The sequence below is a fragment of the Deinococcus sp. HSC-46F16 genome (genome assembly GCF_024171495.1).
Classification (GTDB): domain Bacteria; phylum Deinococcota; class Deinococci; order Deinococcales; family Deinococcaceae; genus Deinococcus.
Genome location: NZ_JALJZW010000003.1, coordinates 1 through 55,723, shown reverse-complemented (window position 1 = coordinate 55,723; position 55,723 = coordinate 1). Strand labels below are relative to the sequence as shown.

At 72.1% G+C, this 55,723-nt stretch carries 52 protein-coding genes and 1 CRISPR repeat array (1 of these 53 cut by a window edge); of the genes, 27 read left to right on the top strand and 25 right to left on the bottom strand.

The window, feature by feature from the left end; all coding sequences use genetic code 11:
* From L1280_RS07905 to L1280_RS07870, 9 genes are all read right to left on the bottom strand, one after another.
* On the bottom strand, positions 1–381 hold the start of the coding sequence (locus tag L1280_RS07905; RefSeq protein WP_253581554.1) for an SDR family oxidoreductase. Its footprint begins 438 nt before the window's first position; 381 of the gene's 819 nt are visible here — the first part of the coding sequence; it begins with the start codon at positions 379–381; its stop codon lies beyond the left edge, outside the window.
* Positions 382–394: 13 nt separating this feature from the next.
* Positions 395–949 carry a CbrC family protein gene (locus tag L1280_RS15825; RefSeq protein ID WP_371922897.1) on the bottom strand — a complete coding sequence of 185 codons (555 nt, stop codon included), beginning with the start codon at positions 947–949 and terminating at the stop codon, positions 395–397.
* Between the two features lie 147 nt (positions 950–1,096).
* The gene (locus L1280_RS07900; RefSeq protein WP_253581845.1) at positions 1,097–2,329 is read right to left on the bottom strand and encodes an acyl-CoA dehydrogenase family protein; all 1,233 of its coding nucleotides are present in this window, start codon (positions 2,327–2,329) and stop codon (positions 1,097–1,099) included.
* A gap of 5 nt (positions 2,330–2,334) precedes the next feature.
* On the bottom strand, positions 2,335–2,670 hold the full coding sequence (locus L1280_RS07895; RefSeq protein ID WP_253581553.1) for a hypothetical protein: 336 nt from the start codon (positions 2,668–2,670) through the stop codon (positions 2,335–2,337).
* Positions 2,667–3,098, bottom strand: coding sequence for a PaaI family thioesterase (locus tag L1280_RS07890; protein WP_253581552.1), 432 nt, complete (start codon positions 3,096–3,098; stop codon positions 2,667–2,669). The genes L1280_RS07895 and L1280_RS07890 overlap by 4 nt, the downstream gene beginning before the upstream one ends.
* Entirely contained in the window at positions 3,095–4,183 is a 1,089-nt protein-coding gene (locus L1280_RS07885) for an SMP-30/gluconolactonase/LRE family protein (RefSeq protein ID WP_253581551.1), read from the bottom strand. The genes L1280_RS07890 and L1280_RS07885 overlap by 4 nt, the downstream gene beginning before the upstream one ends.
* On the bottom strand, positions 4,180–4,626 hold the full coding sequence (locus tag L1280_RS07880; protein ID WP_253581550.1) for a hotdog fold thioesterase: 447 nt from the start codon (positions 4,624–4,626) through the stop codon (positions 4,180–4,182). The genes L1280_RS07885 and L1280_RS07880 overlap by 4 nt, the downstream gene beginning before the upstream one ends.
* Positions 4,623–5,072 carry a MaoC family dehydratase gene (locus tag L1280_RS07875; protein WP_253581549.1) on the bottom strand — a complete coding sequence of 150 codons (450 nt, stop codon included), beginning with the start codon at positions 5,070–5,072 and terminating at the stop codon, positions 4,623–4,625. Before L1280_RS07875 ends, L1280_RS07880 begins: the two co-directional genes overlap by 4 nt.
* Before the next feature lie 24 nt (positions 5,073–5,096).
* Entirely contained in the window at positions 5,097–5,873 is a 777-nt protein-coding gene (locus L1280_RS07870; RefSeq protein WP_253581548.1) for an SDR family oxidoreductase, read from the bottom strand.
* 187 nt (positions 5,874–6,060) lie between these two features.
* Between L1280_RS07870 and L1280_RS07865 the strand changes: the two genes are divergently transcribed.
* Genes L1280_RS07865 through L1280_RS07855 form a run of 3 tightly spaced genes read left to right on the top strand, consistent with a single transcriptional unit; the run spans position 6,061 to position 12,186 of the window.
* Positions 6,061–6,942, top strand: a complete 882-nt coding sequence (locus L1280_RS07865) for a C39 family peptidase (protein WP_253581547.1) — start codon at positions 6,061–6,063, stop codon at positions 6,940–6,942.
* 38 nt (positions 6,943–6,980) lie between these two features.
* Complete coding sequence (locus tag L1280_RS07860) at positions 6,981–11,573, top strand: MG2 domain-containing protein (protein WP_253581546.1); 4,593 nt, start codon at positions 6,981–6,983, stop codon at positions 11,571–11,573.
* A gap of 43 nt (positions 11,574–11,616) precedes the next feature.
* Positions 11,617–12,186, top strand: a complete 570-nt coding sequence (locus L1280_RS07855) for a hypothetical protein (protein ID WP_253581545.1) — start codon at positions 11,617–11,619, stop codon at positions 12,184–12,186.
* On the opposite strand, the gene L1280_RS07850 is transcribed toward L1280_RS07855, so the two are convergent.
* From L1280_RS07850 to L1280_RS07835, 4 genes are all read right to left on the bottom strand, one after another.
* On the bottom strand, positions 12,183–12,827 hold the full coding sequence (locus tag L1280_RS07850) for a cyclodeaminase/cyclohydrolase family protein (RefSeq protein ID WP_253581544.1): 645 nt from the start codon (positions 12,825–12,827) through the stop codon (positions 12,183–12,185). The genes L1280_RS07855 and L1280_RS07850 overlap by 4 nt on opposite strands.
* 84 nt (positions 12,828–12,911) lie before the next feature.
* The gene (locus L1280_RS07845) at positions 12,912–13,316 is read right to left on the bottom strand and encodes an HU family DNA-binding protein (RefSeq protein ID WP_371922896.1); all 405 of its coding nucleotides are present in this window, start codon (positions 13,314–13,316) and stop codon (positions 12,912–12,914) included.
* Between the two features lie 191 nt (positions 13,317–13,507).
* A complete protein-coding gene (locus L1280_RS07840) occupies positions 13,508–14,935 on the bottom strand; it encodes an aldehyde dehydrogenase family protein (protein WP_253581542.1) in 1,428 nt (475 codons plus the stop codon).
* Between the two features lie 67 nt (positions 14,936–15,002).
* Positions 15,003–15,275 carry a metal-sensitive transcriptional regulator gene (locus L1280_RS07835; protein WP_253581541.1) on the bottom strand — a complete coding sequence of 91 codons (273 nt, stop codon included), beginning with the start codon at positions 15,273–15,275 and terminating at the stop codon, positions 15,003–15,005.
* Positions 15,276–15,726: 451 nt separating this feature from the next.
* On the opposite strand from L1280_RS07835, the gene L1280_RS07830 reads away from it, so the two are divergent.
* Both L1280_RS07830 and L1280_RS07825 read left to right on the top strand, forming a co-directional pair.
* Entirely contained in the window at positions 15,727–16,614 is an 888-nt protein-coding gene (locus L1280_RS07830; RefSeq protein WP_253581540.1) for a glycosyltransferase, read from the top strand.
* 108 nt (positions 16,615–16,722) lie between these two features.
* Positions 16,723–17,910, top strand: a complete 1,188-nt coding sequence (locus L1280_RS07825; protein WP_253581539.1) for a hypothetical protein — start codon at positions 16,723–16,725, stop codon at positions 17,908–17,910.
* A 16-nt stretch (positions 17,911–17,926) separates the two neighbouring features.
* On the opposite strand, the gene L1280_RS07820 is transcribed toward L1280_RS07825, so the two are convergent.
* The gene (locus tag L1280_RS07820; RefSeq protein ID WP_253581538.1) at positions 17,927–19,258 is read right to left on the bottom strand and encodes an LCP family protein; all 1,332 of its coding nucleotides are present in this window, start codon (positions 19,256–19,258) and stop codon (positions 17,927–17,929) included.
* 101 nt (positions 19,259–19,359) lie between these two features.
* Between L1280_RS07820 and L1280_RS07815 the strand changes: the two genes are divergently transcribed.
* The 5 genes from L1280_RS07815 to L1280_RS07795 are packed head-to-tail and all read left to right on the top strand — an operon-like array spanning position 19,360 to position 25,664.
* Complete coding sequence (locus L1280_RS07815) at positions 19,360–20,643, top strand: lipopolysaccharide biosynthesis protein (protein ID WP_253581537.1); 1,284 nt, start codon at positions 19,360–19,362, stop codon at positions 20,641–20,643.
* Positions 20,640–21,800 carry a glycosyltransferase gene (locus L1280_RS07810; protein ID WP_253581536.1) on the top strand — a complete coding sequence of 387 codons (1,161 nt, stop codon included), beginning with the start codon at positions 20,640–20,642 and terminating at the stop codon, positions 21,798–21,800. Before L1280_RS07815 ends, L1280_RS07810 begins: the two co-directional genes overlap by 4 nt.
* The gene (locus L1280_RS07805) at positions 21,797–23,128 is read left to right on the top strand and encodes a hypothetical protein (protein ID WP_253581852.1); all 1,332 of its coding nucleotides are present in this window, start codon (positions 21,797–21,799) and stop codon (positions 23,126–23,128) included. The genes L1280_RS07810 and L1280_RS07805 overlap by 4 nt, the downstream gene beginning before the upstream one ends.
* A 13-nt stretch (positions 23,129–23,141) precedes the next feature.
* A complete protein-coding gene (locus L1280_RS07800; protein ID WP_253581844.1) occupies positions 23,142–24,344 on the top strand; it encodes a glycosyltransferase in 1,203 nt (400 codons plus the stop codon).
* Positions 24,345–24,386: 42 nt separating this feature from the next.
* Positions 24,387–25,664 carry a glycosyltransferase gene (locus L1280_RS07795; RefSeq protein ID WP_253581535.1) on the top strand — a complete coding sequence of 426 codons (1,278 nt, stop codon included), beginning with the start codon at positions 24,387–24,389 and terminating at the stop codon, positions 25,662–25,664.
* Positions 25,665–25,723: 59 nt separating this feature from the next.
* On the opposite strand, the gene L1280_RS07790 is transcribed toward L1280_RS07795, so the two are convergent.
* Entirely contained in the window at positions 25,724–27,355 is a 1,632-nt protein-coding gene (locus L1280_RS07790) for a hypothetical protein (protein WP_253581534.1), read from the bottom strand.
* Positions 27,352–28,911 (bottom strand): lipopolysaccharide biosynthesis protein, encoded by a 1,560-nt coding sequence (locus L1280_RS07785; RefSeq protein WP_253581533.1) that lies wholly within the window; start codon positions 28,909–28,911, stop codon positions 27,352–27,354. Before L1280_RS07785 ends, L1280_RS07790 begins: the two co-directional genes overlap by 4 nt.
* A gap of 170 nt (positions 28,912–29,081) precedes the next feature.
* Here L1280_RS07785 and modA point away from each other — a divergent pair, with 170 nt between their 5' ends.
* From modA to L1280_RS07760, 5 genes are all read left to right on the top strand, one after another.
* The gene (modA, locus tag L1280_RS07780) at positions 29,082–29,888 is read left to right on the top strand and encodes a molybdate ABC transporter substrate-binding protein (RefSeq protein ID WP_253581532.1); all 807 of its coding nucleotides are present in this window, start codon (positions 29,082–29,084) and stop codon (positions 29,886–29,888) included.
* Entirely contained in the window at positions 29,885–30,682 is a 798-nt protein-coding gene (locus tag L1280_RS07775; protein WP_253581531.1) for an ABC transporter permease, read from the top strand. Before modA ends, L1280_RS07775 begins: the two co-directional genes overlap by 4 nt.
* A gap of 40 nt (positions 30,683–30,722) precedes the next feature.
* A CRISPR array of direct repeats spans positions 30,723–30,963; the repeat unit is 23 nt; unit sequence ACTAGCGATACCTTTGGTCCGTT.
* Between the two features lie 256 nt (positions 30,964–31,219).
* Positions 31,220–32,626 (top strand): replication initiator protein A, encoded by a 1,407-nt coding sequence (locus L1280_RS07770; RefSeq protein WP_253581530.1) that lies wholly within the window; start codon positions 31,220–31,222, stop codon positions 32,624–32,626.
* A 46-nt stretch (positions 32,627–32,672) separates the two neighbouring features.
* The gene (locus L1280_RS07765; protein ID WP_253581529.1) at positions 32,673–33,449 is read left to right on the top strand and encodes a ParA family protein; all 777 of its coding nucleotides are present in this window, start codon (positions 32,673–32,675) and stop codon (positions 33,447–33,449) included.
* On the top strand, positions 33,446–34,324 hold the full coding sequence (locus L1280_RS07760; RefSeq protein ID WP_253581528.1) for a ParB/RepB/Spo0J family partition protein: 879 nt from the start codon (positions 33,446–33,448) through the stop codon (positions 34,322–34,324). The genes L1280_RS07765 and L1280_RS07760 overlap by 4 nt, the downstream gene beginning before the upstream one ends.
* A 10-nt stretch (positions 34,325–34,334) precedes the next feature.
* Here L1280_RS07760 and L1280_RS07755 read toward each other — a convergent pair whose 3' ends face one another.
* The 3 genes from L1280_RS07755 to L1280_RS07745 form a co-directional block, all read right to left on the bottom strand.
* The gene (locus tag L1280_RS07755) at positions 34,335–35,000 is read right to left on the bottom strand and encodes an MBL fold metallo-hydrolase (RefSeq protein ID WP_253581527.1); all 666 of its coding nucleotides are present in this window, start codon (positions 34,998–35,000) and stop codon (positions 34,335–34,337) included.
* Positions 34,997–35,716, bottom strand: a complete 720-nt coding sequence (locus L1280_RS07750) for a hypothetical protein (RefSeq protein ID WP_253581526.1) — start codon at positions 35,714–35,716, stop codon at positions 34,997–34,999. The genes L1280_RS07755 and L1280_RS07750 overlap by 4 nt, the downstream gene beginning before the upstream one ends.
* A gap of 340 nt (positions 35,717–36,056) precedes the next feature.
* Positions 36,057–36,857: a DeoR family transcriptional regulator gene (locus L1280_RS07745; protein WP_253581525.1), complete on the bottom strand. Its 801-nt coding sequence runs from the start codon at positions 36,855–36,857 to the stop codon at positions 36,057–36,059.
* Between the two features lie 186 nt (positions 36,858–37,043).
* On the opposite strand from L1280_RS07745, the gene ptsP reads away from it, so the two are divergent.
* The 3 genes from ptsP to L1280_RS07730 are packed head-to-tail and all read left to right on the top strand — an operon-like array spanning position 37,044 to position 42,395.
* Positions 37,044–39,554 carry a phosphoenolpyruvate--protein phosphotransferase gene (gene ptsP, locus L1280_RS07740; RefSeq protein ID WP_253581524.1) on the top strand — a complete coding sequence of 837 codons (2,511 nt, stop codon included), beginning with the start codon at positions 37,044–37,046 and terminating at the stop codon, positions 39,552–39,554.
* The gene (pfkB, locus tag L1280_RS07735; protein ID WP_253581523.1) at positions 39,551–40,522 is read left to right on the top strand and encodes a 1-phosphofructokinase; all 972 of its coding nucleotides are present in this window, start codon (positions 39,551–39,553) and stop codon (positions 40,520–40,522) included. The genes ptsP and pfkB overlap by 4 nt, the downstream gene beginning before the upstream one ends.
* A gap of 55 nt (positions 40,523–40,577) precedes the next feature.
* The gene (locus tag L1280_RS07730) at positions 40,578–42,395 is read left to right on the top strand and encodes a PTS fructose-like transporter subunit IIB (RefSeq protein ID WP_253581522.1); all 1,818 of its coding nucleotides are present in this window, start codon (positions 40,578–40,580) and stop codon (positions 42,393–42,395) included.
* A gap of 154 nt (positions 42,396–42,549) precedes the next feature.
* Here L1280_RS07730 and L1280_RS07725 read toward each other — a convergent pair whose 3' ends face one another.
* From L1280_RS07725 to L1280_RS07710, 4 genes are all read right to left on the bottom strand, one after another.
* Positions 42,550–43,917 carry an ATP-binding protein gene (locus L1280_RS07725; RefSeq protein ID WP_253581521.1) on the bottom strand — a complete coding sequence of 456 codons (1,368 nt, stop codon included), beginning with the start codon at positions 43,915–43,917 and terminating at the stop codon, positions 42,550–42,552.
* Positions 43,914–44,597, bottom strand: coding sequence for a response regulator transcription factor (locus tag L1280_RS07720; RefSeq protein ID WP_253581520.1), 684 nt, complete (start codon positions 44,595–44,597; stop codon positions 43,914–43,916). Before L1280_RS07720 ends, L1280_RS07725 begins: the two co-directional genes overlap by 4 nt.
* A gap of 166 nt (positions 44,598–44,763) precedes the next feature.
* Positions 44,764–45,504 (bottom strand): hypothetical protein, encoded by a 741-nt coding sequence (locus L1280_RS07715; protein ID WP_253581519.1) that lies wholly within the window; start codon positions 45,502–45,504, stop codon positions 44,764–44,766.
* Between the two features lie 259 nt (positions 45,505–45,763).
* Positions 45,764–46,207: a DUF4397 domain-containing protein gene (locus tag L1280_RS07710; RefSeq protein WP_253581518.1), complete on the bottom strand. Its 444-nt coding sequence runs from the start codon at positions 46,205–46,207 to the stop codon at positions 45,764–45,766.
* A 109-nt stretch (positions 46,208–46,316) separates the two neighbouring features.
* Here L1280_RS07710 and L1280_RS15820 point away from each other — a divergent pair, with 109 nt between their 5' ends.
* The 6 genes from L1280_RS15820 (at position 46,317) to L1280_RS15810 (ending at position 49,596) form a co-directional block, all read left to right on the top strand.
* On the top strand, positions 46,317–46,670 hold the full coding sequence (locus tag L1280_RS15820) for an excalibur calcium-binding domain-containing protein (protein ID WP_371922895.1): 354 nt from the start codon (positions 46,317–46,319) through the stop codon (positions 46,668–46,670).
* Positions 46,671–46,860: 190 nt separating this feature from the next.
* On the top strand, positions 46,861–47,850 hold the full coding sequence (locus tag L1280_RS07700) for a phosphotransferase (RefSeq protein ID WP_253581517.1): 990 nt from the start codon (positions 46,861–46,863) through the stop codon (positions 47,848–47,850).
* 444 nt (positions 47,851–48,294) lie between these two features.
* Positions 48,295–48,618 (top strand): type IIL restriction-modification enzyme MmeI, encoded by a 324-nt coding sequence (locus L1280_RS15815; RefSeq protein ID WP_371922894.1) that lies wholly within the window; start codon positions 48,295–48,297, stop codon positions 48,616–48,618.
* A 50-nt stretch (positions 48,619–48,668) separates the two neighbouring features.
* Entirely contained in the window at positions 48,669–48,953 is a 285-nt protein-coding gene (locus L1280_RS07695) for a hypothetical protein (RefSeq protein WP_371922893.1), read from the top strand.
* The gene (locus tag L1280_RS07690; protein ID WP_253581516.1) at positions 48,950–49,321 is read left to right on the top strand and encodes a type II toxin-antitoxin system PemK/MazF family toxin; all 372 of its coding nucleotides are present in this window, start codon (positions 48,950–48,952) and stop codon (positions 49,319–49,321) included. The genes L1280_RS07695 and L1280_RS07690 overlap by 4 nt, the downstream gene beginning before the upstream one ends.
* Before the next feature lie 95 nt (positions 49,322–49,416).
* Complete coding sequence (locus L1280_RS15810; protein WP_371922902.1) at positions 49,417–49,596, top strand: recombinase family protein; 180 nt, start codon at positions 49,417–49,419, stop codon at positions 49,594–49,596.
* Between the two features lie 392 nt (positions 49,597–49,988).
* Here the strand turns inward: L1280_RS15810 and L1280_RS07685 are convergent, their stop codons facing one another.
* Together L1280_RS07685 and L1280_RS07680 are read right to left on the bottom strand one after the other, a co-directional pair.
* The gene (locus tag L1280_RS07685; protein ID WP_253581515.1) at positions 49,989–50,684 is read right to left on the bottom strand and encodes a response regulator; all 696 of its coding nucleotides are present in this window, start codon (positions 50,682–50,684) and stop codon (positions 49,989–49,991) included.
* Positions 50,681–52,192, bottom strand: coding sequence for a sensor histidine kinase (locus L1280_RS07680; RefSeq protein ID WP_253581841.1), 1,512 nt, complete (start codon positions 52,190–52,192; stop codon positions 50,681–50,683). The genes L1280_RS07685 and L1280_RS07680 overlap by 4 nt, the downstream gene beginning before the upstream one ends.
* A gap of 296 nt (positions 52,193–52,488) precedes the next feature.
* Here L1280_RS07680 and L1280_RS07675 point away from each other — a divergent pair, with 296 nt between their 5' ends.
* The 3 genes from L1280_RS07675 (at position 52,489) to L1280_RS07665 (ending at position 55,503) form a co-directional block, all read left to right on the top strand.
* Positions 52,489–53,436 (top strand): tripartite tricarboxylate transporter substrate binding protein, encoded by a 948-nt coding sequence (locus L1280_RS07675; protein ID WP_253581514.1) that lies wholly within the window; start codon positions 52,489–52,491, stop codon positions 53,434–53,436.
* Positions 53,437–53,502: 66 nt separating this feature from the next.
* Complete coding sequence (locus L1280_RS07670) at positions 53,503–54,015, top strand: tripartite tricarboxylate transporter TctB family protein (RefSeq protein ID WP_253581513.1); 513 nt, start codon at positions 53,503–53,505, stop codon at positions 54,013–54,015.
* Complete coding sequence (locus tag L1280_RS07665) at positions 54,016–55,503, top strand: tripartite tricarboxylate transporter permease (RefSeq protein ID WP_253581512.1); 1,488 nt, start codon at positions 54,016–54,018, stop codon at positions 55,501–55,503.
* The last annotated feature ends 220 nt before the right edge of the window (positions 55,504–55,723 follow it).

Sequence of the window (55,723 nt, the reverse complement as noted above, 5' to 3'; positions counted from 1 at the left end):
CTCGCTGCGCTCCAGGTAGTGCGGGAGGAGGTGCCGGGCGGCCCAGACGTGGCTCATCACGTTGACCCGGTGGATCAGGTCCCACTGCTTGTCGGGCGTCTCCGGCCCCTCGCCGATAGCGATTCCGGCGTTCGAGCAGAAGAGGTCGATGCGGCCTTCCCGCCCCAGCACGTCCGCGATCAGGGCCTGAATCTGGTCCTCTTGGGCCACGTTCGCGGGCACGAAGCGGGCACCGATCTCGGCGGCTTTCTGTGCCCCGGTGTCCGCGTTGAGGTCGGAGGCGATGACGGTCGCGCCCTCCTGCCTAAAGCGGGTGGCAAGCGCGAGGCCGATGCCGGAGGCGGCGCCGGTGACGACGATGATCTTATTCTGGAAGTCCATGAGGGGTTCTCCTTCAAGTTCCGTCTGGGGACAGACGGTAGGTTTGACAGGTGCGGCACTGAAAGAGGTGGAGCGTCAGGGTGCCCTGCTCGGCACAGTTCAGCGCGTCCTCACTGGTCCAAGTGCGGGACATGGACCGAGCAATCTCAGCGGCTTCTTGCTGAACGCTTTCGTGAGACGTGATCTCCGGCTGCTCCGAGGGCGTGAGGGTTCCCAGGTACGTGCAGCACTCGCCGCAGTGGTCCGGCCAGTGGATGGGATTCCAGAGAATCACGCGTGGAGTGTGGTGGAGAACAGCCGTCACGCTTTCTGCGCTGGCTGTCTCCGAGAAGTCCACGTCCTGAAAGGTGCCTTCAAACTGAGCCGCCGCGCGACCATCGGCCACGCACCATGGACAGATAGTTTCGGGGTCGTCCTCTCCATACATCCCACCGACATACGCCCACTCGCGCGCCTGACCACACACCTCGCAGGCGATAGGCCGCTGCTCGAAACAGCCATCAGCCAGAGGGTCAGCGTAATAAGGGAAAGCGGGAAGGGCTGAAGCGGACTCGGCATGAAGTGGCATGGCTACACATTACTCAGGCGGCGCAGAAGCTCGTCCTTCTCCCGGAACAGCCGATCTGCCGCCCTAGCAAAATTGGTACGGAAATAGCGGGGAGGAATCAGAGGGGAACCGCAGTGCCCCAGCACAATCAAGTGTGATCTCATCTCCTTAACGCCGCCGCAGGTCCACGCCCCGCGCCCGCAACTCCTCCTTCGCCACCGTCTCGGTGTGCACGATGTCGGGGCCGTCGGCGAGGCGCAGGGTGCGGGCCTGCGCGTACATCATGGCGAGGGGGGTGTCCTGGCTGACGCCCGCGCCGCCGAAAATCTGGATGGCGCGGTCAATGACGCGCAGGGCGACATTGGGCGCGACCACCTTGATCGCCGCGATCTGGCCCCGCGCCGCCTTGTTGCCCACGGTGTCCATCATGTGCGCGGCCTGGAGGGTCAGCAGCCGGGCCTGGTCGATCTCCATGCGGCTGTGCGCGATGGCCTCCCGCACGTGCTGGTGCGCGGCGAGCGGCTTGCCGAACGCGACCCGCTGAGAGGCCCGTTCCACCATCAGCTCCAGCGCCCGCTCGGCCTGCCCGATCAGCCGCATACAGTGGTGGATGCGGCCCGGCCCCAGGCGCCCCTGCGCGATCTCGAAGCCCCGGCCCTCACCCAGCAGGATGGAGGAGGCGGGCACGCGCACGTTCTCGAAGGTCATCTCGGCGTGGCCGTGCGGCGCGTCGTCGTAGCCGAAGACGGTGAGCATCCGCTCGGTGGTCACGCCCGGCGCGTCCATCGGCACCAGGATCATGGACTGCTGGAGGTGCCGCTCGGCATTGGGGTCGGTCTTGCCCATGAAGATGCTGACCGCGCAGCGGGGATCGCCCGCCCCAGAGGTCCACCACTTGCGGGCGTTGATGACGTAGTCGTCGCCGTCGCGCTGAATGCTGGCCTGGATGTTCGTCGCGTCGCTGCTCGCCACTTCCGGCTCGGTCATGGAGAAGGCGGAACGAATCTCGCCGTTCAGGAGGGGCACGAGCCACTGCTCCTGCTGCTCGGGGGTGCCGTAGCGGGCGAGCACCTCCATGTTGCCGGTGTCGGGCGCGTTGCAGTTGAAGATTTCAGGCGCCCACCACACCCGGCCCATCACCTCGCACAGCGGAGCGTATTCGAGGTTGGTCAGGCCGGGGCCGAACTCGCCCCGGGGGTCGCTGGCGGGCGGCAGGAAGAGGTTCCAGAGGCCCTGCTCGCGGGCGTGGGGCTTGAGGTCCTCGATCAGCTCCACATGCTCCCAGCGGTTGCCGTCGTTCACCTGGCGGTGGAACTCGGCCTCGTTGGGGTAGATGTGCTCGTCCATAAAGGCGGTCAGGCGGGCGTGCAGGTCGCGGGTGCGGGGCGAAACGTCGAACATGGCGGTCATAAGGGGTCCTCCTCCGGGTGCAGGGGGCGAAAGGTGGCGCTGCCGCCCTCGATGCCCAGCAGCACCTCGCGGGCGGGGCCGCCGCCTTCCCGCCGGACGGTCAGCCCCAGGGCGAGAATCTCGTCCAGCAGCGCCTCGGCGCGGGTCATCAGGGCGGGGTCGGCGTCGTGGGCGAGCTGGTCGGTCAGGCGGGCTTCCTCGTCGAAGAGGGGGCGGTAAGGGGCGAAGGCTTCGGTGGGCTGGAAGTCGCAGTGAAGGGCGAACGAATCCGTGTGCAGGAGCGGCAGCCGCGCGAGGAGTACGCCGTCCCGCTCCAGCAGGTAGGTGGTCACGGCGCTCCCCTCCCGACCGGGGCGATGGTCGCCAGCGCCGCCGCGACGTGGGTATCGTCCCCACCTTGCCGCGCGTACACGTCGGCCCGCACGACGACCTGACGGCCCCCGGCCCGCAAGACCTCGCCGCGTGCCCACAGCACCTCGCCCCTGGCCGGGGCCAGCAGGTTGAGCTTGTACTCGGCCGTCACCACGTCCCCGGCGACCGAGGCGGCGGCCCAGGCACTCACCGTGTCCGCGAGGTAGCCGACGACCGCCCCGTGCGCGTGGCCGTGGTGCTGGGTGAGGTCCGGGCGCAGGACGAGTTCAATCTCCACCACGCCCCCCTCCAGCCGCCGCAGCCGGGTGCCCATGAAGCGGGTAAAACCGCTCGTCTGCGCGGCCCGCTCCAGGCGTTCGCGCAGGGCGGCGAGGTCCGGGGCCGTCATGACCGCACCCGCGAGAGAGGCACGCGGGCCAGCGTGTCGCCGTGCAGCGAACTCAGGATGAGGTGGTCGCCGTGGGGCAGCACCTGGGTGACGTAGCCGTAACTTTGCGGCCCGCTCCCCTGCGCGAAGGCGACCGGGCGGCCCTCCAGATTCAGCCCGACGAGCATGGACTCTTCGGGAAGGGGCAATTGCACGCGCTCCGAGATCCGCGCCACCACCCGCCGCAGCCAGGGCTGACCCGCGGTGGCGTCCAGCAGCGGCGAGCGGCGGCTGGGAAGGGCGACCCAGAAGGTCGCCACGCCGTCGAAGCGCACGTTGTCCGGGTAGCCGGGGAGAGAATCGGCGAAGACCTCCAGCGTTCCGGCCTGGTCGCCCACCAGCCACAGCCGGTGCACCCTGGGTCCCCCCGTCTCGGTGACGAGCAGATACGCCCCGTCCGGCCCCAGCGTGACGCCGTTGGGGAAGTTCAGGCCCCGCGCCAGCACGGTCGTCTCGCCCGTCTCCAGATCGTGCCGCAGCACCCGCCCGTGCCCGCCGTGTTCCAGCAGGTCGAGGAGTTCGTGCGGCCAGCTGTATTTGCTCGACGCGTCGGTGAAGTAAACGAAGCGCCCCGCCCGGTCCACGTCGAGGTCGTCGGTGAAACGGAAAGGAACCCCCTCGGCTTCGGTGGCGAGCACCTCTCCCTCTCCCCCGTCCAGCCGCACCCTCAGCAGCCCGCGCAGCGCGTCCGCGACGAGCAGCGAGCCGTCGGGGTGAAAGCGCAGGCCGAGGGGGCGCCCGCCCGTGTTCGCCACGACCTCGGGCCGGGTGCCGTCCGGCTGAAAACGGACGATGGCCCCACTCCCAAAGCCGCTGTAGAGGCGGCCTTGAGCGTCCACGGCGACCGACTCGGGCGAGGTCTGACCGGGGACGGGGGCGAACCGCTCCGCCGTGTCCAGCCGCCCGTTGTCCGCATACGGCCCGCCCGTCCGCGAGGGAGTCAGGCCCGGCCCCTCCCAGGCCACCGGACGCACCCGCGTGGGCGCGAGGAGCAGCCAGCCCACGCCCGCGCCGAGGGTCAGGCCGAGGACGGTGCGGAGTCTCACGCCCCACCTCCCGCCGGGGCCACATCAGCCACGACGATAGTACCCAGCGCGGTGGCGACGAGCTTTTCCTGACCTTCCTGCACGGCGAAGATGTCGCAGCGGGTCACCGCCTGCCGCCGGGTCGCGCTCACCACGCTGCCCCGCGCGACGAGGGCCTCGCCCACGCCGGGCCGGAGAAAGTTGATCTTGAACTCGGACGTTAAAACGCTGGGGCCGAGCGCCGCCGCTCCCATGAAGGTGAGCGCGATGTCGGCCAGCGCCGCCTGCACGCCCCCGTGCGCGAAGCCGTGGTGCTGGGTCAGGTCGGCACGGAAGGGCACCCGCACGACCACCCCGTCCGGGGCCATGTGCTCGACCCGCGCCCCGACCAGCACGCTGAAGGGCTGCGAGTCCAGCACGCTCTGCGCGAAGGCGACCGCCTGCGGCCCCTCCAGCGCGGTCACAGGTAGACCCGCATCACGGTCTCGGCGGTGGCGGCGGGTTTGCCGCTGCCCTCCAGTTCGATGGTGTTGGCGACGGTGAGTTGAGCGTAGCCGGGGCCGTCCTCCACGTTCAGCAACGTGGCGCGGTTGCGCAGGCGGCTTCCCACGGGCACAGGGGCGATGAAGCGCACCCGGTTGAGGCCGTAGTTCACCACCATCCGCACGCCGTCCAGCGCCGGAAAGCCGCCCCCGGTCATGAAGTGCCCTGCGAGCAGCGACAGCGTCAGAAAGCCGTGCGCGACCGGGCCGCCGAAGGGCGTCTGCGCGGCCCGCACGGGGTCCACGTGGATGAACTGATGGTCGCCGGTCGCGTCGGCGAACTGGCTCACCATCTCCTGCGAGACGGTCACCCACTCCGAGAGGGCAAGTTCCCCGCCGAGGCGGGCGCGGAGGTCGTCGAGGTGCATGGAGGCTCCTTTCGGGGACGGTTCTCAGATCGCCGTGATGCCGCCGTCCACCGCGATGTTCTGCCCGGTCATGTAGGCCGAGGCGTCCGAGGCGAGCAGCAGCGAGAGGCCCTTGAGGTCCTCCGGTCCTCCCAGGCGGCCCAGCGGCGTGTAGCCCAGAATGGTGTCGCCGCCATATTCGAGGGTGCCGCGCGTCATCTTGGTGGGAAAGTAGCCGGGGCAGATCGAGTTCACGGTGATGCCGTACTGCGCCCACTCGGCGGCCAGGGCGCGGGTCATGTTCACGACGGCCCCCTTGGACGTGTTGTAGGCGAGGGTGCCCGCCATGCGGGGGCTGTTGCCGCGCAGCCCGGCGACAGAGGCAACGTTGATGATGCGGCCCGCTTTCGCCGGAATCATGCAGCGCTTGCCCACCGCCTGCGTGAGCAGGAAGAGGCCATTCACGTTGAGGTTGATGACCTTCTGCCACGCCTCGAAGGGGTGCTCCTCGGCGGGGGCGCCCCAGGTGGCCCCGGCATTGTTCACCAGGATGTGAATGGGACCGACCTCCGCGTGGATGCGCTCGACCAGCGGCTCGATGGTGCCAAACTGCGAGAGGTCGTGCGGGTAGACGTGCGCGGTGATGCCCAGGCCGGTGAGGTGGGCCTTGGCCTCGTCCAGCTCGTTTTGCTTGCGGGCGGTCAGGACGACGGTCGCGCCGTACTCGCCCAGCGCCTCGGCGATTTGCAGGCCGAGGCCGCGCGAGCCTCCGGTGATCAGGGCGACTTTGCCGGTCAGGTCGAACAGGTCTTTGAGTGCCATCGGGGAAGCCTCCAGTTGTGACGTTGCCCCCACGATAGGCAAAGTGTACGTGCGCGTCAATTTTGAACGCGGGGGGACATTCACGGGCGTCCGGGCGAGAGGGAGACGGCCTTGCAAGGGGCAAAAGGGCAAGCCACATTTATTCAACATGGAAAGGGATCGGGCGCGGAAGGCGGCACACTGGGCCATGTCGAGGCGACTTCTTCTTTCCGTTCTGACCGCCCTGACCCTGGGAGGCGCGGCCTCAGCCCAGGTCACGCTGAAAAACATCCTTCACGAGCCGCAGGGCCGGGACAACTGTGGGCCGGTCACGGCGATGACGATTGCGGGCTACTACGGCACCCGCCTGACGCAGGCGCAGGCGGCGAACGCGCTCAAGGACTCGGCGAGCGACCCACAGGTCACCAGCGTGGAACTGGCGAATTATCTGGGACGCTTCGGGCTGCGTAGCGTGATTCGGTACGCGGGGACGCCCGACCTCCTGCGCGATCTGCTGGACCGGGGGTTCCCGGTCGTGGTGCAGCAGCGGCTGCGGCCTGGCAGCAACGTGGCGCACTTTCGCACCGTGTACGGGTACGAGGGGGGCCGTTTCCTGACCTCCGATCCCCTGCGGGGCGCCCGGCTGTGGCTGACCCAGGCCGAGCTGATGGACCTGTGGCACTACTACAACGGCGAATACATGGTGACCTACCCGCCCGCGAAGGAAGGCGAGGTCCGCGCCGCCCTGGGCGAGAGCTTCAGCGCCGCCGGGAACTGGAACCTGCTGCGCCGCGTCGGGGAGAGCAACGTCAAGGCCCGCCCGAACGACCCCTACAACTGGTGGGGGCTGGGCAAGGCGAACCTGCGCCTGGGGAATGTGAAGGCTGCCGCCGACAACTTCGCGCGGGCGGCGGCCTTGGGGGTGCCGACCCTGTATTACCTCTACCGCCAGGAAGCCTTCGAGGCCTGGAGCCAGTCGGGCGACCACGACAAGACGCTGAAATACAGCCAGCAGGCCCTCAAGATCGACCCGCAGAGCAAGGAGCTGCTGCGCTTCCGCAACCAGGCGCGGGCGGCGCTGGGCGGATAGGCGGAGGTGCCCTTCATGGCCTGGGGGTACGCTGAGGCATGTCCTCCCGTACCCCCTTCCGGCTGCGCTCCGGCCTGCTGACCCTCTGCCTGCTGCTGGGGGGCGCGGGGGCCGAACGCACGGTCGCGCCGACGCCGCTCTACGCCAGCCCCGACCTGCGGGGGAACCCGGTGCAGACCCTCCCCTCCGGCACGCCGCTGGCCCCGCTGGAACGGCGGCAGGGAGGCCCCAGCGAAAAACCCGTGCTGGCCGTGCTGGCGGGCGACCGGGTGCTGTACGCCCGCGCGGGGACGGTGGCCTACACGGACACGGGAGTCAACCTCAGCGGGCGCGAGAGCTACTTCGGCTATATATCGCCGCAGCCGAGCGGACAGGCGGCTTCGCTGATCCTGACCCGCAACCTGGAGAGGGCGGAGGGCCGGGTGACCGCGTGGCAGGTGCGAGTGCTGCCGCTGGACGCCGCGCGGCTGGATGGGGCGGGGCTGCAAGAAGCGCCTCCCCTGCGGGTGACGGGTCCAGCGGTGCGGACGCTGAAGGTGACGGCAAAGGGCGAGCGCACCGAGCTGGAGGTAGGCAGGCTCGCGCCGGGCCTGTACCTCGTGGCGGCGGCGCGGGCAGACGCGCCCTCCAAGACGCTAGCAACCGCTGTGTTGCAAGTCACCGACCTCGCCCTGACCACCCTCGCCACGCCGACCGGAGTGGAAGTCTGGGCGACCCGGCTGGACACCGGGGCACCCCTCCCCGGCGTGCGCCTGAACGCGGTGGCCCTGCGCCCCCCCACAGAGGAGGAACAGCGGCAGGAGGAAGCGTGGCGCTACCGCCCCGCGCGGGTGCTGGCCCCGGTCACGACCGACGCGCGGGGGTTCGCCCGGTTGGCGCTGCGGGACGGCGAGCGGCTGTGGCTGCGCGGCCGGGTCACGCTGGGGGGGACGGTTCACCGGGCCGTGCTCGGTGTGGACGACTACGGCCTGGGGGCGGGGCAGCCGGAGCGGGCGCGGGCCTACCTCCAGACCGACAAGCCCGTCTACCGCCCCGGCGAGACCTTGCAGGGGCTGGCGGTGGTCCGCTCGCTGGGGGCCGGGACCCGGACTTCCTGGCGCGGGGCGCTGACCGTGCGGCTGGTGTCGGGCCAGAGCGACGTGCTCGCACAGGCCCGCGTGACCGCGAACGCCTCCGGCCTCGCCCGCTTCGCCTTCCCGCTGCCGGAGGGCGTCCGCACGGGCGAGTACCGCATCGAGGCCGAGCTGCCCGCCGCGCCCAGTCCGGCCAACCCGAAGCCCCTTCCCGACGTGAGTTCGGTTCCCGTGCGAGTGCAGGCCTTCGTCAAGCCGCAGTTCACGCTGGACGTGACGGCACCGCGCGAGGTCGTCACCGGAAGCAGCGTGCCCGTCACCGCGCAGGCAGAGCGGTACGAGGGGGGCGGGGCGACCGTGCCTGTCGAGTTCACGCTGCTGGGCGGCTCGGACCAGTCGGAGCTGTGGCCGGGAGCGGTGCCGGGTATCAGCGGGCGGCCCGACTTCGAATGGATTTCGCCGGACACCTGGGGCGACTCGGCCTTCCTGACCGTCCCGACGAACCGCGCACCCAGCGCCCGCACCCAGACGCGAAACGGCACGGGCACGGCGGCTCTGCGCCCCACCGCGCCCAACGCCCGGCCCCGCGACTACACCGTCTACGCCCGCGCCCGCGACGAGTACGGGCGCGACGTGCTGGCGAGCGTGCCCGTCACGGTGCATCCGGCGGGGGTACGGCTGGAACTGGTGCGCTGGCCGACCCTGACGGGGGGGAAGGCGAGCGCGGCCCTGCGCGTGCGGGCGGTGGGACCGGGCACACCCCTCCCCGGCCGCGCGGTGACGGCCACGGTGGTGCGGAGCTGGCAGGAGCGGGTCGCGCAGGGCGGGCGCATCGAGTACCGCGAACGGCAGGCCACCGTGCAGACGCAGACCCTCCGCAGCGGGGCGGGCGGCACGCTGACGGTCACGGCACCCGCCACCGGGTCCGGCAGCTACACCCTGCGGCTGGAGGCGAAGGACGCGGCGGGCCGAGTCACCCGCTCCAACGTGAGCCTGGGCTACGTGCCGGAGCCGTCCACCCAGGCCCCCGGCGTGCGCTTCACGCTGACGCTGGACCCCGACCGCGACACCTACGGGGTGGGCGACACCGCCCGCCTGACCCTGCGAACCACCCTTCCCGTGGGGACCCCGGTGCGCCTGACCGCCGCCGCCGAGGGCCGCCTGACCACCCGCACCGTGCGCGTGACGGGCCGGACCCAGACGCTGACCTGGAAGGTCACTCCCGACCTCTCGCCGGGCTTCACCGTACAGGCGACGGCGGTCGCGGGGGCCGAGAGCGTGCGGGCCGGAACGCCGCTGCTGTACGTGCCGCGTTCCGACCGTCAGCTCGTGGTGACGGTGAAGCCCTCGCGCGAGCAGGCCCGCCCCGGCGAGGAGGTCACCCTGAGCGTGGACACCCACGCCGGGGGCAGGGGGACGGCCGCTTTGGTCACACTGGCGGTGGTCAACGAGGCCGTGTACGACGTGGCCGCTGACCCCAGTCCCGACCCCTGGCGCTTCCTGTGGGGCGCCACCTATCCACGCGTGGAGGTGCGCTCCAGTGCCGGGGCGCCCGCCGACGGGGGTGGGGGCGGTGGGGCCGATCAGGGCGGCGCCCCGCTGCGGCAGGACCTGCGCGAGGTCGCCTATTTCGGGGCCTTGCAGACCGGGGCGGATGGCCGCGCCCAGGTCAAGGTGAAGCTGCCGGAAGCGCTGGGCCGCTACCGGATCACGGCCCGCGCCTTTACCCCGTCGGGTGGAGCGGGGGACTCCCGTGCCGGGATCACGGCGACCCTCCCCTTCGCCGTGCGCCTGACCGGGCCGCGCGTGCTGACGCAGGGGGACGTGGGGAGCGCGTACCTGGGGGTCCAGGACCGCGCGGGGGGCAAGACCGCCCAGGTTGCCCTGAGCGTGGGCACCGATGTCATCACGCGCACCCTGACCCTGGGCGGCGGCGACGCGGTGGCGCGGTTCCCGCTGGAGGCCCCGGTGACGGGCCAGAAGCTCACGTTGGAGGCGCGGGCGACGGCGCTGGGGGGCCAGGCCGACGCCCTGCGCCAGACCCTGCCGCTGCGCCCCGCCGGGCCGCGCACCCGCCTGACCCGCGAGGGCATACTGGCGGCGGCAGGCACGCGAACGGTGGAGTTCGGGGTGCCCTCCGGGGAGCAGGCGGAGGCCCTGACCCTCACCCTGGCGGCCACGCCCCTGCAAGCGGCACTGGCCGATCTGGACGCCTACCTCGCGGACCCGGAGGAGCGCTGGACCACCACCGATGCGGTGGCGGCGCGGCTGAGGGCCAACCTCGACCTCGTGGGGCTGGCGGGGCCGCTGGGGTGGCCGGATGTGCGCGAGCGGGCGCTCTTTCAGGCGCGGCGCGACCTCGCCACGTTGCTGGCGCTGCGGCAGTTCGGCAGCGAGAACGGCGCGGGCTGGGCCTGGACCGCGCAGGGTCCGGTGACCGCCGAACAGACCGCCCACGCGCTCGCCGCGCTGGCGGCGGCCAAGGGCGCGGGCCTGACCGATGCGGCCACCCTGCGCGGAGCCGTGGACGCGGGGCGGGGCCTGCTCGGAAAGGCGAGCGCTGGCGACCGCGTCCACCTCGCCGCCGCCCTCGCCCTCGCGGGGGACGCGGCCCCGGCGCTGAATCTGGCCCGCTCCGGGGGCGTCCGGGACGCGGAATCGCAGGCCCGCCTCGCCGCCGCGCTGGCCTCCTCCCCGGCAGCGGGGGCACGGGCAGCGGCGCTCACCCTCTACCGGGCTGCACGGACACAGGCCGAGCGCACCCCCGAGGGCGGCCTTTTCCTCGCGGACGACGTGACCGCTACCGCGTACCTGCTGGACGCCGCACAGGCGCTGGGGCAGAAGACCGATGCTCCCTTGTTCCTCCAGACCCTGCTGGACCGCCGCACGGGCGGCGCGTGGGAGGGGCCGCTCGCCACCGCCGCCGCGCTGGGGGCCTTGCGGGAAGCAGTGGCGGGGGAAACACGCCGCCCGAACACCCGCGTCACCGTCAGCCAGGCCAACTTCACCCGCGACCTCACCCTCGGCCCGCCCGTGCGGCTGACGCTGCCGTCCAGCGGGGCAACCTCCCCCCTACGGCTCACGGCAAGCGGCCCCCTCGCCTACCGGGCCGAGCTGGACGCACGGACGGCGGGGAGCAAACCGGCCACCCTCTCCCCCATCGTCGTGGAGCGGCGCTACGACCGCTCGCGGGTCGAGCGCGACGGGCTGGTCACGGTGACCCTCACCCTGCGGACTCCGGTCGCCCTGCGCCACCTGCGCCTCACCGACCCCCTCCCCGGCGGGCTGGAGGCCGTGGACGACCGCCCCTTCGCCTTCCCCGGCGCGGTGGCGAGCGCGGGGCAGACGGGCGCAGCGTGGGCCGACCGCTCGCTGTATGACGACCGGGCGGTCTTCTACCTCGAACGCCTCCCGGCGGGCGTGACCACCGTGCGCTACCGCCTGCGGGCGCTGGCCCCCGGCACCTACACGGCCCCCGCCCCCCGCGTGGAGTCGGCGTCGGGGCTGCCGCCCGCGCAGGGACAGGCGCAGCGGGTGGAGGTGGTGGAGAAGGAGTGAGCCTGGCTGGAACCTCCGTCCCCTTTCCCCCGTACCTGACCGCATGAAACTGCGCTCCATCCTCCGCAACGTGGCACGGCAGGAGGCGGCCAGTGTGGGCGAGGCCGCTCGCCGCGCCGCCGACTCTCTGCGCCATGATCCACGCGTGCAGGACACCGCCAGCCGCCTGAAAGCCCGCGCCGGGGACCTCGGCGGAAGTGCCCGCGCCCGCGCCGACGAGCATCTGGAGCGCCTGATCGAACGCCGCCACACCCGCCCCGGCGTGCCCGTCCCCGACGACGTGGCCGCCGCGCTGGCCGCCCGCCGCCGCGAGCGGGAGGCGCGGGTGGCGATGGCACGGGCCAGAGCCGCCCTAACCGCACAGGGCGAGACGCCCGATCAGCGGCGGGTGCTCACGCTGCTGGCCGACTCGACCCCCTGGGCAGGCGGTCAGGGCGAGGCAGTGCGCTATACGGGCCTGCTCGACCGCCTCGCGCCCTCCGGCGACCCCGCCGCCGAGATGGCGATTCACCGGGCGCTGTGGACCCTGGCCGAACGCCGGGTGCTGGCCGTCTCGCCGCATGGAGAGATCACGGCCTGTGAACTGCCTGTAACAGTGGAGGTCCGGGGCTAACTCCCCCCCCGCTCCCCCATCCGCTCCAACGCCTCCCCCAGCACCCCGTCCGCCAGTTCGCGGGCGCGGCGGGCCAGGGCGGCACTCTCGTCGCGCAGGGCCTGGGCCTCGGCGTCCGGCAGGCGGGAGAGGTTGGCTTCCACAGTCACGCGGGCGGCGTCCACCGCCCCGGCAAGGAGGCCCGCCCCCGCGCTCACGTCGCTGACGACCAGCGTGGGCGAGAGCGCCAGCGCCTCGGCGGCCCGTTCCAGCACCCGCACCCCGGTCTGCGCGAGGTCAAGGGGGACCCCGGCGGCGCGGCGGGCGGCATCTTCCAGCTCGGCCTCCCGCTCGGCGTCCTGTTCCGGCGTCTCGTCCGGCTGTCGGGCGGCCTCCACGAAGCGCCCGAAGGCCCGCGCGTCGGCCTGTCCCAGCGTCTGGAGGTGCTCGCGCTGCCCAGCCAGCCAAGGCAGCAGGGCGCGGCGCTCCGGGTGCGCCTCCTCGCGCCAGGACCGCTCCAGGGCGATGTTCAGCGCCATCTCCATCAGCGCGACCCCGAAGGCCGCCGCCACTGCCGCCGCCGCCCCACCCCCCGGCGTGGGGTCGCCGCTCGCCGTCCGCGCGAGGAGGTCACGGGCCGTCTCGTCCCAGAACTGCGCCATAGGGGAACTCTACGCGACCGTCCCGGCTGGCGACCCAAAAAAAGCCGCCCCCACGTAGGAGACGGCCCGGTCAGAGGAAAAAGCTTACAGGTTGCCCTTGAGGGTGCTGGCGACCTTGAAGGCCACCTTCTTGCCCGCGGGGATCTGGATCTTCTCGGAGGTGCCGGGGCGCACGCCGGTGCGGGCGGCGGTGGCCTTGACGCTCAGGGTGCCCAGGCCGGGCAGGCCCACGCTCTGGCCGCTGCGGATGGCGTCCACGACCACGTCGAGCATGGCGCTGACGGCTTCCTCGCTCTGCTTCTTGGTCAGGCCGGTCTTCTCGGCGACCTGCTCCACGAGCTGGGTCTTGGCGACCTTGCCGGTGCGCTCGCTGCCGCCCTCGGCGTTGCCGCCCGCGCTGCGTCCACGGGTCGCGCCGCCGTTGCCGCCACGGCTGGTGGTGCCTTCGGACTTCTTGCTGGCCGCTGCCTTCGTCGTTTTCTTCGTCATGGCGTGCAGCATGACATATGTGCTGGAAGGCGAAAAGGGGGGGTATGGGTCAAACAGCCCCTCCAGCACGCATTTGACAAGGTGCCCCACCGAAAAATGTCGTGCTGAACGGTATTTTCGGAAAGTTCATTAAGTCACGTTTAAGGCCGACCACCCCCATTGACCCCCGCCCAGCGCGGCTCCCAGGGCCTCTAGCGCAGCACCACGGTCTTGACGTAGGTGAGTTCCTCGACCGAGGCGCGGGCACCCTCGCGGCCGAAGCCGCTGTCTTTGATGCCGCCGTAGGGCATCTGGTCCACCCGGAAGGTGCTGGGGTCGTTCACGATCACCCCGCCCGCCTCGATGTCGCGGGCGGCTTCCAGCGCGTGCTGAAGGTTGGTGGTAAAGACGCCCGTCTGGAGGCCGTAGCGGCTGCGGTTGGCGGCGGCGATGGCCTCTGCCCAGTTCGCGGCGCGGGAGAGGACCACCACCGGGCCGAAGGCCTCCTCCGCGACGAGGCGGGCGTGCTCGGGCACGTCCTCCAGCACGGTGGGGGGCAGGATATTGCCCTGGGGGGTGCCGCCCAGCAGCAGGCGACCGCCGAGGGCCTGCGCCTCCCCGATCCAGTCCCCCAACCGTTCCAGCGCCGCCGCCCCGATCAGCGGCCCCACGTCGGTCGCCTCGTCGAGGGGGTCGCCGCACACCAGCGCCCGGCTGGCCTCCAGAAAGACCTCGCGGAAGCGGTCATAGGCGGCCTCGTGGACGATCAGGCGCTGGGGATGGATGCACACCTGCCCCTGGTAGGCGAAGGAGACGGCGGCGAGCGCCCGCGCCGCGCCCTCCACGTCGCTCTCGGCGTCCACGAGGTTGGCGCTGTTGTTGCCGAGTTCCAGCACGACCGGCTTGAGGCCGCTGCCGCGCTTGATGCTCTCTCCCACGCCGGGACTGCCGGTAAAGGTCACCAGCGCGACCTCTGGGGCCGAGGTCAGCGCCGCGCCCAGCTCGGCCCCGCCGTGCAGCACGCTGATCGCGCCGGGCGGGAAGCCGGCGTCGCGCAGCAGTTCGGCGAGCAGGTTGGCCGTCTGGGGCGTCTGGGGCGCGGGCTTGAGAATCACCACGTTGCCCCCCGCGAGCGCCGGACCGACCTTGTGCAGCGCGAGGTTCAGCGGGAAGTTGAAGGGACTGATCGCCGCGATGATGCCGCGCGGCTCGCGGCGGGTGAATCCGACTCGGCCTTCCCCGAAGCGGCTGGCGTCCAGCGGAATCCCCTCGCCCGCGAGCCGCAGCGCCTCGTCGGCGGCGAAGGACAGGTTCTCCACGCTGCGGGCGACCTCCACCCGCGACGCCTTGAGCGGCTTGCCCGCCTCGGTGGCGATGGTGCGGGCGAAGAGGTCGGCCCGCGCCGAGAGCAGCGCGGAGGCCCGGCGCAGGCCCTCGGCGCGGCGGTGCGCGGGCCAGCGGCGCGACTCGCGGAACGCTTCCGCCGCGAGGTCCAGCGCCCGGCGCAACTCGGCCTCCCCGGCGCGGGCCACGTCGTAGAGCGCTTCCCCCGTGTAGGGGTGCGCTACGCGGTCGGTCTGCGCGGTCATGACAGCCTCGCCCCCGATCAAGAGGGGCACGCGGGTCAGGGTGGTGGTCATGGGGTCACTGTACGGCGGGTGACCATGAGGCGTGGGCGCCCCGCATCCACCTTCGGCCCGATGGCCCTTACCCCCGCAGCAGCTTGACCGCCCGCACCACGTCCTGCGGGGTGATGGGCTGATCCGGGTGGGCGCGGCAGCCCGAGGCGTACTGCTCCAGAATCGTGTCGCCCGTGGCGTCCAGCGCACTGCGGATGCCCGACAGCAGGGTCAAGATGTCGTGGCAGTCGCGGCCTTCCTCGATCATGCGCTGGAGGCCGCGCACCTGACCCTCGATGCGGCGCAGGCGGTTGAGGACCTTTTCGTCGGTGGCACTCAGGGGAGCAGGGGTGGGGGTCATGAGACTCCTTGCCGAAAGGAAAGAACGGGGGACGTCAGCGCCGGTAGCTGAGGCCCAATATACCCCCCCAGGGTAGCAAAGGCCAGCCTGAGGTCCGCAGTTCGGCCCAGGGTCGACCCGCCGTGAGGCCCCGTGCTCCTCGTGTTCGGCCAGGGAAGGGCACGGGCGGCGGGAACCAACACCCTCGGTGTGGGGCGCTCAGGACAGGGGAACTTCACTCCTGCCCATATTCCCCTAAGGTTCTCAGGCGCATACCCTCCGGGGATACACCACCTCGCCATGGACTCCCAGCGGCTCTCCGGCGCGGACCTCGCGCAGGCGTTGCGGGCGGGAACGGCCCACACGCGGCACACTCGCCGGTCCCCCCGCCGGGGTGGGCCGCCCATGAGGCGGCTTTCCACGGGGCTAGACTGACGGCGCTTTCCCACCGCCGAATTCCCAAGGAGCATCAGTGTTCATCTCTGTCGTCATCGTCAGCAAGGGCCGCCCGGAGATTCTGGCTGGAACGCTGGCGTCCCTGGAGCGGCAGACCCGCGCCCCGGACGAGCTGCTCATCGTCGTAACCCAGGAAGCCGACCTCCCGGAGGGCGTGCGGGAGCGGCCGGGGCTGCGGGTGCTGTTCTCGGCGCCCGGCATTCCCCGGCAGCGCAACTGTGCCCTCGACCACCTCTCGGCCGACTCCGGGGCGGTGGTCTTTTTCGACGACGACGTGGAGCTCGCCCCGGACTACCTGCGGCGGGCCGAAGGTTTCCTGGTGATCCACCCCGACGTGACCGGCTTCAGCGCCGTGCCGGTGCTCGACCGCGCCGAGGAGGGGCTGCTGCCGCGTGAGCGGGCGCGAGAGATTTTAAAGGCGTGGTCCGTTCCGCCGCCTCCCGTGCGCTCCCGGCTGGGCCTGTACGGCTGCAACATGGTGGCCCGCACGGCTCCGGCCCAGGCGACCCGTTTTGATGAACGGCTCGCCCTGTACGCCTACCTGGAAGACCTCGATTTCGGCGCCCGGCTCTCGCGGTGGGGCCGGACGGTGGACTACAGCGGCGGACGCCTGATTCACCTCAGCACCCCGTCTGGACGCATGTCGGAACCGCGGCTGGGTTTCGCGCAGGTCATGAATCCGGTGTACCTGTGGGCGAGCAAGCGGGCCATTCCCGGTCCCGAATGCCTGCGCCTGATCGGGCTGTCGCTGGGGCTCAACGTGCTGAGCCTGCTGGGCCTTGACCGCCGGTTGCGGGTCACCCACGCGGCCACCGACCGCCGGGGGCGACTGCGCGGCAACCTCGCGGCCCTGCACCTGCTGGGGCGGGGCGTGATCGACCCGTCCGCAGTGCAGCGCCTCTAGCACCGCACAACGCAGGCAGGGTGGGGGGCCATGCCGGGAGGTTCCAGTGCCCCACCGGAACCCCCACCGTCTCACCCCGGCTCATGAAGGCGTCTTAGGGTAACAGCCATGTGGAAACGTCTGATCGCGTCCGCGCTGCTGGTGGGCACGGTGAGTGGCTGCGCGCTGATCACCCAGGTGACGGGCGCGGGAAGGGGCGGGGCGCCCGCGGCGCCGGCGCGGCTGGCCCCCGACCCCACCCTGCTGTCCCGGCCGTCGACCGAGATCGGGCACCGGCCGGACGGCACCGTGCTGGTGGAAGGGCGGCCCTTTTTTCCGCTGGGCTTTTACCACGTGTCGTGGGCGGGGGGCGGCACCATCCAGGGGCGGCGCGAGGACCTGCGGCGCCTGAGCGAGGCGGGCTTCAACCTGATGGTCACCGAGCCCATCAACGACCGCGACGTGAGCGACTTCGAACAGACGCTGAACGCTGCCCAACAGCAGGGGGTCTATGTCCTGAGCTACGGCCTGGGCGACGCCGCCGTGCGGCGGGTGGGGCACCACCCCGCAGTGCTGGGCTTCAAGCTCGCCGACGACAGCAACGCCCTCGTGAGGCCCGAGGAGGTGCGGCGACGGCACGCCCAGTTCAAGGCCCTGTCCCCGGAGAAGTTGACCTACATCAGCCTGTCGGTGGCCTATGACCGGCCCGAGACGGCCTATTTCGGCGTGTCGGACATGGTGGGCAACCAGAGCTACCCGGTCGGAAACGACGACATCGCGGTGACCTACCGGGTGATGCGCTCAGCGGTGCAGAGCGCCCTGGCGCGGCGCAGCGTGCCGGTCGCCAACCTCCAGACCTTTGCCTGGGGGGATGGGCCGCTGCCCACCGAGGCCGAGCTGCGCAACATGACCTATCAGGCGCTGATGGCGGGGGTCAAGGGCATCGTGTACTACGCCTACCGCTCCAGCGAGGTCGACCTGTCCCGCGAGCCCCGGCTGTGGCGGGCCGCCGGGACCCTGGCGGGCGAGATCGCCCAGCTCTCCCCCGCCCTGCTTGACGGCGAGCGCCAGGAACTCAGCGACGGCAACGCGGGGCGGCCCGTGGTCGTGCTGCTGCGGGGGCGCGGCGGGAACTTCCTGCTCGCGCTGAACAACAGCCGCACCAAGGCGCAGACGGTCCGCGTCTCGCTGTCCGGGGTGCCGGGCGGCTGGCAGGCCCTGGCGGGCCAGGGCTCGGCCCTGACCCGGCGCGGGGGGCAGGTCAGCGGCCAGCTCGCGCCCCTGCAGGTCGTGGCCTACCGGCTGGGCGGGCGCTGACTCCACCCGGCCCGCCCTAGCGCAGCTCCAGGTGCAATCGGCGCCGTTCGGCGTCGGAGACGACGTAGTACCACACGCCCCCAATCTTGCGGTTCACCCCGCGCACCGCCTCGGTCCGCTGCCGCTCGGTGAGGTAGCTGTGCCGGGTGCGCAGCCGCACCACCTCGGTGGGCGAGAAGTTGGTGCGCAGGTCTCCCTGAAGGCGCTCGAGCAGCGCCTGGAGTTCCCCGGTCGAGCGCTCCCCGAGTTCGGCCATCAGGCGGCGGACGACCTCCTGCTGCCGGGCATTGCGCCCGAGGTCGCCGCGCGGGTCCTGCTTGCGCATGCGGGCGTAGGCAAGGGCCTGCTCGCCGCTCAGGCGCACCGGCCCCGGCGTGAAGCTCTGGCCGTCGAGCGTAAAGGCGAAGGGCGGGTTGACGGTCACGCCGCCGACCTCGTCGATGGCGCGGCGAAAGCCCCCCAGGCTGATCTCCACGTACTTGTCCATCGGCAGCCCCAAGAAGCGCTCGATGGCCTCGGTCTGAAGCCGGGCGCCGCCGTAGGCGTAGGCCGCGTTGATCTTGACCAGCCCGTGGCCCGGCAGGTTGACCCGCGTGTCGCGCGGCACGCTGAGGAGCGTGAGCTGCCGCTCCACCGGGTCGAGGGTCAGCACCAGCAGCACGTCGCCCCGGCCGCCCCCCAGTTCCTCGTGGTCGGTGCCGATCAGCAGCAGGTGCAGCCGAGCAGTCGTCTCCAGCCGGTCGTTGAACCAGCGCGGCGCGACCGGGGGAGACGCAGGCGAGGTCGCCGGGGTCTGGGCACGCGGGGCCGGAGCCGGACGGGGGGCCGGGGCCACCTGGGCGGCCGGAGCGGACGCCGGGCTGGAGCGGGGCGCCGGGACCGGCGCGGAACTGGGTTCCGGGGCAGGCGCGGGAGGCGCGGCGGGCTCGGGCTGCTGCGGGACCGGCGTCGGCTCGGGCTTGGCCTTGGGGGCCGGGGCAGGCTCCGGCGCCGGAGACGGGGCGGGCGGCACCGGGGCCTCCTCCCGTGCCGGAGGGGGCACAGGCTCGGGGGCCGCCGTTCGGGCGGGCGGCGCAGGTGGGGGGTCCGGCTCCGGTGCCGCTTGCGCCTCCGGCTCCGGGGGCAGGTAGCGGCCCAGCGAGACGGGGCGGTCCGGGTCGGGGGGCGGCAGGTCCGCGAAGACAGGATCGTCGAGCACCCCGGCCGGGGGCGGCAGGCCGTCGCCGTCGAGTTCGTGGTAGACCACCTGCCCCACTGCCGAGACCCGCTCGTGGGTGAGGTAGAGGTAGCCCCCACCCCCGGCCGCCAGGGCCAGCAGCACGGTTCCGATCAGCCAGCGGCGGCGCATGGGGGAACTATAGCCGGGGGCGGGAGCGCGTGCCTGCGGCCCCCGCCCCCTGGTGGTGTCCCCCGGCGGCAGGGCCGGGGTATCTTGCACCGAGTCCGTTCATGCCGACCTCCCCTTCCCCCCCACCCCGTCTGGCCCCGCCCCCGGCGACTCCCCGCCCGGTGGGGCTGCGGGCGGGGGTGGTCTGGACGGTGCTGGGGCAAGGCACCTCCGCGGCGGCGCAGTGGGCGGTGGTGGCGCTGCTCGCGCGGCTGGGCAACCCGGAGGCCGTCGGGCAGTACGCGCTGGGGCTGGGGCTGGTCAATCCCCTTTACCTGCTGCTGGGATTGCAACTGCGCAGCGTGCAGGCCACCGACGCGGGCGAGGCCCGGCCGTTCGGGCAGTATTTCAGCCTGCGGGCGCTGACCATGCTGCTGGCCCTGGCGATCACGGCCGGGCTCGCGGCGCTGTATCCGCGGGCGGCGGGTGTGATCTTGTGGCTGGGGGCTGCCAAGGCGCTCGAGGGCCTGAGCGACGTGACCTACGGGCTGATGCAGCGGCACGAACGGCTGGACTGGGTGTCGCGCTCGACCATGCTGCGCGGGGTTTTGGGGCTGGGACTGCTGGCAGCGCTGTTCGCCGCGACGGGAAGCGTGACGCTGGGGGCCGCCGGAGTCGCGCTGGCGGGCCTGGCCGTGCTGCTCGTGCATGACCTCCCGCTCGCGCGGCGGCTGGCGCCGGGAGGCTGGTGGACCCGGCACATTCCGGCCGGGTTGCCCCGGCTCGCGCTGCCGCTGGGCGTGGTGATGGGACTGGTGTCGCTGGGCAGCACGCTGCCCCGGCTGTTTCTGGAACACGCGCACGGCAGCGCGGCGGTGGGCGTGTATTCGGCCCTGAGTTACGTCACGGCGGCGGGGAGCATCGTCGTGGTGGCGCTGGGCACCGCCCTGACCACGCGGCTCTCGCACCTGTTCGCCACCGGGCAGCGGGCGGGCTTCGTGCGGCTCACGCTGGGGCTCGTGGGCGCGGCGGCGGCCTTCGGGGGCGGACTGACCCTGCTCGCGGCGGTCGCGGGGGGGCCGCTGCTGGGCCTGCTGTACGGCCCCGACTACGCGGCCGAGGGCCGGGCCTTTCTGTGGCTCACGCTGGGCGGGGCGCTGAGTTACCTCGCCTCCTGCGCGGGCTTCGCGGTCACGGCGGCGCGGCGCTTCCGCGAGCAACTGCCCCTCTTCGCGGCCGTCACCGTCCTTCTGGCCCTCGCCTGCGCGTGGCTGATTCCCCCGTACGGCGTGATGGGGGCGGCCTTCGCCGGACTCATCGGGGCCGGGGCGCAGCTCGCGGGCAGCGGGCTGATCGTGGCGGGGGCGCTGCGGGCTGGTCCGGCCCCCGTTTCAGGAGACCCATGAATACAGCGTCCCATCCCAAGCCCCTGCGCATCCTGCACCTCACCGGCACGCTGGACCGGGGCGGCATCGAGAGCTGGCTGGTCAATCTCCTCGCGCAGGTGCCGGGGTCCGAGGCCCGCATGGACGTGCTGGTGGTCTCGCCCGACCCCCGACCCGGCGACCTTGACCGGCAGGTGTGGGGGCTGGGGGGTCGGGCCTTTCACGCGCCCCCCACCGGCCGCCCCCTCGCCTTTCTCGCGGCGCTGTGGCGGCACCTGCGCGAGCACGGCCCCTACGACGTGGTGCACAGCCATATCCACCACTTCGGGGGGCTGGCGCTGCTCGCGGCGCGGCTGGCCGGGGTGCCGGTGCGGGCCGCGACCAGCCACCTGGATTCCCGGCGCGGGGACGCGGCCGCCGGGCGGGGCCGCCGCCTGTACCTGCGGGGCATGCGGGCCGCGCTGGAATCGGGCGTGACCCACCGCCTCGCGGTGAGTGCGGAGGCCGCCGCCGCCCTCTTCGGCCCAGGCTGGCGGGAGCGGGGCACCCGGCTGGTCACCCTGGGGGTGAATCTGGAGGCGGTGCGGGGGGCGCGGGGCGGTGCAGAGCACCTGCGCCGCGAGCTGGGCCTGCCGCCGGGCGAGGCGGTGATCGGGCACGTCGGGCAGTTCCGGCCCCAGAAAAACCACCTCTTCTTGCTGGACGTGTTCGCGGCGTACCTGCGGCGGCACGGCCCGGCGCGGCTGCTGCTGGTTGGGGACGGGCCGGAGCGGTCCCGCGTGGGGGCGCGGGTGCGCGAGCTGGGCCTGGAAGACCGGGTGCACCTGACCGGCTCGCGGCCCGACGTGCCGGGGCTGCTGTGGGCGATGGACGCCTTCGTGTTCCCGTCGCTCACCGAGGGCCTGAGCCTCGCGCTGCTGGAGGCGCAGGCGGCGGGCCTCCCGGCAGTGGTGTCGCGGGGAGTGCCGCTTGATCCCCGGATGCGGCTGGAGGCGGTCGAGGTGCTGGACCTGGAGGCGGGCGGGGAGGCCTGGGCCGACGCGGTCGCCCGTGCCCTCGCGCGGGGCCGGGCCGTGCCAGAGGCGCTCGACTTCGATGTCGCCCGGACCTCGCGGGAGCTGCTGGCCTTTTACGCGCAGGCCGTGCAGGAGGCGGGGGCGGGGGGCGGCCCCCGGTGAGCCTGGAGGTGCCCAGCTCCCGGCGGGCGGCCCCGGCCCCAGTCCCGGCGCCCCTGCTCGCCCCGCTGCTGGAGCGGGCGGTCGCCGGGCTGCTGGGGGCCTACGTGTTGGTGCAGTTTTTCGGGCCGCCGCTGCTGGCCGCCGGACCGAGCTGGGCGCTGTGGCCCAGCCTCGCCGACCTGCTGCTGTGGGCGGCGCTGGGGCTGGGCCTGGGCTACCGCCGCCCGCCCGCGCCGGAGCACCGCGCCGTGTGGCAGGCGCTGCTGGTGATCGGGGCGCTGTGCCTGCTGTCCTTCGTGCTGCTGCTGGTGCTGCGTGACCCCGGACTGGGCGCGGCCCTGCCCTTCGGGCTCTTTCAGCTCTACAAGCTGGCGCAGACGCTGGCCGCCTTTTGGCTGATGTCGCGGCTGCCGCTGTCTGACCCGGCCTTTGCGGCGACCCGGCGGCGCTGGGGCACGGCCGCGCTGCTCTCCTTCGGGCTGATGGTGGGGGGCGTGGTGTGGACCACCTTCTCCGGCACCCTGCCGGACACGCTGGGGCAGGTGCTGCCGCGCGGTCAGGGGGTCGCCGGGCCGTGGGAGGGCTTTTACCGCCACTACGAGCAGGGCCTGGGAAGTATCGGCTACAACCACGGGCACGTCGCGGCGATGGTGCTGCTGGCCGGAGCACTGGCGCTGCTGCTGCGGCCGGGGCGCTGGACCCCGCTGGTGCTGGGAAGCATTCTGGTGGCGTCCTTTCTGTCGGGGTCGCGGGCGGGCTTCGCGGGGGCGGCGCTGTTCGTGCTGCTCCAGGGCTTCCGCACGCCCGTGCTGGCGACCCTGGCCCTGACCGCGCTGGCCGCCGGGGCAGTGGCCGCGACGCCCTGGCTGGGGGCCGAACTCGGCGACCTCGTCTCCCGGCAGTCCACCCTGCTGGAAGCCACCGAGGCCGGGAACCTCGCCGGGCGCACCGACATCTGGACGGCGTATCTGGACGCCCTGTCGGCCGAGCCGCTGCGGCTGCTGATCGGCAGCGGATTCGGCTCGGGGGTGGGCAACCTGGGGTCGTACGCCCACCTGCTGCCCCTTCAGGTGCTGTACGAGACGGGCCTGGCGGGCTTGACCGTGCTGGGGCTGCTGTTCGGGCTGCTGTTCACGCGGCTGCGGCGGGCCGGAACCCACGCGGCCGGGGTGGGCACCCACCTGCTCGCGGCGCTGTGGCTCACGGCCATCACCACCGACACCTTCTATCCCAACTCGGCCTTCGGGTCCTTTCTGCCGCTGCTGTCCCTCACGCTGGCGCTCGCGCTGGCCCGTTCCCCGGCCTCCCCCCGCCCCTTCCCCTCCTGAGGAGTCTGTCACCTTGCGCGTCTGCATCGTTTTGGAACACCGTTTCGTCCACACACCCGACGGGGCCACCTACGACAACGGGCAGGCCACCCACGCCCACTTCCGGCGCTACCTGAGCGCCTTCGAGGAGGTGCAGGTCGTGGCCCGCTCGCAGCCGGTGGCGCGGCCCCGGCCGGGCGACCGCCGGGTGGACGGGCCGGGCGTGCGGGTCGCGCACGTGCCCTACTACGAAGGTCCCGGCGGGCTGCTGCGGCGCTTCGGCCTGGTGCTGGGCACGCTGCGGGCGGTGCTGGCGCCGGAAGACGCCGTGATCGTGCGGCTGGGCGGCGTGCTGGGGCACCTCGCGGCGGGGCTGCGGGCCGCGCAGGGACGGCCCTACGCCGCCGAGGTGGTCAACGACCCCTTCCTGGGCTTCGCGCCGGGACCGGGGCGGCGCGGCCCCCTGCGTCCCCTGTTCCGGGTGCTGATGACGGGGCTGACCTGGGGGCAGGTGCGCGGGGCGGCGGCCGTGCAGTACGTGACGCGGGAGGCGCTGCAACGCCGTTACCCACCGGGGGCCGGGGTGCCCGCCTTCGGGGTGTCGGACGTGCACCTGCCGCCGGAGGCGTTCGCCCCGGTCCCGCGTGCCTTCCAGGGGCCAGCCTGCCGCGCGGTGCTCGTGGGGGCGCTGGAACAGCCGCACAAGGGGGTCGACGTGGCCTTGAAGGCGCTGGCCGCCGTGCGGGAAGCCGGGCTGGACGCGCACCTCACCGTGGTGGGCGAAGGGGGACTGCTGCCGGAGCTGGAGGCGCAGGCCCGCGCCCTGGGGGTGGAGGGCGCCTGCACCTTCGCCGGGCAGCGCAGCACCCCCGCCGAGGTGCGGCGCGACCTCGCGGCGGCGGAGCTGTACCTGATGCCCTCGCGCACCGAGGGGCTGCCCCGCGCCCTGCTGGAGGGCATGGCGCAGGCCCTTCCGGCGTTGGGCTCGGACGTGGGCGGAATTCCCGAGCTGCTTTCCCCGGACGCGCTGGTGCCGCCCGGCGACGCGGCCGCACTCGCCCGCGTCTGGCACGCCCGCGCTGCTGACCCCGCGTGGCTGACCGCCCAGAGTGCACGCAACCTCGCGCACGCCCGCAGCTACGCCGACGACGTGCTGGACCGGGAGCGGGGCCGCTTCCTGCGGGCCGTGCGGGAGCGGGCCGTGGGGCGGGCCACAGGGAAGCGGGCGGCGCGGTAGGCGGGGGAAGCGGGCGGGGGGCCAGGCTCCGTATCATGCCGTGTGTCCCGACTGCCCCCCCTGAGGATCCTCTACACGACGACCACCCCCATCGCGGCGCTGGCCTTTTTCGCGCCGCAACTGCGGCACCTGCGCGGGCAGGGCCACGACGTGCACCTCGTCACGCCGCCCGAACCCGCCGAGCTGGTGGCGCGGGCACGGGCGGTGGGGGGCGCGACCTTTCACCCGCTCCCGATGGCCCGCGAGATCTCGCCCCGGCGGGACCTGCGGGCGCTGGCGGGCATGCTGGGCATCCTGACGCGGGTGCGGCCGCAGATTCTGAACTTCTCCACCCCCAAGGCCGGGCTGCTGGGCGGGCTGGCGGGCGTGCTGACCGGGGTGCCGCTGCGGGTGTACTTCATCCACGGGCTGCGCTCGGAGACGGCGGCGACCGGGGCGCTGGCGCGGCTGCGCCCGCTGCTGCGGCTGATCGAGCGCCTGACCTGCGCGTGTGCCCACGAGGTGCTGTGCGTCAGCGAGTCCAACCGCGCCGAGGCGGTCGCGCTGGGGCTGGTCCCTGCGGGCAAGATCCGGGTGCTGGGGGCGGGCAGCCCGGCGGGGCTGAACGTGGACCGCTACGCGCACCCGGACCCCGGGGCGGTCGCCGCCGCGCGGGCGGACCTCGGCCTGCCGGAGGGCACCCCGGTCGTGGGCTTCGTGGGCCGCCTCGCCCCGCAAAAGGGCGTGGAGGAGCTGCTGCTGGCCTGGGAGGAGGTGCAGCGCCGGTTGCCGGGGGCGCGGCTGCTGCTCGTCGGCACCCCGGACCCCGCCAACCCCCTCTCGGCGCGGGCGCTGGACGCCTACCGCCGGGCGCCCGGAGTGGTGCAGGTGGACTTCGAGGCCGACATGAGCCGCCTCTACCCCCTGATGACGCTGCTGACCCTCCCCAGCCGCCACGAGGGACTGGGGATGGTGGTGCTGGAGGCGGGAGCGGCGGGCGTTCCGGCGGTGCTCACCGACGCCCCCGGCGTGCGCGACGCGGGGGTGCCGGGAGTGACCTGCTTGCAGGTGCCCACCGGGGACGTCCCGGCCCTCGCGGGGGCGCTGCACGCCCTCCTCACCGACTCCGCCGAGGCCCGGCGCCTGGGCGAGGGGTCGCGGCGCTGGGTGCGCGAGCAGTTTAACGAGCGCCGCGTCTGGGCGCTGTGGGACGAGTTCTACGCGGGGGCGTGGGCACGGCGGCAGGCGGCCCGCCGTGCACGGCGGCCGCTGCTTCTCGCCGCCGGGGCGGCCCTGCTGCTGGGGCTGACGCGGGGGGCGCGGGGCCGGGGCCGCCGCTAAGCAGCTTCACGCGTCTCCGCCCGGGTCCGGCGCCCTGGCCCCAGAGCGAGCGGCCGGGCCTACTCGTGCCGCTCCAAGTCGCCCGCTCCCCGCACGACCTCGGCGGCGAGGCCGTACACCGGGTCGTAGGGACCGGTCCACACGAGCGCCCAGCCCCGCGCCTCGGCGTGGCCGCGCGACACGGCCCGCTGCGCCTCGGTGGGGGTCAGCCACGCGGCGTAGTTCAGGGCGCCGCCGGGCATGTGGCCGGTGTCACGGTAGGCGGCGATCAGCGAGCGGGCGTGGCCGTCGTAGGGAATCAGGACGGGCAGCGACGTGCCCGGCCGGGGCCGCAACTCGGCGGCGAAGGAGGCGTAGTCCAGCGCCTCGCGGTGCGCCCGCAGGGCGGCGGCCCACCCGGAGGCCCCGCCGCCGGGAAAGAGGGCCGCGTCGTAGGCCCGCTGCGCCTCGGGACCGGGCAGGGCAGGCTCCGGGCCCAGCAGGCTGCGGGTCAGCTCCAGTTCGCGCCGCCAGCCTTGCGGCACCGCCACGTCCCGCAGGCGGCAGAGGTGCAGGTGCTGCCGGGCCAGCGCGGCCGCTTCCACGACGTAGGGCAGCGGCGAGGTGACCTGCCAGACCGTCTCGAAGGGACCGGCCGCCGCCGGGGGCAGCGAGGTGGCGACCACCCGCACCGCCTCCCCCCGCCCCCGGGCCTGAACCAGGGCCGCCACCTGATCGGCCAGGTGGGCCGGGCACAGGCTGGTCGAGAGCAGCACGCTGCCCGGCCACAGCCCCGCCAGCCGCGCCGCGCTCGCCCGCGAGGGCAGCAGCGCCAGCGTGTCCCCCGGCTGCCGGGCGAGGTCAGCGGCGAGCCCGGTGAGTGACGCGTCACGCGAACTGACCTGCGGAGAGGGAGGCCGGGAAGACGCCGGGGAGGGGGCAGGCAGGGGCCGAAAGGCGGCGGGCCAGCGCCGCTCGACCCCCGGCAGGCCGACCACCGTCCACCCGAACAGCCGCGCGGCGTCCGCGAGCAGCTCGCCCACGACCTCCAGCAGCCCGGCGGGCAGGGCATGCAGCCCGTCGAGCAGCAGCGGCCCCGCGAGCAGCCGGGCGAGGTCCGGCAGGTCCCAGCTCCAGGCCGCGCCCAGGCCCCGCACCACATCTTCCAAGACTTCCACCCGCAGGGGACCGGGGGCCGCCCCAGCCAGCCGCGCCGCCGCGCCGGGCACGCCCGCGCGGGAGGCGAGGGCGAGGGTCACCGGGGTGCCGGGCGCCGCGCCCAGGGCCGCCAGCCCGGCCTGCTGCCGCGCCAGCTCATGCGCCTCGGCGGGCAACACCCACAGGCCCGGCGGTAGCCTCACCGGGGCGGGCATGGGCGAGGGGGCCGCGTCCGGCCCCAGCAGCGCCGACGCCAGCGCCCGCACGAAGACCTCCCGCTCGCCGGGAGTCAGGGGGGGCCGGGCCGGGGGCGATGGCCTGACCCGCCCCTGCGTGGGCACCGGCCCAGCCGGGGCTTCCCCCAGAACCCGCGCGGCGTCGGCGTGGTCGAGCAGCCCCCCGCTGCCCGCGAGCAGGGCACGGGCCAGTTCAGGCTCGCCCAGGGCCGCCGCGAGCCGCGCCGCCGCCAGCCCGTCGCCCGCGGCCTGGGCGATCAGCGCCCGTCCCCGCTCCATGAAGGGGGCCAGGGCCACCGCGCCGCCGCCCCCGGTCATCGCGTGACCTCGGCGGGGCGCTCCGCGCGGCCCAGCGAGCCGTAGGCGTAGTCGCCGCCCACCGCCGCGTCCCGGTACCGGTTGACCACGAAGCCCAGCAGCCGCACCCCCAGCCGCCCGGTGTCCTCCACCAGCCGCTCCAGCGGGACGCGGGGGGCGGCCGCGTCGGTGACGAGGATCATGCCGTCGAGGCGCCGGGCCAGCGCCAGCGTGTCCGCGATCTTGAGGGCCGGGGGCGTGTCCACCAGCGCGAGGTCATAGCCGGGGAGCAGGCGGCGAATCTCGGCCTCGAAGTGGGCTGGCTCCAGCCGGGAAGCCCGCGAGGACAGCAGCGAGACCCCCGGCGCCACCTCCTCCCACAGCCGGAAGTCGCCCGGCAGGTCCCGCGCGGCGGCCCCGGAGCCCGCCAGCCAGTAGCTCTCCTGGGTGCGCCGGAACACGTCGGCGTCCACGACGAGCACGCGCAGGCCGTGGCCCGAGAGGCTCAGGGCCAGGCCCGCCGTCACGGTGCTCTTGCCGTCGGCCACCCCGGTGCTGGAGACGACCAACGCGGGGCGCTCGTGCCCGGCCAGTTCGGCCAGCACGCCCACCCGCACGAACTCGAGCTGCTCCCGGAACACCCCCTGCCGCGCCCAGCCCAGCCCGCCCCGCGCTCCCCGGCGGCCTGCCAGCGGCGGCAGGGTGCCCAGCACCGATACCCCCAGCCCGCGCAGGTCCTCCGGGCCGCGCACCCGGGGGCGCACGCCGTCGAGCAGCGACAGCCCCAGCACCCCGAAAAAGAGGGTCGCCCCGAACACCACCAGCGCGTCGCGCAGCGGCCGGGGAGCGACCGGATCCTGCGGCCGGACCGCGCCCGAGAGCGCCGAGAGGGTGCCGCTGACCGTCTGCTCCAGCACCTCGACCTGTTGCAGGCGCTGCACCACGTCGCCGCGCAGCCGCTCCAGGGTCCGTTCGTCGAGGGCGGTGGGCGCGGCCGCGATGCGGGCGGTCAGGTCGTCACGCTCGGTCACCAGGTTCTGCCGCGCACGCACGATGCCGCCCAGCGCCCGCTCCCGGTCCCAGTCCAGCAGCGCCCGCGCAAAGGCGTCGGCGGCGGCCCGCGCCAGTTCCGGCGTGGGTGCCCGCACGGCGACCTCGTAGACCCCCACGAAGTCCTGGTTGACCTCGGCGCTCAGGGCCACGCTGCGGGTGTCCCCGGCGCTCGCCTCGGCCCGCAGGGTACCGAGCAGCTCGCGCCGCGCGGGCGAGTCGGGGGTGGTGCGGCGCAGTTCGGCGAGCGCCGAGTCCCACACCGCCGGGGAGCGCAAGGCCCGCTCGACCACGGCGGGGGGCAGCGGCGGGGCCGTGACCAACGTCTGGACAATCACCGAGTTGCCGCTGCCGGTGGGGAGGGCCGCCACACTGGCCGACCCCTCGTAGACCGCCGGACGGCTGCCCGAAAGCAGGTAGGTCAGGCCCGCCAGCAGCAGGGCCGTGGCGAGCAGGGGCAGGGCCGCGCGGCGCAGCACCCGCAGCAGGGCGGTCAGGTCGAGGTCCTTGGGCTGGTCAGTCGGCATGGGGATCCTTGGGAGCGGGGCGGAGGCGGGACAAACCGGCCGTCATGCTACCCCGGCCGGGGCCGGTTGCCTCCTCACCTTGTTGGGGGAGGAAACGGGAGCGGGCCACGCGCTCTTTTCGGGAACGCCGCCCGATTGACGCCCCGGGGCGGGCGGGCTAGCTTCGGCCCATGCGACCCCCTTCTGGCCGGGCTGGCCTGCCGTTCCTGTTCCGGCGGGCACTTCTCGCGGGTCTGGCCGGGCTGGCCGTGGTCGCGGGCGAGGCGGGGGCGGCCCGGCTCACGGTCTTCGCGGCGAGCAGCCTCACCGACGCCTTTACGGAGATCGGCCGGGTCTTCGACACCCGGACCGGGCACCAGACCCGCTTCAGCTTCGCGGGGTCGTCCAGCCTGCGCACGCAGCTCGAGCGCGGAGCCCGCGCCGACGTGTTCGCCAGCGCCAGCCTGAGCCAGTACGCGCCGCTGCGCTCGCGGGGCCTGGTGGGTCCCGAGACCCCCTTTGCTCGCAACCGCCTCACGGTGGTCACCCCGGCGGCGCGGCCGCTGACGGGGGGCCTGGCGGGGCTGGCGCGGCCGGGGCTGCGGCTCGTCGTGGCCGGACCCGAGGTGCCCGCCGGGGAGGCCACCGCCCGGACGCTGGAGCGGATGACGGCCTCCGGGCGGTACGGCCCGGACTTTGCCCGGCGGGTGCGGGCGAACGTGGTCAGCGAGGAACCCAACGTGCGGCAGGTGGCGCTGAAGGTCAGCCTCGGGCAGGCCGACGCCGCCTTCGTCTACCGCTCGGACGTGACCCCGGCGCTGCGCGGGCAGGTCCGGACCTACGCGCTGCCAGACGCCTTCAATCCGCCCGTCGCCTACCCTATGGGGGTCGTGACGGACAGCCCGGAGGCCCAGGCCGCGCGGGCCTTCGTGCGGTTCGTGCGTTCGCCGGAGGGCCAGCGCATCCTGGTCCGCTGGGGTTTCCTGCCCGCCCCGTGAGCCGCGCCCCGGCCCCGCATCCGGTCCCGGTGCTGCTCAGCGCCCTGATGGCCGGGCTGCTGCTGCTTCCCGTGCTCGCCCTGCTGCTGGAAGCCCTGACCCCGGCGGTGCGGGGCACGCTGGGCTCGGCGGCGGTGCGGGACGCGCTGCGGGTGAGTGCCCTCACGACGGGCACGGCCCTCGCCGCCACGCTGGTCCTGGGCACTCCGGCGGCCTACCTGCTGGCGCGGCGCCGCTTTCCGGGCCGGGGCCTGCTCGACGCCCTGCTCGACCTGCCGATGGTCCTGCCCCCGGTCGTGGCGGGCGTGGCGCTGCTGCTGGCGTTCGGACGGGACGGGCTGCTGGGGGGGCCGCTGGAGGTGGCGGGGGTGGACCTCGCCTTTACGCCGGGGGCGGTGGTGATCGCGCAGGTCTTTACCAGTGCACCCTTCTACGTCCGGGCGGCGCGGGCGGGCTTTCTCGCTTTTGATCCCGATGTGGAGGGAGCCGCGCGGGTGGACGGGGCGGGGCGCTGGGCGGTCTTTCGCCGGGTCACGCTGCCCCTTGCGCTCCCCTTCTTGCTGGAGGGCGCGGTGCTCGCCTGGGCGCGGTCGCTGGGCGAGTTCGGGGCGACCCTGCTCTTCGCGGGCAGCCTTCAGGGCGAGACGCGCACCGTGCCGCTGGCGATCTACAGCGCTGCCGAGAGCGACCTCGCCCCCGCGCTGGCGTTGAGCGCCCTGATGGTGGCGCTCGCGTTTGGCGTGCTGCTGACGCTGCGGCTGATCGCCGGGCGACGGCTGACCGCCCCGGAGTGAAGGCCGGGAGGGGCGAGCGACTTCGTCCTGTTTTCGACCCTCAAACTAGCGATACCTTTGGCCCCTTTTGCCTCCAAAATTAGGTGATCTAAGTTACAAATGGGCCTTTTTGGACCCAGATCAAACTAGCGATACCTTTGGTCCGTTTGGGGGGGCCAATTGGCTTTTTAACGTCCAGAACGCATTTTCATACTAGCGATACCTTTGGTCCGTTGGGCGAAAAACTAGCGATACCTTTGGCCCGTTTGATTTTGGGGGACTAGCGATACCTTTGGTCCGTTTAGTCTGTTTTCGTCGTCTGTGAGCTGATTTTTCTCAACATGAGAGAGGAGCGGCCCCAAATCCCCCCTGTCCACCCGGAATAGCGATACCTTTGGTCCGCGAGGGGTCAAAACTAGCGATACCTTTGGTCCGTTTGGGGCCAAAATAGCGATACCTTTGGTCCGTTTTCGCCGAAAAACGCCGTCTGAGACGCGAAGTGGGGTCTGCCTTGTTGTTGTTCTTTTATATCTTTTACAAAGAAAGGAACAACACTACATGCGTCCAGCGAAAAAACCCAACCAGGTCACCCTGCTTGACGAACGCAACATCGCCCGTCTGGGCATCGTCAGCATCCAGACTCGCCTGAGTTCCGAGACCCGCTGGACGAGCGAGTTCCAGATCGCCGACCGCCGGTTCCGGGTTGAGGGCCGTTCCGCTGACGGCCGCCCGCGCGGCGGGGACACCAACGTGATTCTCGGCATTGAAACACTCTTCGCCCAGAAGGGCATGCCGGAGGACAACTGGCTTCACACTTCGGCCTACGAGTTGCGGGAAGCCAGCTTTCTGGCCAACAACGGCAAGAACTACCACCGCCTGCGCGAATCGCTGCTGCGGCTGTGGTCGACAGGGTTCATCGTGAGTGAGGGCTGGGTCGCCGACACGGGCCGCACGACCTGGGCCAATCAGACCCTGCGCCTGATCGACCGCATCACCTACTGGGACCAGAGCGAGGGAGCCGACCCCGACGCCGACCGCGCCCGGCAACTCGTGCCCGACGCGACCCTCAGCATCAAGCTGGGGGATCAACTGGCTGCCAGCATCCGGGCCGGGTACACCCAGGCCCTCGACGGGCGGCTGCTGCACCAGATTGAGCAGCCGCCCGCGCGGGCCTTGTACCGGCTGCTCGAAGCGCACCGCTACCGCGAGACAGGTGTGCGGGCCGACAGCGTCACGGCGGGACTGGACGACTGGCGGGCCGCCTGCGGCATCAGCGAGGGCAAGCCGTCGCGGGTGATTCGCACCCTGGAAGAAGCCCATCAGGAGCTGATCGCGCAGGGCTACCTGGAGGGCGTGGAGACTGGGGGTGTGCGGGGAGCGACCCAGATCACCTACCGCTTCCGAACCGAGGACACGCCCGACCCGGCCCTGGTGCAGGCGCTGCGCGAGGCGGGTGTGTCGGCCCCCCGCGCCAATGTCCTCGCCAAGCAGTACCCCGACCGGGTGGAGGAGGCCATCGCTTTCCTGCGGCTGCGGCGCAGCACCAGCCCCACCCCCATCCGCAATCCGGGCGGTCTGATCGCCGACTTCCTGGATCATCCCGAGAAGTACACCCTGCCCGAGGACACGGTCCCTGCCCCCCACGCCGACGCCGGGGAAACCCGTGCCCGGCAGGAAAGGCAACAGGAAGCCCAGGAACGGGCCGCGCAGCAGCAATTCGAGGAGGAGCAGCAGGTGTTGCTTGCTCTGCCTCCTGGGGGCCAATGGGAGGCCGCAGAGGCCACTTTGCGGACCCTGCTGCGCCGCCGTTTGAGAGAGGGCGAGTGGGGCGCCCTGGAAACGGCCTGCAAGGCCGGGACCTTTTCGGCCACCAGTCTGGTGCGCGAGGCGAGCACGCACGCGGCCCGCGGTGCCCTCCCCGAGTTCGTCAAAGGGCTGCGCGAACGCCTGGGAGGCGGTGCATGAGGAGCATGAGCCTCGCCCCCACGTCCTGCGGGGTAGGCTGAGCGGGATGCGGACGCTGACCTTCTTCAACCACGCGGGCGGTGTGATGAAAACCAGCCTCACGCGCGACGTGGGCCACAGCTTGGCGCGGTCGGGGCTGCGGGTGCTGCTCGTGGACCTCGACCCACAGGCCAACCTCACCGACTGGCTGGGCGTGACGGGCGTGGGGCAGGAGCAGACCGCCTTCGCCACCGCCACGCGGGGCGAGCCTCTGCCCTCCCCGGTCCAGGTCCACGACCTCGCCCTGATCCCCAGCGACGTGTCGCTCGCGCTCGCCGAGGGCCAGATGATGGGCGTGGTGGGGGCACACCTGCACCTGCGCCAGGGCCTGCAGGCGGTCGCCGACGAGTACGACGTGGCCCTGATTGACAGCCCGCCCAGCCTGGGGCAACTCTCGATCCTGGGGGCGCTCGCCGCCGACCACCTGATCGTGCCTGTCCCGACCCGCCAAAAGGGCATGAATGCGCTGGCGGGTCTGTCCGAGGCGATGGCGACCTACCGCAAACTGCGCCCGGACCTCACGGTGGCCCTGTACGTGCCCACCCTGTACGATGCGCGGCGCTCGCACGACCGGGAGGCGCTCGCCGCCCTTCAGGGGATGCTGAGGCCCCTCGCCAGCCCGATTCCCGACCGGGGCGCCGTGTGGAACGACAGCGCGAGTGCGGGGCAGCCGGTGGGCGTGTACGCACCCGGTTCGCCCGTGCACCGCGACGTAGGCCGGGTGACCGCCGAGATCGCCGGGGCGGTGGGCTTGCCCTTCCCCGGCCCTGAGGTGGACGCGTGACCCGCCGCCCCCGCCCGGCGATCGGTGCCCGCCTCAGCGGCCTGGTGGAGGGCGTGGAGGCGCTGGGCCAGCCTGCCACGACTACCCTGCCGCTGGACGCCCTCCAGCCGGGCCAGTTTCAGCCGCGCGTGCAGTTCCCCGCCGAGGGACTGGAGGCGCTCGCCGCCAGCATCCGCGAGCAGGGCATTTTGCAACCGTTGCTGGTGCGCCCGCTGCCCGGCGCTCGTTACGAGATCGTGGCGGGCGAGCGGCGCTGGCGGGCCGCCCGGTTGGCGGGACTGGCCGAGGTGCCCGTCTTGCAGCGCGACCTCAGCGATGAGGGGGCGCGGCTGGCGGCGGCGGTGGAGAACCTGCAGCGCGAGAACCTCAATCCGCTGGAAGAGGCCCGCGCCCGCCTCGGGGTCGCCGCCGCCACCCTGAACGTGGCGCCCGGCGAGGTCGTGCCGCGCCTCTTCGCCCTCGACCGCCGCCCGGAGGACGATCCGGCGGCCGTGGAGCGGCTGGATACCGTCTTTGGGGCATTGGGACGCGAGAGCTGGCGCTCCTTCGTGAAAAACCGCGCTGCCCTGCTCTCCTTGCCGGAGGACGTGCAGGCGGCGGTCGAGGGCGGGCTGGACTACCGCAAGGCGCTGGTGATCGGCCGCGCCGAGGACCCCGCCCGCCGCGCCGAATTGCTGGAGGCCGCCGCTGCTGGAGCCACCGTGCAAGCCCTCCGGGAGCAGGTGACCCCAGCCCGCTCCGCCGCTGCCGATCCGGTCCGCGCCGTGGCCCGCCGCCTCACGGACAGCCGCACCCTGGCCGCCCTCGACCCCGCCCGGCGCCGCAAGCTGGAGCGGCTGCTGGGCCAGATCGAGGCGCTGCTGGACGCCGAGTAGTCCCTGCTCGTCACATGACGAGCAACTCCGGCTCCGGGTCACGTTCGGCCCGGCGCCGCACCTGCTCGGGGGTGAGGGCCTCGCCGTGGCCTGGCAGCACCAGCCGGGGGGCCAGGTCCACCATCCGCCGCAGGGTGCGGGCCGCCTCCCGGTGGTCGGCGTTGTAGGCGGCGCGGGGCAGGTGCGCCCCGGCTGGACCACCCACCACCGCGTCCCCCGCCACGAGCACCCCGTCGCGCAGCAGCCCGATCTGCCCCGGCGTGTGGCCCGGCAGCGCGACCACCTCCCAGCCCGCCAGATCCTCGCCGGGGTGGATGGACCGCAGGGCACCCGCTGGGACCTTGGGATGCAGGCGCGAGACGACCTTCCCGATGTCAGGCTTGCCCGCCGGGTACGGGAGGTCGTGGGCCTTGCCCGTCAGGTAGGGGTGTTCCGGCGCGTGGGCGAGGACGGGGAGGCCACGCCGCGCCGCGAAGGGCGCCCCGCCCGCGTGGTCGACGTGATGGTGGGTCAGCACGACCGCGTCGGGCCGAAACTGCGTCAGCAGCCGCGCCAGCCGGGGCACGTGGGCGAGGGTGCCGGTGTCGACCAGCAGGCGCCCGTCGGGGCTGTCCAGCAGGTAGACGTTGGCGTAAAGGGGGAAACGCCGGACGAAGGGCGGCAGCTTCAGCGTCACCCGAGGTCGTCCTCCGCCGGTCCCTCCGCCGCCTCCAGGGCCGAGCGCAGCACCCCGCCCCCGCCCGGCACGACCGCGTAGTCGCACAGGGCCAGGAAGGGGGCGTCGCTGGCCGCCGCGCTGACGCCCAGGCGCAGGGTGACCTCGTCCGGAAGCTGACCCAGCACGTAGTTCACCGCGCTCTCGGGGTTGATCTCGCGGGGGAGCAGCACCAGTTCCTCCGGCTCCTCCAGCAGCCGCAGTTCGCCCGCGAAGGGTCCCTCCTCCAGCCACGCCCGCCACTCCCGCGCCGCTGCCGCCAGGGCCGGGGCGACCCCGTAGGGATGCCGCACGGTCACGCGCAGGGGCAGCCCGCCGCGCTCGTGCAGCTCCGCCTCGGTGCCGAGTTGCCCCAGCATGCCGATGTGCTCCGCCGCCTGGTGCGCCAGCCGCAGCGCGCCCTCACGCTCGGCCAGCGTCTCGCGGCTCAGGCGCCGCCACGCCGGGTCCTCCTCGCCCTCGGGGGTCAGCACGACGGCCCCGTGGCGCAGGATCTGCCAGGAGGTGAAGAGAGCCGGGACCTCCAGCAATTCCTCCTCGTCCATTCCCGTCACGGGGATCAGGTCGGCCCCGGCACCCAGCAGGCCCGCGAGCGCGGCGGGGGCTTCCGGTGCCCCAGGGTCGTCGGGACCGGGACGGGTGAGGAGTCCGGCGGGGTTGACGAAGGCGACGATCATGGGGGGCACTCTAGCCTCCCGCCACGGAATCAAGGGGGAAGGGGGTCAGGGTTGCCGAACGCGGCTCACGTCCGCGAGCGGCCTCGCGTCTCCGGCAGCCCCCGGCCATACGAACAGCAGCGCCAGCATGGCCAGTGCCCGGACTTGTGCGCAGGTCCGGACGAACGATGCCCGAACCGGTCAGCGCATTGGGGGACTGTCCCGAGGCCGCCGAGCTGTCGGCGGGGTATGGCCCGGCCGTCTCCGGGGGAAGGGCCACCGGGCAGGGGCAGGTGGCCGTGCCTGCGTCCCCCCCACGGCTGGTCCCCGTGCCGAGCGGGGAACCGGGGGCGACCCCCGCTCACTTGATCGCTTCACCCACCGTGACACGGAGAGAGCGGGCATCGACCACCTTGACCCCGGCGGCCTCAAAGGCCGCTTGGGCTTCCCCCGGCGCCTCGTCAGTGACCCAGGCGTGCACCTCACCGAGCCCCGCGAAGGTCACGAAGCCGGAAGGACCCCATTTGCTGTGGTCGGCGATCAAGACCGTCTGCCGTGCCCGGCGCAGGATGGCCGACTTCTGCTGGGCCTCGACAAGGTTACTGTTCGTCAGACCGCGCTCCGGGTCGATGCTGGTGCAACCCACCAGAAACACGTCGTACGAGTAGCGCCCCACTGTGGCCAGCGCGTCCGGCCCGGTCAGGCTGTAGGTGGACCCGTAGACTTCTCCCCCCACGACATACAGCGGGCACTCGCCGTTGAGTTCGTAAGCCACGTCCAGCCCGTGCGTCACGACCCGCAGGGTCCGGGTCAGCGCGGGCACGCGCCGCAGCGCCTGCGCGACGTGCCGAGCGGTCGTGCCCGCATCGAGATAGACCGTCTGGCCTGGCCGCAGCAGCCCCAGGGCCACCTGGGCGAGCCGGGCCTTGCCCACCTGCTCGGTCTGCTGACGGTCCGCGTACCGCTGGTCCTGACTCGCCAGGGCGGCCCCCCCATGCACCTTGCGAATCAGGCCCCGTTCCGCCAGCACGTCCAGGTCACGCCGGACCGTCGCCCCGCTCACGCCCAGCAGGTCCATCAGGGCCGTCGTCCGCACGGTGCCCTGCTGGGCCAGAAGGTCCACGATCCGCGACAGGCGTTCTTCAGCGAGCAGGGCAGTCACCCGCTGATGGTAGCCCACGCCCGCTCAGGGCTGCTCAGAACTGTGCAGCGGACTCCAGCAGCCCTCTCTTGCCTGAGCAATTAAGATCATTTATACTCTGAATCGCTCAAAAGCAATCATCGAGGAAGGCAAGCGCGGACGGACGCGGGAGGTGTGAGCCTCCTGGAAAGGCGGGGGCAAACAGGCATGACCACACTTCCACGGCAACTGATCCGGCTGGGGGCCACGGCCCGCGACAAGGCCGACGCGATCACCCAGGTCGCTGCCCTGCTGAGCGGGGCGGGGAACGTGCACCCGGACTACCTTCAGGGCATGCTGGCCCGCGAAGAGCAGGCCAACACCTACCTGGGGAGCGGCATCGCCATCCCGCACGGCACGCCCGACACCCGGCACCTGATCCACGAAACGGGCATCGCCGTGTTGCAACTGCCCGGCGGGGTGCGCTGGGGCGAGGGGGGCGAACCCGTGCGGCTGGTGATCGGGATCGCGGCGGCGAGTGACGAGCACCTGAGCATCCTGCGCCGCCTCACCCGCGTGCTGGGGGACGAGGCGCTGGTGGAGCGGCTGGCGACGACGGCCGACCCGGCCGACTTGCAGGAGGCGCTCACCGGGGAGCGCCTCCCCGCTGGCCCCACGGCCGCGCCCGGCGCTGGAGCGGCGCTTCCCTACGCGGCGCAGGTCACGCTGCCCAATCCCCTGGGCATGCACGCGCGGCCCGCCACCCGACTGGCGGAACTGGTGCGCTCGCGGGGGGGGAGGGTCCGCCTGAGCCGGGAGGACACCGGGGATGAAAGCGCCGACGCCACCCGCCTGATGGAGGTGCTGGCCCTGGGCCTCACGCGCGGCACGCCCGTCACCGTCAGCGCGGACAGCCCTGAACTGCTCGCGGCCGTCACCGACGCCGTCCGCGCCGGGCTGGGGGACGACCTGACTGCGGTGCCCACGAGCGCGGCCCCCGCCCGGCGCACTCCCGTGTGGGCGCCCCGGCAGGTCGCGGCGACGGTCGAGGGCGTTCCGGCGGCCGACGGGCTGGTGATCGGCGTGACCCGGCAGTACGCCCCCCGGCCGCTCGACGTGCGCGACGAGCCGGGCGAACCCGCCGCGGAAGCCGCCCGGCTCGACGCGGCCCTCTCTGCCGCCCGGTCGGAGCTGGGCACCGTGGTCGCGGACGTGGCCGCCCGCTTCGGGGCGGACAAGGCGGCCATCTTTCAGGCGCATCAGGAACTGCTGGGGGACGAGGGGGTCGTGCAGGACGCCGTGGCCCACATCCTCGACGGGCACGGGGCTGCGTGGGCCTACCGCGAGGCGACCGGGACCCGCATCGCGGCCCTGCAAAAGCTCGACGACCCGACCCTCGCGGCCCGCGCGGTGGACCTCAGCGACGTGCAGCGGCGGGTGCTGCGGCACCTGCTCGGTCTCCGGGAAACCGACGTGGCGGCGAGCGGCCCGGTCATCCTGCTCGCGCCCGACCTGACCCCCAGCGACACCGCCCGCTTGGGGCCGGACACCCTGCTGGGCTTCGTGACCGCGCAGGGGGGACCGACCAGCCACACCGCGATCATCGCGCGCGGCCTGGGGCTCCCCGCCGTGGTGGCTGCCGGGGCCGGGGCCTTGGAGATCCCCGACGGGACCCGCGCCATTCTCGACGGTTCGGCGGGCCGCCTGTACCTCGATCCGTCGGACGCGGACGTGACGTCTGCCCGCGAACGCCAGGACGTGCTGGCCCGCGAGCGGGAGACGGCCCGCGCGGCCCGCTTCCAGCCGGGCGGCACCCGCGACGGAGCGAAGGTCGAGGTCGCCGCGAACATCAACCGGGCGGCGGACGCCTCGGACGCGCTGGAGGCCGGGGCCGAGGGTGTGGGCCTGATGCGCACCGAGTTTCTGTTCCTGGAGCGCGACTCGGCTCCCTCCGAGGACGAGCAGGAACGGGAATACCGGGCGATGGCGCAGGCCCTAGAAGGCCGCCCGCTGATTGTACGTACGCTCGACATCGGCGGGGACAAGGAGGTGCCCTACCTGGGGCTGGCCCGCGAGGACAACTCCTTCCTGGGCATTCGCGGCATCCGGCTGTGCTTCGAGCGCCCTGACCTCTTCCTGCCGCAATTGCGGGCGGTCGCGCGGGTGGCCAAGGATTACCCGAATGTCCACCTGATGTTCCCGATGGTCGCCACCCTGGAGGAGTTCCGCCGCGCCCGCGCGATCTTCGATTCGGTGCGGGAGGAGGTGGGCGCTCCCCGCGTGCCCCTCGGCGTGATGATCGAGGTGCCCTCGGCGGCATTGATCGCCGATCAGCTCGCCCAGGAGGTCGACTTCTTCTCGGTCGGCACGAACGACCTCACCCAGTACACGCTGGCGATGGACCGCCTGCATCCACAACTCGCCCGCCAAACGGACGCGATGCACCCGGCCGTCTTGCAGCTCATCGCGCGAACGGTGGAGGCCGCCCGCCGCCACGGCAAGTGGGTCGGCGTGTGCGGCGGCGCGGCGGGCGACGAGGTGGGCGCCCTGGTGCTGGCGGGGCTGGGCGTCGGGGAACTCTCGGTGAGCACGCCCCAGATCGCGGGCGTCAAGGCCGCCCTGCGAAAGCACTCGCTGGCCGAACTCCAGTCCCTGGCCGAGCAGGCGCTGGCCCAGCCCGACGCCGAGTCGGTTCGCGCCCTGGTTCAGGCGGCGCAGCCGCAAGGAGCCACGGCATGATCACGGCCGTCCCGCGGGTCGCGACCCTCACCCTGAACCCGGCCCTGGACCTCACGGTGCGGGCGGACGGCTGGCGGCGGGGCGAGGTGAACCTGGGCCAAGCGCTGCACTGGGCGGCAGGCGGCAAGGGCGTCAATGTGGCCTCCTTCCTCGCCGACCGGGGCCTGGGCGTCACCGCGACCGGCCTGCTGGGAAGCGGGAATCCGGAACAGTTCGAGACGCTGTTTCGCGCCAAGGGCATCCGTGACGCCTTCGTCCGGGTGCCTGGAGCCACCCGCGTCGGCGTGAAGCTGGTGGACGGCGCGGCGCAGGTCACGACCGACATCAACCTGCCAGGCCTGGCCGCCACACCGGAGGCGCTGGAGGACCTGGAGGAGCGGCTGCTGTCGCTCACCCAGGACCACGCGGTCTTCGTGCTCGCGGGCAGCCTGCCGCCCGGGGTGAACGCGGACTTCTACGCCCGGTTGATCCGGAGGGTGCGGGCGGCGGGCCGCTTCGTGGCCCTGGACACCAGCGGGGCGGCGCTGGGGGCGGCCCTGAGCGCGGCCACCCTCCCCGACCTCGTCAAGCCCAACATCCATGAACTGGAGGCCGCCCTGGGCCGTTCCCTGGCGGGCGAGGCCGACGTGTTGGCGGCGGCCCACGAGCTGATTCGCCGCGGCGCGGGCCTGGTGGCCGTCTCCCAGGGAGAGCGCGGCGCCCTGCTGGTCACCGCCGGGGAAGCCGTGCGTGCCCGTCCCCCGAGGGTGCGCGTGCAGAGCACCGTCGGGGCGGGGGACGCCATGGTGGCCGGTCTGGTCGCCGCCCACACCGGGGGCCTGGACCTCGCGGCGGCGGCCCGGTATGCGACCGCCTTCAGTGTGGGCGCCATCACCCGCCTCGGAGCCCACCTCCCCCCCGACACCGAACTGGACGCTTTCGCCGCGCAGGTGCAGGTGGACGTGCTGGACGGAATGGTTCAGACGTGACCCCCACCCTCTCCCCGAGCCTCAAGCCCTCTCGCCTCCCCAAGGAGACCCGCACATGGCCCACTTGGTAGCCGTCACCGCCTGCCCGACCGGGATCGCCCATACCTTCATGGCCGCCGAAGCCCTGCGCCGCGCCGCGCAGGCGGCGGGACACACCCTGCGCGTGGAGACGCAGGGCAGCGTGGGCGCCGAAGGCACCCTGACGCCTGCCGACATCGCCGCCGCCGACGGGGTGATTCTCGCCGCCGACGTGGCGGTCGACGAGGCCCGCTTCGCTGGCAAGCGCCTCATTCGCGCGACGACCGGAGAAGCCATCCGGGGGGCGGCGGCGCTCGTCGAGCAAGCCGCCGGGACGGGGACCACCCTGCCCTCCGCTGCGCCCGCCGTGAGTGCCCCCACGCCCGGGGCCGCCCGCCCCCTCAGCATCGTCGGCATCACGGCCTGCCCCACGGGGATTGCCCACACCTTCATGGCGGCCGAGGGCCTGGAGAACGGCGCGAAGGCCCTGGGCCACCGGGTCAAGGTGGAGACGCAGGGCAGCGTGGGGGCGGGCAACGCGCTCACCGCGCAGGACATCGCGGACGCCGACCTGGTGGTGATCGCCGCGGACACCAACGTGGACCTCTCGCGCTTCCAGGGCAAGCGGGTGTACCAGACAGGCACCAAACCCGCCATCCAAAACGGGCAGGCCGTGGTGCAACGGGCACTGGCGGAAGCCCCGGTGTATGGCGCGGCGGCGGGCGTGGCGGTCGCGGGAGCGCAGGGCGGCACGGACTTCGTGGCGCAGGCGAGCGCGGCCAAGGCCGCCAAGAACGCCGGGGTCCCGAGCGCCTACAAGCACCTGATGACGGGGGTGTCGCACATGCTGCCCTTCGTGGTGGCGGGCGGCCTCCTGATCGCACTGGCCTTTGCCTTCGGGGGCATCAACCCGGCACCGGGCACCTTCGGGGCGGCGCTGAGCCAGATCGGGGGCGGCACAGGGGCCTTCGGCCTCTTTATCCCGGTGCTGGCCGGGTATATCGCCTACTCCATCGCGGACCGCCCCGGACTCGCGCCCGGCATGGTCGGCGGCCTGCTCGCCGCGACGGGCGGCAGCGGGTTTCTGGGGGGCATGATCGCGGGCTTTCTGGCGGGATACGTCACCCGCACGCTCAACCGGGGCATCCGGCTGCCCCGCACCCTGGAGGGCCTCAAGCCCACGCTGCTGCTCCCGCTGCTGGGCACGGCGATCACGGGCCTGCTGATGGTCTATGTGGTGGGCCGCCCGGTCGCGGCGGCCCTCACGGCCGCGACGAACTGGCTGCGCGGCCTGGGGGACGCCTCGGCAGGTGTTCTGGGCGCCGTGATCGGCGGGATGATGGCCTTTGACATGGGGGGGCCGATCAACAAGGCGGCGTACACCTTCTCCACGGGGCTGCTGGGGTCCGAGGTCTACGGGCCCATTGCCGCCGCGATGGCCGCCGGGATGACGCCGCCGCTGGCCCTCTTCTTCGCCACGCTGCTGTTCAAGAACCGCTTCACCGCCGACGAGCGTGAGGCTGGCAAGGCCGCCGGTGTCCTGGGCATCTCCTTCATCACGGAGGGGGCCATTCCTTTCGCGGCCCGTGACCCCCTGCGCGTCATCCCGTCGCTGATGGCCGGGTCGGCGGTCGCCGGAGCGATCAGCATGGCGACCGGATGCCTGCTGCGGGCGCCTCACGGGGGCATCTTCGTGCTGTTCATTCCCAACGCCGTGACCAACCTGCCCATGTACGTGGTCGCCATCCTGACCGGGACGGCCGTGAGTACCCTGCTGCTGGGCGTGCTCAAGCGCCCGGTGGCGGCGCCAGCGGCCGACGTCGCGCCGCCCATCACCAACCCCGCGGCCGACTGAACGCGACTGCGCGACGGCACGCTGAAGAGTCACCCTGTCAATTGCCGGCAGGGTGATTCGCTCTTAGGCAAGGCACGGCCAGGAAGCTTGGTCCAGTACGGGACTGGCGTCAGCGCGTGAGGGGCTCGTGCCGCGGACTGGTCGGGGATCCGGACTAGGTCAGCGGCACCGTGAAGGTCACCGCCGTGCCCTGGTCAGGTGCGCTGCTGAGCTCGATGTGCCCGCCGTGCGCTTCCACGATGGACTTGCAGATGCTCAGGCCCAGGCCGCTGCCGCCCACGCTGCGGGAGGGATCGGCCCGGTACAGGCGGCCGAACACGTGCGGCAGATGCTCCGGGGCGATCCCGCTCCCGGTGTCCTGCACGGTGACCCGCAGGCCTTGAGGTCCTGCCTGGGCTTGGACGGTGACCTCACCTCCGGGGGGCGTGTGGGCCAGGGCGTTGTTCAGCAGGTTGTGGATGACCTGCCGGATGCGCACGCGGTCCAGGTCGGCGGTCAGGGTCACGCTTGGCACGGCGGCCCGCAACGCCACGCCCTTCTGGGCCGCCACCTCCCGGACATTGCCAACGGCCTCGGTGATGACCTCGCCCAGGTCAGTCGGCTGCCGGTGAATCGGCAACTCGCCCGCGTCGGCCAGGGACAGGAAGCGCAGGTCATTGACCAGTTGCGCCACATGCTGGGTCTCGCGGTGTAGCCGCCCCAGACGTTCGGGGGTCGGCTTGAAGGTGCCGTCCAGAATGGCTTCCAGCGTTCCAGCGATCACCGACAGCGGCGTGTTGAGGTCGTGGGCGATGTCGGCAGTCAGTTGCCGCCGGGCCTGCTGCTGACGCACGACCTCCCGGTGCATCTCTCCGAAAGCGGTGAGAACTTCCCCGAACTCGTCCCGGCGGGCCACCCGCATGGGGGCAGGTTCCTGCCCACGTTGCAGGGTCCGGATGCCCCCCAGCAGTTCGCGCAGGGGTCGCAACAGGGTGCGGGAGAGCAGCAGGCCCATTGCGGCCGCAAGCAGGGTGGCGCCCAGCATGGCCCAGCCGATGGCGCTGACTGTTCGCGCCAGGAATTCCTCCCCGCGCCGGTCTGGGGTCAGGCCCATCCCCGAGGGCACCACGTAGGCCACCACCTCGCCGTTCAGGGTCACGGGGGTTTCGGGACGCCCCGAAACTTGGCCGCCCTGCGGGACGTCCCGCGTGGGGAACACCGCCCGTCGCTGGGGATCCAGCACGAGCCAAGGACTGCGCACTTCCCGGTTGCCGTTCCCCGGTCCCGGCTGGGGTGGCCCGTTCTCCCCGTCCTGCCGGGCAGGAGGTGTAGGCCGGAAGCCGCTCACGGTGCCGCTCTCCCGCACGTACGCCTGCACCTCCGCAGCCAGCGCCTCGCGGGCCTGCGCTCCGAGCAGGGCATTGAATTCCGAGCGCGTGGTCGCCGCTGAAATCAGGCCGACCGTCCCCAGCGTGACCGCACTGACCAGCACGAAGGCCAGTGTCAGGCGCCACGCCAGGGTCTGCCAGAAGGGCCGTTTCACCGCTCCGGCCCAGGATTCAGGCGGTAGCCCACGCCGAACACCGTCTCGATGATCCGGGGCTGTCCCGGCTGCTCCTCGATTTTGGTGCGCAGGTTCCGCACATGTACGTCGATGGTGCGCTCGGACCCAAGGGCTTCTTCCTGCAATTGTTCCAGCAGCTCGCTCCGCGAAAAGACTCGGCCTGGCGCCCGCAGAAAGGCCGTCATCAACTCGAACTCCGAGCGGGTCAGCTCTGCCCGCTGGCCCCGAACGTGAAAGAGGCGCGATGTGGCGTCGAGTTCGAGTTCCCCAGCCCGCAGGACCGTACCCGCCGGAGTCTCCTGGCTGCGGCGCAGGTGCGCCCGGACGCGTGCGAGCAATTCGGCCATGGAAAAGGGCTTGGTGACGTAGTCGTCGGCCCCCAGCTCCAGCCCCAGCACCTTGTCGAGTTCCGTGTCCTTGGCCGTCAGAAAGATGACCGGCACCCCCTCGGTGGCCCGGAAGCGGCGCAAGAATTCCAGGCCATCCATGCCGGGCATCATGACGTCGAGGAGCACCAGGTCGGGCCGGTGGTGCCTGGCCTCGAGCAGCCCCTCGGCGCCATTCGAGGCCACCCGGACCTGATACCCGTGCTCGGTGAGGTACTCGCGCACCATGTCCCGCACACCGGGGTTGTCCTCCACGATCAGGATGTTTTTCATCTCCGGGCCTCACAGCAGGGAAACACGGTGATCCAGGGGAAGGGCGTAACCATGCTGCAATCTGCCATAGAGGAATCTCTTCTCCGTGTGGCCATGGGTATCCTGCCGCGGCACAAAGGGCGTGGAAGTGGGACGCTGCACCCGGCTTCCACGCCCTCACATCGGGTTACCGGCGCTGCGGGCCCCGCGGGGCGGCCTGCTCGGGTTGGGCAGCAGCGGCGCTGAGATCCACGACCTCCCGTGTTCCATTGCGCTCGACAACCGCGAACTTTGCCGCCTGTGCCGCCTGGGTCAGGGCCGCCTGCGGAGCCCCAGCGTTACCAGACAGCGTGATGCTCTGGATCACCCGCCCCCCGTTCAGCGGATCGGCGGTGTAGAAGGTCACCCGGCTGGCGCCCTGAAGGGCACGGCTCAACACGTCCAGGTCGCTGCGGGGTTGCGGCGCGGCGGCCTGGTTGCCCGTCCGCGGCTCAACGGCGCGGTCACGGGACGGAGCGGCACGCTGGGTCCGGTCGGCATTCCCATTTTGCGCGTCCCGCGTTCCCCGGTTGCCGTCATGTTCCTGACCTGCCTGGGGCCGGTTCCGGGCATCCTGAAGGGCCACCACCCGCTGACCGGTGGGCGTCGTGACCACCGCGTGTGTGGCGCCGGCGGGAGCATTCTGGAAGAGGTCGCCGCGCGGGGTGGTCACCGACGTGGTGCCCAGCCGCTGACCGCCTTGAAGCGGGTCGCCCCGGTAGTAGGTCACCTGGGGGGCCTGGGTCTGAGTGGTTGGCGTCCGCTGCCCGGCCGTCGCGGGGGCCGTGGTGCGGGGTCCAGCATTGGCGCTGCCCGGAGCGGCAAGGGCACTGCTGACGAGGACGGCGGCGGCGAGGACAGGGGTCAACAGGTTCAGTCGATTACGCATGGTTGGGTCTCCTTAGGTGGGCACTGGGCTCACCTGCCGGGAAGTATGGAAGTGGGGTGTTCAGGCGAGAGGCAGGAGATGTTCAGAACTTGTGAGCCGGAGTACCGGGAGCGGGGCAGACCGTCCGCGGGGCACCTGGCCGCCAGCGGCGAGCGACGGTTCCCAACAGGCATCCGCAAAAATCCAGAAGCCGAGCATTCGGCTTCTGGATGGAGGGGACATGCTTCGCGAGGTGCCGCGCTGCGTGTGGGAGGTCAGCTCACATCCCCGCGGCTTCGATATCGGTGTCTTGGCTGCTCCACGCCTCCTGAGATGCACCACTCTGCACGTCGCCACTGTAGACCGAGATGTCCAGCGAGGACCGGCCCAATTCATCCTCGACCTCACCCAGCAGCAGGGTGTAGGTGCCGTTTTCTGCGATCGTGACCGCCGTGTGCAGGATGTCCTGCTCCCCAGGAGATAGGAAGAAGGGGGTCACGACGACCTGGTGGGTCCCGGAAGTAAGGTCACGGGGAAACATCATCACCGAGTTGGGAAAGACGTTGTCGAAGACCAGCCGTCCGTCCACGTAGACGTCCACCACACCGCTCTGACCAGACTGATTGGAGAAGTAGGCAGGCGTGGCCGAAGCCGCGGGCGTCACCACGGCGGCGGTCAGGAGGGTGGACAGCAGCAGGGACTTCAGAAACTTGGGAGTACGCATCAGAGATTTTCCTTTCGGGTGCCAGGGCACCGGGGGAGGTGTGGACGGCGGCTGGAAGTGGCAGTGAAGAAAAGGCCGTCCTTGTCCTTCCTTCGCTCACGGGTGGAGTATGCGGAAGGGGTGTTCAGAGCCCGGGCATGACGTGTTAGGAACTTGTCAGCTTCTCCTGAGGAGATCCGAGCCACTGATGGCGTGCTTCCACGTCGCTGAGGACGACAACCTGCCACCCCTGCGAGCACCCGGCTCGGCAGAGGTGACCGGGCAGGCAGCCTTGTGCGGAGGACGCGGGGGTGCGACGCCGACTCCCAGACCCCAACCGGCTCCTGCGCCCGTCACGCCTCCACCGTCGAGCATGTATTGCCCGAACTGTGCGGCCGCCCGTGCGGCGGGAATGGCCCCGGTGCGGGTGGGGCAGCCGGGGTATGGGCGGCACTTTGACCGCGATGGGGTGGGGTGCGAGTGAAGCAAGAGTTGTTGCTGGTGGACAACGGGGCTGGGCTCGCTGTCTGCGCTCCCGGGAAGGTTCGCGGCGGGCAGAGGCTTGGCTGTCACGCGTTCCGTATCCATCTCGACCAGCACCGAAAGGACGGTGGGTTGGCGTGAGGGGAGGCCACGGTACAGTGGGCCATGTCCCTGTCTCTGCTGGAGCACCGGTGAGTCTGTCTCCCGGGGCCACGCCCCCAGCGGTGCCGCTCGCGCTGCTGGAAGAGGTCATCACCACCTATGACCTGCCTGGCCCGGTGAGTCTGGCCTGGTTGCGCCGCGGTTTCAACGACCACTACGAGGTCACGGCCGGTGCGGCCCGCTTTATCCTGCGCGTCTACCTGCCGGACAAACCCTACATCCGGAGCCCGAGCGACTTTCAGGCAGAGGTCGACGCCTTGAACGTCTTTGCCACGGAGGGCCTCCCGGTCAGCGCCCCGGTGCCCGACCGGCATGGGGCTCTCCTCAAGGTGCTGGACACGGATGGACAGCGCCGTCCCCTCGCCCTCTTCACCTATGCCCACGGCGAGGAACGGCACGGGCGGGACTTCACGGAGACGGCGGCCAGGGACCTGGGCACGACCCTGGCCCAGCTCCACCTGGTGGCAGACGAGCGAAACCTCGGGCAAGGCCGCTACACCCTGGATGAAGAGTTCCTCGTCGACCGCCCCATCGCTGCCCTGCGCCGCGCCCTAGGACCGGACGCCGACGGCCTGGAAGCTTACGGGAAGACCCTGAAGGCTGGCCTCCGGAACCTTCCCCGTGCCCAGGGAGCGTTCGGGTTCATTCACGGGGACCTGCACACGGGAAACCTGCGGGTGGAGCAGGGCCGATGCACAGTGTTCGACTTCGACCATGGAGGGCAAGGCTGGCGGGCCTATGACCTGGCGGTGTTGAGGATGAGTCTCCCGGATGGACCGTGGGCGGCCCTTCTGGAGGCGTACCGCTCCGTCCGCCCCTTCAGTGCAGAGGAGGAAGAGGCCCTGCCGCTGCTGGCCCGGGTTCGGGAACTGTGGGATCCGGGAGACTTTCTCGCGATGCTCTACACCGGGGCGTGGGGACCACCCACCCTCCCGGAGAAGGGGCTCGAACGGATCCGGACCCAGGTTCAGGGATGGCTGGACGTCGGCAGCGGAACCTCTCCAGAAGAGCGGTCCTGAACTGACTGGGGAATGAGTCCGTCGCGGCTTCGGGAGGGTCCTGATTCGCATGAAGCCCTTGGACCTCCAGCTCGCGAAGCACGCGACGGACTACATCAATGTCTGTCAACACGACGATTCATACCCACAGAGCGTTGAGCGGTGGAGAGTGACCTCCCTGTTCGCAGAAAGAGTCCACGCCCTCTGCACCCTCGTCATTCAACCCCAGAAGATCAGCTTCAGAAGAGTTGTCAGTGAACTCCCGCTCGTCTCCAGGCAAGTCGCCCGGATGTCCCGGCAGTGCTGGGCTTCAGCGCGGAGTTGTTCAGCACGGTCCCTTGAAAAATCAACGTAGCTCACGGCGCGCTCCTTGGCCGGTGGGCATCCTCGCTCAGCGGCTGTTCCTAGGGTGCGCGGAACGGTCGTGCCGCACATCTGCCCAGTTGCCCACTGGAGCTGCGCCGGATGGCTGAGGGATCTGATGAGAGAAGGGGGTGTGACCTCCGCACCCCTCACAACGTCCTCGACCGCGCCGTGGAACCTCTATATGGCCTCAAGGCAGGCAGCACCAAGGCCCAGCACCTGGGCGTACTGCTGGCCCAGTACCAGCAGCTCGTGCCCACTTTGGAGAGTCAGACGAAGCCTGCCAAGGCCCGCCGAAAGGGGGCGAGCGCTCAGGCATCACCGTCCTCACGCCTGAGAAGAGCAGGCCCCGTTCCTGGTAAGATGTTGCCAGTATACGAACGGTCCAGTTCACCCTCCGGCACTACCTGGCCGCGCATGGCCTGAGCGCCTACCGCCTGGCCCAGGCAGCGCGTGGGCGGGTCAGTGAGCGCACCGTGTACGCCCTGGCGCGGGGCGAAGCGAGCCGTGTAGACCTGGGCACCTTGGGAGCGGTGATGAGCACGCTGGAGGAACTGACCGGCAAGCCAGTCGGCCCGGCCGACCTGCTGACGGCCGTCACGGTGCCGGGGCCTGACCGTGAGGCGCGGGCGTGGCTGGACGGGGACGCCTCACACCTGGGGGAGTTCGGGGCCTATGACTGGGGCGGTGCAGATCCCTACTCCCTGGGCGAGCCGGTGCGGGTGGGGCTTGACGGTGAACTCGTCATTGGTGGCGAGTGACGGCGGCCCTGACGCCCGGCGCGGTGTTCGTGGCGGACTTCCCCGAGCACGACCCCAGCGGACACGAGCAGGAAGGCTCCCGGCCCGCCGTTCTGGTGGGGTTGCCCACGAATGCGGGACGGCCCCGCTTCCCAGTGTTGATGCTGGCCCCGGCCACGACTTTTCGGGGGCAGGCGTGGGTGACGGCCGCCCCCGACCTCTGCCCGGTCCTGCGGGCCGGAGTTGGTGGCCTGCGGGTGAACTCGGTGGCCCTGGTGGACCAGACCCGTGCCCTCGACGCTTCACGGGTGTTCCGCTACCTGGGCACCCTGGCGCCGGAGGACTACGCCCCGGTTCGGGCGGCCGTGCGGTTGATCTTCGACCTTTGAAGGGACCAGATCGGCGCGGCCGGGCGTCTCACCAACGTCAATTGGTGTGACGAGGACACGGTCCACAATTCTTGTTCCAGCTCAAAAACGCCGGTATGCGCACCGCCGCGGCTCACGCAAGCGCCCTTCGTGGTCAAGGTTTGAGCCTCCGGGCCGTGGCCGCTCAACTCGAGGCCTGTGGCGTCCAAACCCGTCAGGGTGGGCCTTGGAATGCGGTGCAAGTGAAACGTGTCCTGGGCAGACAGAAGTTGAATCCGCCTGACACAATTGCATGAGAAGCACAGATCAAAGACTTGTGACTGTGTTCCTCGCCGTGCTGGACGAGGTTCCCCAGCCTCTTCGCAGGCCCTGAACGGCGTAGAAAAATCGCCCTCCCAAACAGCCTTGCTCTGTCCGTGGGACAATTTTAAGGAGGGCCGAGGACGCGGGTGGCGTTCGTCCTTCGGGTTCTGCAGTTTGATTTTTACCCTCCTATGCCCCGAATGAGGAGACCGTAGCCATCCAGAAACTGCCGCCACTGCTCGAAAGCGGTACTTTCTTCCCGCTCGCTTGTGCAATCCCTTCACTCTGCACCTGGTAGCAACTTTCTTAAACCACCGCCGGGGTCTGTGCCGCTGGGGCCGTGGCCCCAGAGTTGCCGGACGGAAGCGGCCTGGGGAACCGGCCTTTACCCTGGTGCCCGCTCCCCGGGGACCGGCGGTGACGCGGCGCGGTAGAGCTTGGCGGGGCGGCCCCCCAGGCCGTACTGGTGCTCCAGCCGGGCGCGGCCCTGGCGAACCAGGAATTCCAGGTACCGCCAGGCCGTGACCCGCGAGAGCTGGGTCCGGTCGCCCACCTCCTCCGCGCTGAGGGGCGAGTCGGACCCACCCAGCACCCCTGAGACCCGCTCCAGGGTGTGCGGGTCGATGCCGCGCGGCAGGGGCTCGGGCGTTCCCCGCCCGCCTCCCAGCAGCCGGTCGAGCTGCGCCTGCTCCAGCGTGCCCGGCGGCAGGCGGCGGGTCCGGTGCCGGGCGACCACCTCGGCCAGCCGCGCTCCCGTGAAGGGCTTGATCAGGTAGTCGAAGGCGCCCCCGGCCAGGGCAAGGCGCACCGAGGCCTCGTCGTCGGCGGCCGTGATCAGCGCCACGTCGGTCGTCAGGCCCCCGGCCCGCCACTCCTGCAAGAGGCGCAGGCCGCTGCCGTCCGGCAGGTGCACGTCGAGCAGGATCAGGTCGGGCGACAGGGCGGTCACCAGCGCCCGGGCCTGCGCCAGTGTGACGGCGCTCCCGACGACATGCACGCCGGGATCACGCTCCAGCAGGTCCCGGTTCACCCGCGCCACCCGCAGGTCGTCCTCGACGAGCAGGACCCGCACCGGGGTCACGGCGTCTCCCGGGGGGTCAGGCGGGGGGGCGGCAGGTCGACCTGAAACACGGTGTGCCCGGCCCGGCGGGTGTGCCGGATCTCACCGCCCAGGGCCGCCACGCGGGCGTGGACGCCCGCCAGCCCGTAGCCCCGGCCCTCGCCCTTGCTGCTCGCCCCCCGCAGGAAGAGCCGGGCGGCGAGGTCGTCCCGCACGCCGGGGCCGGAGTCCTCGACCTCGATCTGGGCGCCCTCGGGGTCCTCGCCCACCGAAACCCGCACGGTGCCGGGGCGGCCCCCCAGCGCCTCGAAGGCGTTGTCGGTGAGGTTGCCCACCGCCGTCACCAGCAGGTCGGCGTGCCGCTCCCAGGCGGCCGAGAGGCTGCTGCCGGGCACGACCTCGAAGGTGACGCCCAGTTCCTGCGCCCGCTCGCGCTTGCCCGCCAGCAGCGCGACCAGCCGGGGCACCTGGATGTCGCGCAGGAGTTGCCGGAACTGCGCTCCCTGCTCGATTTCCGAGTCGAGGACCCGCCGCGCCTCGTCCGGGCGGCCGAGTTGCAACAGGCCAGACAACACATGCAGGCGGTTCTGGTACTCGTGGGTCTGTGCCCGCAGCACGTCCACGAAGCCGCGGGCGTGCGTCAGCTCGTCGGCCAGCGCGAGGGCCTCGGCGCGGTCCCGGAAGCTGGCGACCACCCCGCCGCGCTCCAGCGGCTCGACATTCACCAGCACCGGCTGCCCGCACAGGGTGAGTTCCACGTTCTGCTGCCGGGCGCCGCCCGTGCCGCGCAGGTGCGCCCAGAGTTCGGCCCAGACCCCCTTCAGCGGGGACGGCAGCGGGGGGCGGCCCAGCGCCTCGGCCGCCCGCTCGCTCGCCAGGGTGAGGGCGCCCGTGGCGTCCACGGCGATCACTCCCTCGCGCAGCGCCGCCAGCACCGCCCGCTGCTGCCCCACCAGCGCGGCGATCTGCTCGGGTTCGAGGTTCAGGATCTGGGCGCGGAGGGTGCGGGCGGCCCAGACCGCGCCTGCCAGCCCCAGCGCCAGCGCCAGCAGCACCCAGGGGGCCAGGCTCCGCAGGGCCTGCCGCACCAGCGACCACGCCTGCGGCATCAGGTAGCCGGTGCTGACCACCCCCACGACCTGCCCGCCCGGCGTGCCCCCAGCCCAGATCGGCACCTTGCCGCGCACGCTCAGGCCCAGGCTGCCCCGCGCCACGCTGACCCCCTCGCGGCCCGCCAGCGGCGCGGCGTTGTCCCCTCCCTCCATCGGCCGCCCCAGCCGCTCCTGGACCGGATGGGCCAGCCGGATGCCCTGACGGTTGCCCACCACGATGAAGTCGGCTCCCGCCGCCGATCGCAAGACTTCTACCGCCGCGTTCAGGGCCGGGTCCTGCTGTCCCCGCTCGGCGCCCCGGATCACGTTGGGCAGCCCGGCCACCAGGCGGCTGGCGGTCAGCGCCCGTTCCCCCAGTTGCTGCCGGGCCTGACCGTACAGGTAGGAGGTCTGCACCCCCACCAGCAGCAGGGTCATCGCGCACAGCACCAGCAAGTGCAGGCGCACCAGACGCCCCTGCAAGCCGGACGGGGGCAGGGCCAGGCGGGCAGCAAAACGGTTCACGGTGGTCCACCCATTCTAGGCCCCCCGCCGGGAGGAACCCTTTCGTGCATTTCGTGCACCACTGTGCGTTCCGTGCATGAAAAAAGTCGTTTCACACGTCAAAAACCTTGCCAAGCCGGGGGAAGGAGAGTACGCTGCAGGAGTCGAAACAGTTCCAAGTGGGGAGAGGGTCAGGCCGGGCCTGACTCGCGCCCTCACGGAGGTTGTCCATGAAGAAAGTGCTTTCGCTGGCGCTGCTCCTGTCCCTCGCGCCGCTCACGGCGGCCCAGTCGCTTTCGGGCCTGCGAATCATGGCCCCGGCCAGTCCGGGGGGCGGGTGGGACCAGACCTCCCGCGCCATCCAGACCGTGCTGCAAAATCAGGGGATCGTGCGGCCCGTGCAGGTGTACAACGTGCCGGGAGCGGGCGGCACCATCGGCCTGGCGCAGCTTTACAACGCGCGGGGGGACGACAAGCTGCTGATGACGATGGGCCTGGTGATGGTGGGGGCGGTGCAGACCAACGCCAGCCGGGTGGACCTGTCGCGGGTCACGCCCATCGCGCGGCTCACCGGGGAATACGAGGTGGTCGTGGTGCCCGCCGCCAGCCCCTACCGCACCATGCGTGACCTGACGGCGGCCTGGAAGGCCAATCCCGGCGCGGTCGCCTTCGCGGGCGGGAGCGCTGGGGGCACCGACCACATGCTGGTCGGCCTGCTCGCCCAGGCGGCGGGCGTGGACCCCCGCAAGATGAACTACGTGCCCTTCAGCGGCGGGGGCGAGGCCCTGGCCGCCCTGCTGGGCAACCAGGTTGCGGCGGGCGTGGCGGGTTACGGCGAGTTCGAGGCCCAGATCAAGGCTGGGCGCCTGCGCCTGCTGGGCATCAGTGCGCCCAAGCGCCAGGCGGGCATCTCGGCCCCCACCTTCAAGGAGCAGGGCCTGAACGTGGAACTCGCCAACTGGCGCGGGATCGTGGCACCCCCCGGCATCAGCGCCTCGGAGAAGGCCGCGCTGGTTGCCGCGATGGACCGTCTGCACGCCAGCAAGGCCTGGAAGGACATCCTCAAGGAACGCAACTGGACCGACCTGTACCTCAGTGGAAACAAGTTCGACGTGTTCCTCAAGCTGGAGGCCAACCGGGCGCGGAACATCCTGCGGGACATCGGGCTGATCAAGTGACCTCCCTGGCCGGGACTGCCGCGCTTGAGCGGTCCCGGCCACGGCCAATCCTGCGAGGAACCTCCTATGACGACCCCTCCGTCCCGCCGGGCCTCCCGCCCGGCGGTCAGTCTGCCTGACCTCCTCGTCGCCTTGGGGGTTACCCTGCTGGGCCTGCTGCTGCTGCTGGGCAGCCTGCACATCCCCTTCGGCATCAACGCGGTGGTTGGCCCCCGCGTCTTCCCCCTGATCGTGAGCGTGGGCCTGATCGTCCTGGGCGCCGTCCTCACGCTGAACGTCCTGCGCGGCGAGCGGGCCGAACCCGCCAGCGAGGAGGACACCGACCCCGACGCGCCCGTGCGTCTGGGTCCCCCCGCCCTGATTCTGGGGGGGCTGGTGGTGGGCGCCCTGCTCCTGCCCTCCCTGGGGTTCGTGCCCGGCACGGCCCTGATGTATGTCAGCGTGGCCACCGCGCTGGGTGAGCGGCGCTGGCTCCTCGTGGTGGGGGTCGCGCTGGCCCTCTCGCTGATCACGTACCTGGTCTTCACGCGGGGCCTGGGGCTGACCCTGCCTGCCGGGGTGCTGCGGGGGGTGCTGTAGATGGAGGCCCTGACGGCCCTGGCGGCGGGTTTCGGGACCGCCCTCACGCCGCTGAACCTGCTGTGGGCCTTGATCGGCGTCACGCTGGGCACCCTGGTGGGGGTGCTGCCCGGCATCGGCCCGGCCCTCACGGTGGCGCTCTTGCTGCCCGTCACGGCGCAGCTTCCCCCGGTCAGCGCCTTCATCATGTTCGCGGGCATCTACTACGGCGGGATGTTCGGCGGCTCGACCACCAGCATCTTGCTGAACACGCCGGGCGAGTCGAGTTCGATCATCACCGCGCTGGAGGGCAACAAGATGGCCCGCCGGGGCCGGGCGCCCGCCGCGCTGGCGACGGCCGCCATCGGCTCCTTCGTGGCCGGGACGCTGGGCACGCTGCTGCTGACCTTCGCCGCGCCCGCCCTGGCCGACATCGCGGTGCAGATTCCCCCGGCGGCCAAGTTCGCGCTGATCCTGCTGGCGTTCATCACGGTCAGCGCGACCTTCAGCGGCTCCCCTCTGCGCGGATTGATCAGCCTCTTGTTCGGGCTGACCATCGGGCTGATCGGCACTGACCTCCAAAGTGGGCAGGCCCGCTTCACCCTGGGCCGTCCCGAACTGCTCGACGGCATCGAGTTCGTGACGGTGGTGATCGGCCTCTTTGCCATCGGGGAGACGCTGTACGTGGCGAGCCGCTACCGCCGGGGCGGGGCCGACGTGATCCGGCTGGCGGGCAATGCCCACATGTCGCGCGAGGACTGGCGGCGCAGTTGGAAACCCTGGCTGCGCGGCACGGCGCTGGGCTTTCCCTTCGGGGCGCTTCCGGCGGGCGGGGCGGAGGTGCCCACCTTCCTGAGCTACAGCTTGGAGCGGCGCCTGACCAAGCATCCAGAGGAATTCGGCCAGGGGGCCATCGAGGGCGTCGCCGGGCCGGAAGCCGCCAACAACGCGGCGGCGGCGGGCGTGCTCGTCCCGCTGCTGACCCTGGGCCTCCCGACGAGCGCGACGGCGGCGATCCTGCTGGCAGCCTTTCAGGGGTACGGGCTGCAACCCGGCCCGCTGCTCTTCGTGACGAACACCGAGCTGGTGTGGGGGTTGATCGCCTCGCTGTACATCGGCAACGTGATGCTGCTGGCGCTGAATCTCCCGCTGGCCCCGGTGTGGGCGCGGCTGCTCCTCATTCCGCGCCCCTTCCTGTACGCGGGCATCCTGGTGTTCTCGACGGTGGGCGTCTACTCACTGAACAACAGCGTCTTCGACCTGCTGCTGCTGGCCCTTTTCGGGCTGATCGGCTACGGGATGCGCCGCTTCGCCTTCCCGGTCACGCCCGCCATCATCGGGGTGGTGCTGGGGCCGAGCGCGGAGTCGCAGTTCCGCACCGCCCTGCAACAGAGCAACGGCGACTTCAGCATCTTCGTGCGCCAACCACTGACCGCTGCCATTCTGCTGATCGTGGTGGCAGCGCTGGTGCTGCCCGCGCTGCTGCGGGGACGGAGCCGTCCGGCCTGACCGGGCGAACCAGAGCGGCGGGCGACCCGATCGTGAGGTCGCCCGCCGCTGTTGGGTGTTTATGCCGTGGCTCTAAAGCCTAGCCGGTTGCCCGCCGGGTCGAGCAGGGTGAGTCCGCTTCCGTCCCGCGTGAAGGGGACTCCGGCGGCCTCCAGGTGCGCGGCCAGCCGCTCGACCTCGGCGGCTCCGGGCAGCGTCAGCTCCACGCCCAGCAGCCGGG

What these genes read in the sequence shown, in the direction of transcription:
- L1280_RS07785 (WP_253581533.1), bottom strand. Translation starts at nt 28,911, where the DNA reads ATGCCGACTGACCAGCCCAAGGACCTCGACCTGACCGCCCTGCTGCGG.
- L1280_RS07670 (WP_253581513.1), top strand. Translation starts at nt 53,503, where the DNA reads ATGACGACCCCTCCGTCCCGCCGGGCCTCCCGCCCGGCGGTCAGTCTG.
- L1280_RS07865 (WP_253581547.1), top strand. Translation starts at nt 6,061, where the DNA reads ATGTCGAGGCGACTTCTTCTTTCCGTTCTGACCGCCCTGACCCTGGGA.
- L1280_RS07875 (WP_253581549.1), bottom strand. Translation starts at nt 5,072, where the DNA reads ATGCACCTCGACGACCTCCGCGCCCGCCTCGGCGGGGAACTTGCCCTC.
- ptsP (WP_253581524.1), top strand. Translation starts at nt 37,044, where the DNA reads ATGACCACACTTCCACGGCAACTGATCCGGCTGGGGGCCACGGCCCGC.
- L1280_RS07770 (WP_253581530.1), top strand. Translation starts at nt 31,220, where the DNA reads ATGCGTCCAGCGAAAAAACCCAACCAGGTCACCCTGCTTGACGAACGC.
- L1280_RS07820 (WP_253581538.1), bottom strand. Translation starts at nt 19,258, where the DNA reads ATGCGCCGCCGCTGGCTGATCGGAACCGTGCTGCTGGCCCTGGCGGCC.
- L1280_RS07750 (WP_253581526.1), bottom strand. Translation starts at nt 35,716, where the DNA reads ATGATCGTCGCCTTCGTCAACCCCGCCGGACTCCTCACCCGTCCCGGT.
- L1280_RS07850 (WP_253581544.1), bottom strand. Translation starts at nt 12,827, where the DNA reads ATGGCGCAGTTCTGGGACGAGACGGCCCGTGACCTCCTCGCGCGGACG.
- L1280_RS07665 (WP_253581512.1), top strand. Translation starts at nt 54,016, where the DNA reads ATGGAGGCCCTGACGGCCCTGGCGGCGGGTTTCGGGACCGCCCTCACG.
- L1280_RS07840 (WP_253581542.1), bottom strand. Translation starts at nt 14,935, where the DNA reads ATGACCACCACCCTGACCCGCGTGCCCCTCTTGATCGGGGGCGAGGCT.
- L1280_RS15825 (WP_371922897.1), bottom strand. Translation starts at nt 949, where the DNA reads ATGCCACTTCATGCCGAGTCCGCTTCAGCCCTTCCCGCTTTCCCTTAT.
- L1280_RS07900 (WP_253581845.1), bottom strand. Translation starts at nt 2,329, where the DNA reads ATGTTCGACGTTTCGCCCCGCACCCGCGACCTGCACGCCCGCCTGACC.
- L1280_RS07845 (WP_371922896.1), bottom strand. Translation starts at nt 13,316, where the DNA reads ATGACGAAGAAAACGACGAAGGCAGCGGCCAGCAAGAAGTCCGAAGGC.
- pfkB (WP_253581523.1), top strand. Translation starts at nt 39,551, where the DNA reads ATGATCACGGCCGTCCCGCGGGTCGCGACCCTCACCCTGAACCCGGCC.
- L1280_RS15810 (WP_371922902.1), top strand. Translation starts at nt 49,417, where the DNA reads ATGCGCACCGCCGCGGCTCACGCAAGCGCCCTTCGTGGTCAAGGTTTG.
- L1280_RS07870 (WP_253581548.1), bottom strand. Translation starts at nt 5,873, where the DNA reads ATGGCACTCAAAGACCTGTTCGACCTGACCGGCAAAGTCGCCCTGATC.
- L1280_RS07715 (WP_253581519.1), bottom strand. Translation starts at nt 45,504, where the DNA reads ATGCGTAATCGACTGAACCTGTTGACCCCTGTCCTCGCCGCCGCCGTC.
- L1280_RS07810 (WP_253581536.1), top strand. Translation starts at nt 20,640, where the DNA reads ATGAATACAGCGTCCCATCCCAAGCCCCTGCGCATCCTGCACCTCACC.
- L1280_RS07890 (WP_253581552.1), bottom strand. Translation starts at nt 3,098, where the DNA reads ATGACGGCCCCGGACCTCGCCGCCCTGCGCGAACGCCTGGAGCGGGCC.
- L1280_RS07815 (WP_253581537.1), top strand. Translation starts at nt 19,360, where the DNA reads ATGCCGACCTCCCCTTCCCCCCCACCCCGTCTGGCCCCGCCCCCGGCG.
- L1280_RS07765 (WP_253581529.1), top strand. Translation starts at nt 32,673, where the DNA reads ATGCGGACGCTGACCTTCTTCAACCACGCGGGCGGTGTGATGAAAACC.
- L1280_RS07855 (WP_253581545.1), top strand. Translation starts at nt 11,617, where the DNA reads ATGAAACTGCGCTCCATCCTCCGCAACGTGGCACGGCAGGAGGCGGCC.
- modA (WP_253581532.1), top strand. Translation starts at nt 29,082, where the DNA reads ATGCGACCCCCTTCTGGCCGGGCTGGCCTGCCGTTCCTGTTCCGGCGG.
- L1280_RS07720 (WP_253581520.1), bottom strand. Translation starts at nt 44,597, where the DNA reads ATGAAAAACATCCTGATCGTGGAGGACAACCCCGGTGTGCGGGACATG.
- L1280_RS07825 (WP_253581539.1), top strand. Translation starts at nt 16,723, where the DNA reads ATGTGGAAACGTCTGATCGCGTCCGCGCTGCTGGTGGGCACGGTGAGT.
- L1280_RS07860 (WP_253581546.1), top strand. Translation starts at nt 6,981, where the DNA reads ATGTCCTCCCGTACCCCCTTCCGGCTGCGCTCCGGCCTGCTGACCCTC.
- L1280_RS07790 (WP_253581534.1), bottom strand. Translation starts at nt 27,355, where the DNA reads ATGACCGGGGGCGGCGGCGCGGTGGCCCTGGCCCCCTTCATGGAGCGG.
- L1280_RS15815 (WP_371922894.1), top strand. Translation starts at nt 48,295, where the DNA reads ATGGCTGAGGGATCTGATGAGAGAAGGGGGTGTGACCTCCGCACCCCT.
- L1280_RS07675 (WP_253581514.1), top strand. Translation starts at nt 52,489, where the DNA reads ATGAAGAAAGTGCTTTCGCTGGCGCTGCTCCTGTCCCTCGCGCCGCTC.
- L1280_RS15820 (WP_371922895.1), top strand. Translation starts at nt 46,317, where the DNA reads ATGCGGAAGGGGTGTTCAGAGCCCGGGCATGACGTGTTAGGAACTTGT.
- L1280_RS07680 (WP_253581841.1), bottom strand. Translation starts at nt 52,192, where the DNA reads ATGACCCTGCTGCTGGTGGGGGTGCAGACCTCCTACCTGTACGGTCAG.
- L1280_RS07710 (WP_253581518.1), bottom strand. Translation starts at nt 46,207, where the DNA reads ATGCGTACTCCCAAGTTTCTGAAGTCCCTGCTGCTGTCCACCCTCCTG.
- L1280_RS07730 (WP_253581522.1), top strand. Translation starts at nt 40,578, where the DNA reads ATGGCCCACTTGGTAGCCGTCACCGCCTGCCCGACCGGGATCGCCCAT.
- L1280_RS07835 (WP_253581541.1), bottom strand. Translation starts at nt 15,275, where the DNA reads ATGACCCCCACCCCTGCTCCCCTGAGTGCCACCGACGAAAAGGTCCTC.